Origin of the sequence: Bacillus sp. FSL K6-1284, assembly GCF_038002625.1 — a bacterium.
In the GTDB taxonomy this organism is placed as follows: Bacteria; Bacillota; Bacilli; order Bacillales; family Bacillaceae; genus Bacillus; species Bacillus paralicheniformis.
The window spans coordinates 3387144-3444490 of the sequence record NZ_JBBOCW010000001.1; the positions used below are offsets into that span (position 1 = coordinate 3387144).

The 57347-nt window shown below is 45.1% G+C and carries 60 protein-coding genes (2 of these 60 cut by a window edge); 26 read left to right on the forward strand and 34 right to left on the reverse strand.

Going from position 1 to position 57347, the window contains the following annotated elements; all coding sequences use genetic code 11:
• Both MHB72_RS17375 and MHB72_RS17380 read right to left on the reverse strand, forming a co-directional pair.
• Nucleotides 1–294, reverse strand: the start of a protein-coding gene (locus MHB72_RS17375; RefSeq protein ID WP_020452762.1) for a glucose-6-phosphate isomerase. Its footprint begins 1059 nt before the window's first position; 294 of the gene's 1353 nt are visible here — the first part of the coding sequence; its start codon is at nt 292–294; its stop codon lies beyond the left edge, outside the window.
• A gap of 289 nt (nt 295–583) precedes the next feature.
• Nucleotides 584–1747 (reverse strand): iron-containing alcohol dehydrogenase, encoded by a 1164-nt coding sequence (locus MHB72_RS17380; protein ID WP_101561525.1) that lies wholly within the window; start codon nt 1745–1747, stop codon nt 584–586.
• A gap of 141 nt (nt 1748–1888) precedes the next feature.
• Between MHB72_RS17380 and MHB72_RS17385 the strand changes: the two genes are divergently transcribed.
• Complete coding sequence (locus MHB72_RS17385) at nt 1889–2125, forward strand: DUF378 domain-containing protein (protein WP_020452764.1); 237 nt, start codon at nt 1889–1891, stop codon at nt 2123–2125.
• Between the two features lie 233 nt (nt 2126–2358).
• Here the strand turns inward: MHB72_RS17385 and yugI are convergent, their stop codons facing one another.
• The 3 genes from yugI to MHB72_RS17400 all read right to left on the reverse strand — a co-directional run bounded on the left by yugI (nt 2359) and on the right by MHB72_RS17400 (nt 4624).
• Nucleotides 2359–2748, reverse strand: coding sequence for a S1 domain-containing post-transcriptional regulator GSP13 (gene yugI, locus MHB72_RS17390; protein ID WP_020452765.1), 390 nt, complete (start codon nt 2746–2748; stop codon nt 2359–2361).
• A gap of 202 nt (nt 2749–2950) precedes the next feature.
• Nucleotides 2951–4123 carry an aminotransferase gene (locus MHB72_RS17395; protein ID WP_216919635.1) on the reverse strand — a complete coding sequence of 391 codons (1173 nt, stop codon included), beginning with the start codon at nt 4121–4123 and terminating at the stop codon, nt 2951–2953.
• Nucleotides 4124–4624, reverse strand: a complete 501-nt coding sequence (locus MHB72_RS17400) for an Lrp/AsnC family transcriptional regulator (RefSeq protein ID WP_003184796.1) — start codon at nt 4622–4624, stop codon at nt 4124–4126.
• Nucleotides 4625–4827: 203 nt separating this feature from the next.
• On the opposite strand from MHB72_RS17400, the gene MHB72_RS17405 reads away from it, so the two are divergent.
• Complete coding sequence (locus MHB72_RS17405) at nt 4828–5649, forward strand: alpha/beta fold hydrolase (protein ID WP_216919633.1); 822 nt, start codon at nt 4828–4830, stop codon at nt 5647–5649.
• A gap of 39 nt (nt 5650–5688) precedes the next feature.
• Here the strand turns inward: MHB72_RS17405 and MHB72_RS17410 are convergent, their stop codons facing one another.
• Nucleotides 5689–5943, reverse strand: coding sequence for a DUF1871 family protein (locus tag MHB72_RS17410; protein WP_216919696.1), 255 nt, complete (start codon nt 5941–5943; stop codon nt 5689–5691).
• Between the two features lie 79 nt (nt 5944–6022).
• Nucleotides 6023–6520, reverse strand: coding sequence for a hypothetical protein (locus tag MHB72_RS17415; RefSeq protein ID WP_216919631.1), 498 nt, complete (start codon nt 6518–6520; stop codon nt 6023–6025).
• A gap of 106 nt (nt 6521–6626) precedes the next feature.
• On the opposite strand from MHB72_RS17415, the gene MHB72_RS17420 reads away from it, so the two are divergent.
• Nucleotides 6627–7790 carry a MalY/PatB family protein gene (locus tag MHB72_RS17420; RefSeq protein ID WP_128823067.1) on the forward strand — a complete coding sequence of 388 codons (1164 nt, stop codon included), beginning with the start codon at nt 6627–6629 and terminating at the stop codon, nt 7788–7790.
• Between the two features lie 26 nt (nt 7791–7816).
• Here MHB72_RS17420 and MHB72_RS17425 read toward each other — a convergent pair whose 3' ends face one another.
• On the reverse strand, nt 7817–8017 hold the full coding sequence (locus MHB72_RS17425; protein WP_020452772.1) for a hypothetical protein: 201 nt from the start codon (nt 8015–8017) through the stop codon (nt 7817–7819).
• A 67-nt stretch (nt 8018–8084) separates the two neighbouring features.
• Between MHB72_RS17425 and MHB72_RS17430 the strand changes: the two genes are divergently transcribed.
• Nucleotides 8085–8474 (forward strand): kinase-associated lipoprotein B, encoded by a 390-nt coding sequence (locus tag MHB72_RS17430; protein WP_023856140.1) that lies wholly within the window; start codon nt 8085–8087, stop codon nt 8472–8474.
• 27 nt (nt 8475–8501) lie between these two features.
• On the opposite strand, the gene kapD is transcribed toward MHB72_RS17430, so the two are convergent.
• Entirely contained in the window at nt 8502–9119 is a 618-nt protein-coding gene (kapD, locus tag MHB72_RS17435) for a 3'-5' exonuclease KapD (protein ID WP_023856141.1), read from the reverse strand.
• Nucleotides 9120–9429: 310 nt separating this feature from the next.
• Between kapD and MHB72_RS17440 the strand changes: the two genes are divergently transcribed.
• The 3 genes from MHB72_RS17440 to MHB72_RS17450 all read left to right on the forward strand — a co-directional run bounded on the left by MHB72_RS17440 (nt 9430) and on the right by MHB72_RS17450 (nt 13006).
• On the forward strand, nt 9430–10608 hold the full coding sequence (locus MHB72_RS17440) for an MFS transporter (RefSeq protein ID WP_216919694.1): 1179 nt from the start codon (nt 9430–9432) through the stop codon (nt 10606–10608).
• 132 nt (nt 10609–10740) lie between these two features.
• Nucleotides 10741–12576: a transglycosylase domain-containing protein gene (locus MHB72_RS17445; RefSeq protein WP_254121914.1), complete on the forward strand. Its 1836-nt coding sequence runs from the start codon at nt 10741–10743 to the stop codon at nt 12574–12576.
• 31 nt (nt 12577–12607) lie between these two features.
• Complete coding sequence (locus MHB72_RS17450) at nt 12608–13006, forward strand: thiol-disulfide oxidoreductase DCC family protein (RefSeq protein WP_033155026.1); 399 nt, start codon at nt 12608–12610, stop codon at nt 13004–13006.
• A 50-nt stretch (nt 13007–13056) separates the two neighbouring features.
• On the opposite strand, the gene MHB72_RS17455 is transcribed toward MHB72_RS17450, so the two are convergent.
• Entirely contained in the window at nt 13057–13614 is a 558-nt protein-coding gene (locus tag MHB72_RS17455; protein WP_020452777.1) for a YufK family protein, read from the reverse strand.
• A gap of 186 nt (nt 13615–13800) precedes the next feature.
• Here MHB72_RS17455 and malK point away from each other — a divergent pair, with 186 nt between their 5' ends.
• From malK to MHB72_RS17485, 6 genes are all read left to right on the forward strand, one after another.
• Nucleotides 13801–15402 (forward strand): malate sensor histidine kinase MalK, encoded by a 1602-nt coding sequence (gene malK, locus MHB72_RS17460; protein ID WP_023856146.1) that lies wholly within the window; start codon nt 13801–13803, stop codon nt 15400–15402.
• Entirely contained in the window at nt 15395–16102 is a 708-nt protein-coding gene (locus MHB72_RS17465; RefSeq protein ID WP_020452779.1) for a response regulator, read from the forward strand. Before malK ends, MHB72_RS17465 begins: the two co-directional genes overlap by 8 nt.
• Nucleotides 16103–16627: 525 nt before the next feature.
• The gene (pssA, locus tag MHB72_RS17470) at nt 16628–17164 is read left to right on the forward strand and encodes a CDP-diacylglycerol--serine O-phosphatidyltransferase (RefSeq protein ID WP_020452780.1); all 537 of its coding nucleotides are present in this window, start codon (nt 16628–16630) and stop codon (nt 17162–17164) included.
• A 6-nt stretch (nt 17165–17170) separates the two neighbouring features.
• Complete coding sequence (locus tag MHB72_RS17475; RefSeq protein WP_020452781.1) at nt 17171–17653, forward strand: DedA family protein; 483 nt, start codon at nt 17171–17173, stop codon at nt 17651–17653.
• 42 nt (nt 17654–17695) lie between these two features.
• Nucleotides 17696–18487, forward strand: coding sequence for a phosphatidylserine decarboxylase (locus tag MHB72_RS17480; RefSeq protein WP_216919627.1), 792 nt, complete (start codon nt 17696–17698; stop codon nt 18485–18487).
• 272 nt (nt 18488–18759) lie between these two features.
• Nucleotides 18760–20103, forward strand: a complete 1344-nt coding sequence (locus tag MHB72_RS17485; RefSeq protein ID WP_023856149.1) for a 2-hydroxycarboxylate transporter family protein — start codon at nt 18760–18762, stop codon at nt 20101–20103.
• A gap of 59 nt (nt 20104–20162) precedes the next feature.
• Here the strand turns inward: MHB72_RS17485 and MHB72_RS17490 are convergent, their stop codons facing one another.
• Entirely contained in the window at nt 20163–20396 is a 234-nt protein-coding gene (locus MHB72_RS17490) for a hypothetical protein (protein ID WP_023856150.1), read from the reverse strand.
• A gap of 245 nt (nt 20397–20641) precedes the next feature.
• Here MHB72_RS17490 and MHB72_RS17495 point away from each other — a divergent pair, with 245 nt between their 5' ends.
• From MHB72_RS17495 to mnhG, 7 genes are read left to right on the forward strand one after another with little or no spacing between them, the layout of a single operon-like run.
• Nucleotides 20642–23044, forward strand: a complete 2403-nt coding sequence (locus MHB72_RS17495) for a Na+/H+ antiporter subunit A (RefSeq protein WP_035337587.1) — start codon at nt 20642–20644, stop codon at nt 23042–23044.
• On the forward strand, nt 23041–23472 hold the full coding sequence (locus MHB72_RS17500; protein ID WP_003184834.1) for a Na(+)/H(+) antiporter subunit B: 432 nt from the start codon (nt 23041–23043) through the stop codon (nt 23470–23472). The genes MHB72_RS17495 and MHB72_RS17500 overlap by 4 nt, the downstream gene beginning before the upstream one ends.
• On the forward strand, nt 23472–23813 hold the full coding sequence (locus MHB72_RS17505) for a Na(+)/H(+) antiporter subunit C (protein WP_020452785.1): 342 nt from the start codon (nt 23472–23474) through the stop codon (nt 23811–23813). The genes MHB72_RS17500 and MHB72_RS17505 overlap by 1 nt, the downstream gene beginning before the upstream one ends.
• The gene (locus MHB72_RS17510) at nt 23806–25284 is read left to right on the forward strand and encodes a Na+/H+ antiporter subunit D (RefSeq protein ID WP_023856152.1); all 1479 of its coding nucleotides are present in this window, start codon (nt 23806–23808) and stop codon (nt 25282–25284) included. The genes MHB72_RS17505 and MHB72_RS17510 overlap by 8 nt, the downstream gene beginning before the upstream one ends.
• A 5-nt stretch (nt 25285–25289) precedes the next feature.
• Nucleotides 25290–25766, forward strand: coding sequence for a Na+/H+ antiporter subunit E (locus MHB72_RS17515; protein WP_020452787.1), 477 nt, complete (start codon nt 25290–25292; stop codon nt 25764–25766).
• Nucleotides 25766–26050, forward strand: coding sequence for a Na(+)/H(+) antiporter subunit F1 (locus tag MHB72_RS17520; protein WP_003184842.1), 285 nt, complete (start codon nt 25766–25768; stop codon nt 26048–26050). Before MHB72_RS17515 ends, MHB72_RS17520 begins: the two co-directional genes overlap by 1 nt.
• Entirely contained in the window at nt 26034–26408 is a 375-nt protein-coding gene (gene mnhG, locus MHB72_RS17525) for a monovalent cation/H(+) antiporter subunit G (protein WP_023856153.1), read from the forward strand. The genes MHB72_RS17520 and mnhG overlap by 17 nt, the downstream gene beginning before the upstream one ends.
• Before the next feature lie 36 nt (nt 26409–26444).
• On the opposite strand, the gene MHB72_RS17530 is transcribed toward mnhG, so the two are convergent.
• The 6 genes from MHB72_RS17530 to degQ form a co-directional block, all read right to left on the reverse strand.
• Nucleotides 26445–26834 carry a hotdog fold thioesterase gene (locus MHB72_RS17530; protein ID WP_009329508.1) on the reverse strand — a complete coding sequence of 130 codons (390 nt, stop codon included), beginning with the start codon at nt 26832–26834 and terminating at the stop codon, nt 26445–26447.
• 16 nt (nt 26835–26850) lie between these two features.
• Nucleotides 26851–27489 carry a response regulator transcription factor gene (locus MHB72_RS17535; protein WP_003184849.1) on the reverse strand — a complete coding sequence of 213 codons (639 nt, stop codon included), beginning with the start codon at nt 27487–27489 and terminating at the stop codon, nt 26851–26853.
• A gap of 86 nt (nt 27490–27575) precedes the next feature.
• Complete coding sequence (locus MHB72_RS17540) at nt 27576–29897, reverse strand: ATP-binding protein (RefSeq protein ID WP_216919625.1); 2322 nt, start codon at nt 29895–29897, stop codon at nt 27576–27578.
• Between the two features lie 39 nt (nt 29898–29936).
• A complete protein-coding gene (gene comX / locus MHB72_RS17545) occupies nt 29937–30101 on the reverse strand; it encodes a competence pheromone ComX (RefSeq protein ID WP_023856155.1) in 165 nt (54 codons plus the stop codon).
• Between the two features lie 14 nt (nt 30102–30115).
• Complete coding sequence (locus tag MHB72_RS17550; protein ID WP_023856156.1) at nt 30116–30985, reverse strand: polyprenyl synthetase family protein; 870 nt, start codon at nt 30983–30985, stop codon at nt 30116–30118.
• Between the two features lie 187 nt (nt 30986–31172).
• Nucleotides 31173–31313, reverse strand: coding sequence for a degradation enzyme regulation protein DegQ (gene degQ / locus MHB72_RS17555; protein WP_003184860.1), 141 nt, complete (start codon nt 31311–31313; stop codon nt 31173–31175).
• A gap of 485 nt (nt 31314–31798) precedes the next feature.
• On the opposite strand from degQ, the gene MHB72_RS17560 reads away from it, so the two are divergent.
• A complete protein-coding gene (locus MHB72_RS17560) occupies nt 31799–32146 on the forward strand; it encodes an SDR family oxidoreductase (RefSeq protein ID WP_224146417.1) in 348 nt (115 codons plus the stop codon).
• A gap of 42 nt (nt 32147–32188) precedes the next feature.
• Here MHB72_RS17560 and MHB72_RS17565 read toward each other — a convergent pair whose 3' ends face one another.
• The 7 genes from MHB72_RS17565 to MHB72_RS17595 all read right to left on the reverse strand — a co-directional run bounded on the left by MHB72_RS17565 (nt 32189) and on the right by MHB72_RS17595 (nt 37974).
• Nucleotides 32189–33409 (reverse strand): EAL and HDOD domain-containing protein, encoded by a 1221-nt coding sequence (locus tag MHB72_RS17565; RefSeq protein WP_020452793.1) that lies wholly within the window; start codon nt 33407–33409, stop codon nt 32189–32191.
• A 177-nt stretch (nt 33410–33586) separates the two neighbouring features.
• The gene (locus MHB72_RS17570) at nt 33587–35056 is read right to left on the reverse strand and encodes a nicotinate phosphoribosyltransferase (RefSeq protein WP_023856157.1); all 1470 of its coding nucleotides are present in this window, start codon (nt 35054–35056) and stop codon (nt 33587–33589) included.
• A gap of 17 nt (nt 35057–35073) precedes the next feature.
• Nucleotides 35074–35625 (reverse strand): cysteine hydrolase family protein, encoded by a 552-nt coding sequence (locus MHB72_RS17575; protein ID WP_216919623.1) that lies wholly within the window; start codon nt 35623–35625, stop codon nt 35074–35076.
• Between the two features lie 144 nt (nt 35626–35769).
• Complete coding sequence (locus MHB72_RS17580) at nt 35770–36171, reverse strand: YueI family protein (RefSeq protein ID WP_216919621.1); 402 nt, start codon at nt 36169–36171, stop codon at nt 35770–35772.
• Nucleotides 36172–36264: 93 nt separating this feature from the next.
• Nucleotides 36265–36513 carry a YueH family protein gene (locus MHB72_RS17585; protein WP_020452797.1) on the reverse strand — a complete coding sequence of 83 codons (249 nt, stop codon included), beginning with the start codon at nt 36511–36513 and terminating at the stop codon, nt 36265–36267.
• Nucleotides 36514–36586: 73 nt separating this feature from the next.
• Nucleotides 36587–36808 carry a spore germination protein gene (locus tag MHB72_RS17590; RefSeq protein WP_020452798.1) on the reverse strand — a complete coding sequence of 74 codons (222 nt, stop codon included), beginning with the start codon at nt 36806–36808 and terminating at the stop codon, nt 36587–36589.
• A 56-nt stretch (nt 36809–36864) separates the two neighbouring features.
• Complete coding sequence (locus MHB72_RS17595) at nt 36865–37974, reverse strand: AI-2E family transporter (protein ID WP_149169275.1); 1110 nt, start codon at nt 37972–37974, stop codon at nt 36865–36867.
• Nucleotides 37975–38161: 187 nt separating this feature from the next.
• On the opposite strand from MHB72_RS17595, the gene MHB72_RS17600 reads away from it, so the two are divergent.
• The 3 genes from MHB72_RS17600 to MHB72_RS17610 all read left to right on the forward strand — a co-directional run bounded on the left by MHB72_RS17600 (nt 38162) and on the right by MHB72_RS17610 (nt 41274).
• Nucleotides 38162–38596: an Rrf2 family transcriptional regulator gene (locus tag MHB72_RS17600; protein WP_216919619.1), complete on the forward strand. Its 435-nt coding sequence runs from the start codon at nt 38162–38164 to the stop codon at nt 38594–38596.
• A gap of 171 nt (nt 38597–38767) precedes the next feature.
• Nucleotides 38768–39664, forward strand: coding sequence for an alpha/beta hydrolase (locus MHB72_RS17605; RefSeq protein ID WP_216919616.1), 897 nt, complete (start codon nt 38768–38770; stop codon nt 39662–39664).
• Nucleotides 39665–39810: 146 nt separating this feature from the next.
• The gene (locus MHB72_RS17610; RefSeq protein ID WP_145654515.1) at nt 39811–41274 is read left to right on the forward strand and encodes an esterase/lipase family protein; all 1464 of its coding nucleotides are present in this window, start codon (nt 39811–39813) and stop codon (nt 41272–41274) included.
• On the opposite strand, the gene MHB72_RS17615 is transcribed toward MHB72_RS17610, so the two are convergent.
• The 10 genes from MHB72_RS17615 to MHB72_RS17660 all read right to left on the reverse strand — a co-directional run bounded on the left by MHB72_RS17615 (nt 41271) and on the right by MHB72_RS17660 (nt 54866).
• Complete coding sequence (locus MHB72_RS17615; RefSeq protein ID WP_020452803.1) at nt 41271–41801, reverse strand: HD domain-containing protein; 531 nt, start codon at nt 41799–41801, stop codon at nt 41271–41273. The two genes, MHB72_RS17610 and MHB72_RS17615, sit on opposite strands and share 4 nt — an antisense overlap.
• A 156-nt stretch (nt 41802–41957) precedes the next feature.
• The gene (locus tag MHB72_RS17620) at nt 41958–42689 is read right to left on the reverse strand and encodes a (S)-benzoin forming benzil reductase (protein WP_020452804.1); all 732 of its coding nucleotides are present in this window, start codon (nt 42687–42689) and stop codon (nt 41958–41960) included.
• A gap of 20 nt (nt 42690–42709) precedes the next feature.
• Nucleotides 42710–43165 carry a hypothetical protein gene (locus MHB72_RS17625; RefSeq protein WP_023856164.1) on the reverse strand — a complete coding sequence of 152 codons (456 nt, stop codon included), beginning with the start codon at nt 43163–43165 and terminating at the stop codon, nt 42710–42712.
• Nucleotides 43166–43177: 12 nt separating this feature from the next.
• Complete coding sequence (essA, locus tag MHB72_RS17630; RefSeq protein WP_025809752.1) at nt 43178–43666, reverse strand: type VII secretion protein EssA; 489 nt, start codon at nt 43664–43666, stop codon at nt 43178–43180.
• Nucleotides 43656–46649 (reverse strand): type VII secretion protein EsaA, encoded by a 2994-nt coding sequence (gene esaA, locus MHB72_RS17635; RefSeq protein ID WP_216919615.1) that lies wholly within the window; start codon nt 46647–46649, stop codon nt 43656–43658. The genes essA and esaA overlap by 11 nt, the downstream gene beginning before the upstream one ends.
• Nucleotides 46646–51130, reverse strand: a complete 4485-nt coding sequence (gene essC, locus MHB72_RS17640; protein ID WP_216919613.1) for a type VII secretion protein EssC — start codon at nt 51128–51130, stop codon at nt 46646–46648. The genes esaA and essC overlap by 4 nt, the downstream gene beginning before the upstream one ends.
• A gap of 36 nt (nt 51131–51166) precedes the next feature.
• Nucleotides 51167–52492: a type VII secretion protein EssB gene (gene essB, locus MHB72_RS17645; protein WP_149169279.1), complete on the reverse strand. Its 1326-nt coding sequence runs from the start codon at nt 52490–52492 to the stop codon at nt 51167–51169.
• Nucleotides 52493–52506: 14 nt separating this feature from the next.
• Entirely contained in the window at nt 52507–52746 is a 240-nt protein-coding gene (locus MHB72_RS17650) for an EsaB/YukD family protein (protein ID WP_020452810.1), read from the reverse strand.
• 80 nt (nt 52747–52826) lie between these two features.
• A complete protein-coding gene (locus tag MHB72_RS17655) occupies nt 52827–53123 on the reverse strand; it encodes a WXG100 family type VII secretion target (RefSeq protein WP_003184900.1) in 297 nt (98 codons plus the stop codon).
• A 333-nt stretch (nt 53124–53456) separates the two neighbouring features.
• Complete coding sequence (locus MHB72_RS17660; RefSeq protein WP_216919611.1) at nt 53457–54866, reverse strand: alanine/glycine:cation symporter family protein; 1410 nt, start codon at nt 54864–54866, stop codon at nt 53457–53459.
• A 182-nt stretch (nt 54867–55048) separates the two neighbouring features.
• Between MHB72_RS17660 and MHB72_RS17665 the strand changes: the two genes are divergently transcribed.
• Nucleotides 55049–56287 (forward strand): PucR family transcriptional regulator, encoded by a 1239-nt coding sequence (locus tag MHB72_RS17665; protein ID WP_043054456.1) that lies wholly within the window; start codon nt 55049–55051, stop codon nt 56285–56287.
• Between the two features lie 110 nt (nt 56288–56397).
• On the forward strand, nt 56398–57347 hold the 5' portion of the coding sequence (gene ald / locus MHB72_RS17670) for an alanine dehydrogenase (protein ID WP_105981201.1). It continues 190 nt past the right edge of the window; 950 of the gene's 1140 nt are visible here — the first part of the coding sequence; the start codon lies at nt 56398–56400; its stop codon lies beyond the right edge, outside the window.

The following is a 57347-nucleotide window of genomic DNA, read 5'->3' on the forward strand; positions in this document are numbered from 1 at the left end:
TGAATGATTCAGCATTTCGATCGCCGCTCTTGCGCCGAGGTATGAACCGCCAATTCCGACAACCAGCAAAACATCGGAATCATTTTGAATTTTTTCAGCGCATTTTTTAATGCGGGCGAATTCTTCTTTGTCGTAGTCAGTCGGAAGATCCACCCATCCTAAAAAGTCGCTGCCTGCACCTGTTTTTTCGTGAATGGTATGGTGGGCGACTTTCACGAAGTCACGCAGATATGTAAGTTCATGTTCTTTAAAGAATGGCAATGCTCTTGAGTAGTCAAAACGGACATGCGTCATATTATTAAACCTCCAGTACTAGCTGTTTTCTTCCATATACCCGCCAGCGCTTTCATTTTCATGAGAGTGCGAGCCAAAGGGTTTTAAAACATGTCGATTTTCGGCGACAGCCTCTTCCCTTTTCACTTTATATGAACTCCTTCGTTAAATCAAGTGACGAAAAAAAGGAGGATGGAGGCAGGCGCGCAAAAATGCATGTTTTTCAGCCGCCACGCGCAGTTTTGTCAAAAAGATAACAAATGAACAACGGCTCAAGGTATGGCGGTCCTCCTTGAGCCGTCAAGAAATCTTATAAAGAAGCCTTCAAAATAGACAGAACATCGTCTTTATTCAGCGTTTTAAAGCGGCCGAATTCGCCGTTTGCCATCGCTTTGTCGGCAATCAGATCCAGCTTCTCATCTGTTATGTCATAATCAGCAAGGCGATTTGGCGCGCCAAGGCTGGTCCAGAATTCAGACAGCTTCTCGATTCCAACAAGCGCCACTTCACGATCGGTTTTTCCTGTTTCATCTACGTCAAAAACGCGTACGGCAAGCTGTTTAAAGCGGCCGACATTTTCGGAAAGCGTGTGCTTCATCCAATTCGGGAACAGGATCGCAAGCCCTCCCGCATGCGGAATATCGTAGACGGCTGAAACAGCGTGCTCGATATTGTGCGTCGCCCAGTCTCCGCGTGCGCCCATTGATAGCATGCCGTTCAGCGCAATGGTGCCTGTATAGAGAATCGTTTCGCGCAGCTCATAGTTTTCAAGGTCTTCAATGAGCTTAGGAGCTGTTTCAATCACCGTTTTGAGCAGGGATTCGCACATCCGGTCCTGATAAGGAGTATTTTCGGTATGGTGAAAATATTGCTCAAACACATGGGACATCATGTCGACAATGCCGTAAATCGTGTGGTCTTTCGGAACGGTAAATGTGTTGACCGGATCAAGAATTGAAAATTTAGGGAATACGAGCGGGCTTCCCCAGCCGTATTTTTCATTGGTTTCCCAATTTGTGATCACAGATCCCGAGTTCATTTCCGATCCTGTTGCTGCCAATGTTAAAACCGTTCCAAACGGCAGCGCATCAGCAGGAATATGTTTTTTTGTCACAATATCCCATGCATCGCCGTCGTATTTCGCTCCGGCGGCGATCGCTTTCGTACAATCGATGACGCTTCCGCCGCCGACTGCCAATAGAAAGTCAATATCGTTCTCTTTGCAGATCGCGACTCCTTTATTCACAGTGGCAACACGCGGATTCGGTTCGACACCGGGCAATTCATGGACGGTCGCGCCTGCCTTTTCAAGAATTGAAATCACTTGATCGTATAAACCGTTTCGTTTAATGCTGCCTCCGCCGTATACGAGCAGGACATTGCGGCCGTAGTGTTTCACCTCTTCTGCCAGCTTTTCAACTTCTCCCCGGCCGAACATCAGCTTCGTGGGATTCCAATATGTAAAATTATCCATCTATATCTCCTCCTTTATTTACTATTATGGGAAATCGCCGAATGCCCTGTAAAGCGATCTGCTCCTCAAGCGTATAATGTTTCCAAATCCGTCGCAATCTATAAATGTGAAATATAGGACTTCAAAAAGGAGGAAAAACAAATGAATGCACTTCAACGTATTGCATTGGTATTAACAATCATTGGAGCAATCAATTGGGGACTGATAGGATTTTTTCAATTTGACTTGGTTGCAGCCATTTTTGGCGGTCAAGGATCCGCTTTAGCCCGGACCGTTTACGCGCTTGTCGGAATCGCAGGTCTGATCAACCTCGGACTTTTATTTAGACCGGCTGAAGAGACTGCTGGCGAAGACGCCAAGCAGCCGGAAATGCGATAAAAAAACTCCGGCTTTTGCCGGAGTTCTCAGATTGTTGACAAAATCCCAAAACAAAAAGGCGTTTTGGGATTTTGTCATCCTTTCAGCGTGATTGAAAACCCTTGCAGTCTAGGAAGGGCGAGCATCGGAGCGGAGCGAATGTTGGAATTCGTGAGCACCGACGCGCAGGCCTGACAACGAATGCTAGGGTTTGGCGACACGCTGAAACTCCGGCTTTTGCCGGAGTTTTTCAATTACTTCTTAATAAGATCTTTTCTGTTGGACTGCTCGATCCACTCTTCAAGTTTGTCTTTTAACGTGTTGAATCCTTGTGGAGCAGCTGTATCTTCGGCTTGAACAGCCTTTTGTCTTCTAGGCTTGCTTTCTTTTCGTTCAGGAGCTGCCTGTGTAGCGCGGATAGAAAGGCTGATTTTGCCTTTTTCCTCATCTACAGAAAGAACCTTTACTTGCACTTCATCACCGATCGCCAAGTGTTCATTAATATCTTTAACGAAACCGTGTGTTACTTCAGAAATATGCACGAGTCCCTGTGTTTCTTCATCTAATGCAACAAACGCTCCGTACGCCTGTAATCCAGTCACTTTTCCAGTGTAAACACTGCCTACTTCAAATTTTGCTGTCATAACTAACAACTCCTAAATCATATGAATTTAACTCTTTTTATACGCAATAAAAAATTATATCATACAAGTCTTTATTAAGCAAAAAAACTTTTTTAAGCATTGTATGTTTAAAACCGAGCTGAAAGGGGAATACTAAGAACAACTAAGGCTTTCTAGTATTCCCCCCCTTATGTTGATGCGGACCTTTTAGGTGCGCATTTTTTTATTGAACTGCGCCGGTCTTCTGGACAAAACGTTTCATTCTGACGAGCGCTTCCTGAAGCTGCTCAAGCGAGGAAGCGTAAGAACATCTGATATAGCCTTCGCCGCTCGGCCCGAAAACATTGCCCGGGACGACGGCGACTTTTTCTGCGATAAGAAGCTCCTCAGCAAACTGTTCTGAGCTCATACCCGTTTTTTTAACGGACGGAAACGCGTAAAAAGCGCCCCCCGGCTGATGGCAGTCAAGCCCGATTTCGTTCAGTGAATCCACAAACACATTCCTTCGGCGGCGATAGCTTTTTTTCATCTTTTCGACGTCTTCGAGACCGTTTTTAAGGGCTTCCTCCGCCGCAAATTGAGCCATGCTCGGCGCGCACATCATCGAGTACTGGTGAATTTTCAGCATAGGGTCCCTTAAATATGCAGGAGCTGCGACATATCCAAGGCGCCAGCCTGTCATGGCAAACCCTTTCGAAAAACCCGATATCAATATCGTCCGCTTTTTCATTCCGGCGATTTCCGCAAAGCTTGTATACGTTTCATCGTATGTCAGCTCGGCGTATATTTCATCCGCTATTACAATCAGGTCATGCTGTTCAGCAAAAGCCGCGATCTCTTCCAGTTCTTTTTTTGAATACACAGAGCCTGTCGGATTAGACGGGGTGCAAAGGATAATGGCCTTCGTACGTTCAGTCAGAACGGCTTCAAAATCGGCTGCGCTCGCTTTAAATCCGCTTTCTGCGTTCGTGTGAATGTGAACCGCTTTTCCCCCCGCCAAAGAAACAAGCGCTTCATAAGCGACAAAACAAGGCTCGGGAATCAGCACTTCTTCTCCGGGATCAAGGATCGCCCTGACCGCAATATCAAGCGCCTGGCTTGCTCCGACTGTGACAATCAGCTCGTCATCAGGAGCATAATCCAGATGAAAGCGTTTATTCAGATAAGCGCTGATCTCTTTCCGCAAAGAAAGAAGACCCGCGTTTGCCGTATATGACGTGTAGCCCTGTTCAAGGGAAAGGATGCTCGCTTCCCTGACATTCCACGCCGTTACAAAATCGGGCTCTCCGACGCCCAATGAAATCACGCCTTCCATTGTGGACGCAAGATCAAAAAATTTGCGGATGCCCGACGGTTTGATTTGCTGGGCTGCTTTAGAAATATAAGTTGTCCTCATTTAAGGAGACACCACGATTCTTTTGTCATCATCACCGGAGTCAAAAACTTTACCGTCATGCTTGTATTTCTTTAAAATAAAGTGGGTGGTTGTCGACACGACCGATTCGAGCGTCGATAATTTTTCGGACACGAAATGCGAAATATCCGACATCGTTCTACCGCGGATGACAACAGACAGATCATATACGCCTGACATCAAGTAAACGGATTCAACTTCCTGAAAACGATAAATCCGCTCGGCCACTTCGTCAAATCCGACGCCGCGCTTCGGTGTTACCTTCACATCGATCATCGCTGTCACGCCTTCATGGCCGTCGACTTTTCGCCAGTCGATCATTGCCGAATAATCGATGATGACCTTTTCTTTTTCAAGCTTTTCGATAATCGCTTTTGTTTCTTCCTGTGAAATGTTCGCCATTTTAGCAATGGTTTCAGGTTCGAGGCGGCTGTTTTCCTCTAATATTTCCAATATTTCTGTTTCTTTTTCTGTTAGCTTCATCTCGTTATCACACCTTTATATGTCAAGAAATCTTCTGAATATTATAGCACGTTTTTGAACGAATGTAAGGCGGTAAAAAAAGCGAAATCAAAGCGTGAAAAAATTTTTTTCGGGTACGATAAATAACGTACTCAGGACTTAGGCGACAACATGCAGCCAGATTGTTTGAACATGAAAGAAAAACATTCGGAGTGATTTGGATCATGCTGTTAACAAAACCTTCTATTGAAACCATTCAAGGGGTCAATATATATTATGAGCATTACGAGAATCCGGGCAGGCAATCGCTCGTTTTAATACACGGCTTTCTTTCTTCCTCGTTTTGCTACAGAAAAATCATTCCTCTTCTGAAGGATGAGTTTAATTTAGTCGCCGTTGACCTGCCTCCCTTCGGCCAATCAGAAAAATCCAGCACCTTTGTGTATACCTATCAAAACATGGCCAGGGTGGTCATCGAACTGATCGAAAGGCTTAAGATTAGAGACGCCGTGCTTGTCGGACATTCGATGGGCGGCCAGATTTCACTTTATGCGATAAAGGAAAGGCCTGAACTGTTCAAAAAAGTCGTCCTGCTGTGCAGCTCAGGCTATTTAAAGCGTTCCCCCCGCCCGCTCATTTTCGGGAGCCATATTCCTTATTTTTATTTGTACATCAAGCGCTGGCTGTCAAAACAAGGCGTCCTGAAAAATCTCATGAATGTTGTCTACGACAGCTCTCTGATCGATCAGGAGATGATCAATGGCTACCTGAAACCGTTTCTTGACGATCAAATTTTTAGGGCGCTCGCGCGTCTCATCAGACACCGGGAAGGCGATTTATTACCGGACGATTTGAAGAAAATCGAGACGCCTTCCCTCTTAATCTGGGGCGAAGAGGACCGCGTTGTCCCTGTACAGATCGGCAAAAGGCTTCATCAGGATTTGCCCAATTCCATTTTCTATTCCCTGCGGGAAACCGGCCACCTCGTCCCTGAAGAAAATCCGGATTATGTATCAGACAAAATTGCCGATTTCATTTTGACATGAATATAAAAAAACCGCCGTTTGGCGGTTTTTAAATTCTGATCAGCACGAACTGCTGTCTTTGATCACAAGGAGCCGTTCAGCCAGCTGTTTGCATTCTGCCAGCGGCAGCGTCTGATCAAATGATACTTCAAAAACGGACTGGATAGCTTCGCCCAGCCGCTCTGCGTCGTTTTCCGTGTAGACGGCCTGAACAATCTCGGCCGCTTCCGTTTCATAAAAATCGGGTCCGGCTTGAAACGGATCCCATTCCTTTATGATGTGGATGATTTGTGCTGCTGCCTGACTTTCTTTCATCATGATCACCGCTTCATTGTAATGTTTCAAAAGCTATTGTATCATAACGCGCCGGCTTGTCGATAAGGAAAGCACCAGGCTATCGGCCGGCTTGTCTCCGCTTCCTCCGCCAGGCGATCAGCAGCAGCCCGATGCCGTTGACGAGAATCAATCCGAACACGGTATTTCCGAGGGGCGCCCAGCCGTTTTCCCCCGTCAGCATCACTGACAGCACAACCTTGCCGATCAGCGTCACATTCAATACCGCAAGTCCCCACCCTAAGGAGCGCTTCCAAAATGCCGCGCCAATCAACACGAGAAACCCCATCATAAAAGCGAGCGTGAGCACGGCAGAAAGCGGGTTGGACAAAAGCATCTGCTCGTAATCCAAAACAGCCTGCATCTCCGGATTGATCCGCTCGGGGACGGGAAACCAAAACATGCTGCTCGTCATCAGCAAAAAAGTAACGATGACGCCTTTCCAAGTCCGCCTATAGCAAAAATACGCAAGCGCCACGAGAAAGACCGGGCGAATATACCAGCTCATAGGGTTGAGATGACGCTGAAAAGCCCACTCAAGCGTGCTGCTCCATTCCATCGGATGCCACTCCCTTTATTTTATAAAAGCTTTCATGGTTAAAACATTGCAATCTATCCTTATCACAGTTAATGTATAACATATGAAAAAGACATGAGGTGAGATCATGGATTTTAATACAGAACATAACAGACGCGGGACCCAGTCTGTGAAGTGGGACTTAACACAGGAATTATTCGGTGTAGATGACGCGCTTCCAATGTGGGTGGCTGATATGGATTTCCGCGCCCCCCAGCCCATTATCGACGCTCTTCAGCAGCGCTTGGAGCACGGGGTTTTCGGCTATACATCTGCAAGCGCGGGCACGAACGAAGCTGTCACCGATTGGCTCAGCCGCCGGCACGGATGGAATACTGAACCGGGGTTTATCACTTTCAGCCCGGGCATTGTAACAGCGCTAGCCCAAGCGGTGCAGGCGTACACAGAGCCCGGCGAGCGGGTGGTCGTACAGCCGCCTGTATATACGCCGTTCTTTGATATTGTTGAAAAAAACGGACGGGTTGTGTTACACAATCCATTAATCGAAAAAGACGGCCGCTATGAAATGGATTTTTCCGACCTTGAAAAAAAGCTTGGGGAACCGGATGTGAAGATGTTCATTCTTTGCAATCCGCACAATCCTTCCGGACGTTCATGGTCGAAAGAAGAGCTGACAACGGTGGGCGAACTCTGCCTTAAACACGGTGTCACAGTTGTTTCCGACGAAATCCATTCAGACCTGATGCTGAACGGACTGAACCATACGCCGTTCGCCTCTTTATCTCCGGAATTCGCGGATATTTCGATCACATGTATTGCACCGAGCAAAACGTTTAACTTGGCCGGGTTGCAGGCCTCAGCCATCATCATACCCGACAAGGCGAAGAGAACCGCCTTTGCAAAAGTTATGCAGCGTCAGGGACTGCATTCTTTAAATACATTTGCAGTTGCAGCAATCGAAGCGGCCTATTCAAAAGGCGAACCGTGGCTCGATCAGCTTATCCCTTACATCGAACGAAATATGGAAGAAGTCCGCCGCTTTTTAGCAGAGGAGCTGCCCGAGGTCCGCATGATGGAGCCAGACGCCTCTTACTTGGCATGGCTTGACTGCCGCAAGCTCGGATTGACGGATCAGGACATCAAACGGCTTCTCCTTCATAAAGGAAAGCTGATTCTGGAGCCGGGACCAAAGTACGGACCGGGCGGAGAAGGATTCGTCAGAATGAATGTCGGATGTTCGCTCTCTGTTGTAAAAGACGGGCTCAGACGTCTGAAGACCGCTTTTTCATAAGCGTTCCGGCTGAAAAACGGGCGCTTCTAAGAGCGCTTGTGGATGGTTTCATTCAATTCTCTTTCCAGCTTTTCCGCTTTTTCAGCTTCTTTTTTGGAATGTTTAATGATCAGCCGGAATACAACAATTGCGATGATAAAGAAAACGGCCAGCGTAATAAAAGAAGGGATATATTCTCTTTTGTCTTCAGGAAAATAGAGCATAAACTGAATCAGAAACGGCGCCATTTTTCTTCCTCCCTGAAATGATTTTTTTACCATTTATTTATTATGATACCATTAGGAGGCAGATGCAGTGAACAACCAATTTCAAGTCGGCGATCGTGTAAAGGGCTTTTATAAGACAGGCGTCTACATCGGCGAAATTACGGATGTTAAACCGATGCACTACCTTGTCAAAATCCTCGCCGTGCTGACCCACCCGAAGCAAGGCGATCTTCACCATCCCAACAAGGCAGACGTCCCTTTTTTTCATGAACGAAAAGCGCTCGCTTTCGGTGAACAGACAAATATCCCGCATCGTATGGTGAAGCCGTTCGATGAAGCTGTACCGGATTATGCGGATTCGCTCCGCTCAGCTTTAAACCGTTTAAAAACGGATCTGCAAAACGATTCGTCCGAATACGCGGCAAAATCGCTTGAACTTATTCATGCGCTTGAAAATGAATATTTCCCGCACAAATAACCCAATCTGTTCGCCAGATTGGGTTATTTATGTGGCGTGCGGAAAAACTTTTGAAAGATCAACCCGTTCGCCGATCGTCGTCGGTTTCGGATTTTCCAAATACTTCTTATCCCGTTCTACGAGCCGAAACAGCTTATACGTTGTCATCGCGTCGTCTAGCGCTTTATGCTGTTTTCCCGTTCCTGAATCGCCGTACTCTTCCGCTGCTTTCCACAAATTCGTCAATGTTTTGTCACCAAAGAATTCCTTGTACTCCATGGAAAGATCCCTCATCTCTCCTTTAAACGGAAACGGAACATGGTTGAACATGCAATTTTGCTTCAGCACTTTCATATCCATGTTTCCCCATGTAATGATGGCGCTGTTTTGGTCAGGATCAAGCTCCCGCAGCTTTTCAATCAACGCGTTAAACGTGATGCCTTGGTCAACCTGTTCCTGCGTAATGCTGAGAAATTTTTTGCAGCGCCTCGTTAATTTAGGGAACTTCTTCGGCTTAATATAGCTTGAAAATGTCTCAACCACCTCATCATGAACCGCCTTTACAATCCCTGCTTCTATGATTTCCGGGAAAAAATTTTGCGGGTGATACTTTCCCTCAGGCATTGTAAATTCAAAATCAATAATCAGTAAGGTGCTCGCTTCCAACTTTCACACCTGCCTTTCTATCTCAATATAAAAAACTTATGGATGTAGCGCAGCGGATTGAAATCGTCCAAGCCTAAAGCCTTCTGAATGTTTTCCAAAGTACGTTCATATTTCTCTTATTATATCATTATATTTCTATATTTAAGGTTTTAATTTCTGAAAATGTTGAAAATTCCTTCAAATACCCAATTTTCATTTTTTCAATGAGCAGCGATTCCATACAGCTTCCACATTTCATTTATAATGAAGGAAATTCAAACTTTTTAAGAAGGTGATTCGCATCTCTGTTTATAAGAAAAACCTTGTGATCATGTGGTTCGTGAATTTTTTCGTGGCCGCAAGCTCTACAATGGTTCTGCCGTTTCTTTCCCTCTATATCGAAACGCTCGGCAGCTATTCGGACGGATTTACGGCAAAATGGAGCGGATACGTTTTCGGCGTCACATTTTTGATGGCCTTTTTGGTTTCTCCTTTTTGGGGAAGGTTCGGAGATAAACACGGCTATAAAAAAATCCTCTTGATCACGGGCACCGGCATCGGCACTTGCATTCTTCTCATGTCCCTTGTCTCTTCCGTATACGAACTGTTTTTTTTGAGAATGGCGATGGGGCTCGTAACCGGGTTCATTCCCACTTCCCTTGCCATGATTTCGGCTCAGACGCCGAAAAAAACGGCTGGCAAAGTGCTCGGCACGCTGCAGATGGGCACGGTCTCAGGAGGGTTATTCGGCCCCTTGCTCGGCGGTCTGCTCGCCGATCGCGTCGGTTTTACATATACGTTTTTCATTACGGCATTTGCCATTTACAGCGCCGTTTTCCTCGTGTTTATCGGAGTGCGTGAACGTCCTTTGAAGGCGAAGCGCGATGCCTCCGCCGGGTATACGAGAAAGCAGGTGCTGAAGACGATTCTGCACCAGCGCCCGCTGATTACGGCGATGATCCTCACCGCTGTGATTCAAGTGGGAAACTTCAGTGTTCAGCCGCTGCTCGCCTTATATGTCAGCGAGCTGCACGGAACTGACAATCTCGCATTTTTCTCAGGGCTGGCTTTTTCTGCAACCGGCCTTGGAAGCCTTCTCGCCGCGAGAAAATGGGGCGTCTTAGGCGATCGGTTCGGCCATGGAAAAATATTGATGATTCTCGCGCTGGCTGCCGCGGTTTGCGTTATCCCGCAAGGACTTACATCTCAGTATGAAATGCTTGTGTTCTTCCGCTTTCTGTTCGGAATCGCGCTTGGCGGGATGATTCCCTGCATCACCGCCTTAATCCGAGTTGAATCTCCGGGGCCTATTCAAGGGGAAGTGCTTGGCTATAATGTAAGTTTCAGATTTTTGGGCAATGTCATCGGCCCGGTGCTCGGCGGCGTTCTTTCCAGCTTTTTCGGAATTTCTTCCGCTTTTTACGCAACTGCCGTCCTCTTTTTCGGCGGAGCATGCCTTCTGATATTCCAAAGGTCCCAGCAAAAAAAATCAGAGGCAAAAGCAAGCTGAAATCGGATAAAAAACTGCCAATCTATCAAATTATCCTTCTCGATATCAAAAAAGAATGGTACGATATGGCTAGAATTTAGCGAAAAGAGAGTGACAAAGTTGCGTTCATTTTTTGGATGGATTGTTCTGTTAATGTTAATTCCTATATTTGTCTTTACCTTAATGGCCTCCGGCCGGGAAGCTCAGGATATGAAGCCTCTCGATCAGGTGCTCGATGAGAAGATCAATATAAAAGATATCGGCCTTGTACAAAACAGCTACATGTATGACAGGGACGGCGCCCTGATTTCAGAAATTGTTTCAGATCACCAAAACCGGGTATTTGTCCCCTATAAAAATATCCCTGATCATGTGAAGCAGCTGTTTCTCACTTCAGAGGATCGGCATTTCTTTCAGCATAAAGGCTTTGATTTTATCGGAATGGCCCGGGCCGCAGCAGCCAATGTCAAAAAAGGCGGCATTGATCAGGGTGCCAGCACGATTACACAGCAGCTTTCGAGAAACTTGTATTTGAACCATGAACGAACCTTCGACCGCAAGTTCACAGAGCTCCTGTATTCCTATCAGCTGGAAAAAAAGCTTTCAAAAGAAGAAATTTTTGAGAAATATTTAAACACGATCTATTTTAATCATGGGGTCTACGGAATTGGATCCGCGTCTTCTTTCTATTTCAGCAAGCCTTTGAAATCTCTCAACCTTGCCGAAACGGCGTTTATTTGCGCGATCCCTAATAACCCTACATTATATGATCCTTTGAAACATTTTGACTACACAAAAACCCGCCAAAAGCGGCTGCTTGAAGGGCTGAAAAAAGCGGGCGTGATCACTGAAAAAGAATACAGCAAAGCCGTAAAGCAAAAAATTACGCTTCATGTAAAAGAAAAGAAAGACGCTTATCCCGACTATACGACTTATGTCAACGAGGAATTCACCAAATTGGTGTCTGCTTCGGAAGGGTTTGACGAACGGCTGAAAAAGGCAAAAACAAAAGAAGAAAAGAAAAAAATCGAAAAAGAGCTGTCTAACCGCATCAGCTCCCTCACGACGAGCGGGATCAAAATTTATACGGCGCTCGATACCGGGATGCAAAACCGGGTCGTCCAGCAAGTGAATAATCGCCTCCCTTATGAAGGCGTACAAGGCGGAGCGGTGGTGATCAACCACCAAACCCATCAAATCGTCGCCATGTCCGGCGGGAAAAACTATAAAAAGTATGATTACAACCTGGCATTCCAGGCATACAGGCAGCCGGGATCATCGATTAAACCGCTCCTTGACTACGGGCCGTACATTGAAGAAACGGGTGCGACGGCAGGCAGCATGATTGACGCAAGCAAATTTTGCAGCAAAGAATACTGTCCGAACAACTTCAACGAAAGAACATACGGAACCGTGTCGATCAAGACAGCCTTTAAAAATTCGTATAATACACCGGCCGTACGAATGCTGAACCGGGTCGGCGTGCAAAAAGGATTCAGCTATTTAAAACCGTTCGGATTTGATAAAATCGTTCAAAATGACTACCGTCTTCCTGCTGCACTGGGCGGATTTACATGGGGCTTCTCACCGCTGGAGATGGCCGATGCCTATACGACTTTCGGCAATAACGGCAGCTATACATCCAGCCATGCCATCACAAAGGTGACGGACTTAAAAGGCAAAACGCTTTACAAATGGAAAGACAAACCGCAGCAAGTATTCAGCATGCGGACAAACAACCAAATGCGTCAGCTCTTATCAGCGGTTGTCAAAGAAGGAACCGGGAAAAAAGCGAATTTCAGCGGCGGATATGTAGGAGGCAAAACCGGAACATCCAACGGGTACAGAGACCTTTGGTTTGTCGGATTGACGGATACGTACACAATGAGTGTATGGGTCGGAAAAGAGGCAAAAGGCAATGTCGAGTATCTGCATCACGCGGGACCTCAACTTTTAATCTGGAGAGGAACGCTTGCATACGCATCTTAAATCAAAAAAGGGGTGGCTGAAAGTGGCTGATATGCCTGAGCGAATCGTTCTGTTTGACGGCGTGTGCAACTTTTGCGACGGAGCCGTTCAATTCATCATCAAGCATGATCCAGAAGGCTTATTTTCATTCGCTTCCCTGCAATCTGATGCCGGGGGGAAGCTGCTCAAGCAATATCAGCTCCCCTCCGATCATTTTGACAGCTTTATTTTGATCGAAAACGGACGGGTATATCAGAAATCAACCGCGGCCTTGCATGTGGTGAAAAGCCTTCCTGGTCTTTGGCGGGCCGCTTCCGCCCTCTTGATCATTCCCAGACCGCTACGGGACGCCATCTACAGCGTGATTGCGAAAAACCGTTACAAATGGTTTGGGCAAAAAAGCGAGTGCACCATTCCCGGTCCTGAGATCAGAAAACGATTTTTGTCATAAAAAAACCGGAGCCGCCGGACAAACGTCCGCGCTCCGGTTTTTTGCATGGCTCAAACGGGCAGGCTCGCCATGACGCTGTTATATAGCTTGATGACGATATACACCGTGCCGATTAAAAACGTAAACCAAAACAGCAGCTCAAACATAATAAAGCCGATTAATGACATAAATGAAAGCGTGCTGTGGATCGCATAAACGATAAAAATTAAATATACGAGTGTTGCGAGTAAAAAAAGCGCTGCAATTCCAGCGGCATATTGGACAAAAATAAAGGATAAAAGGCTTGCTCCCAGATACACGGCAGAACCGACCCTGATTTTCCTCAGGTTCGCTCCTTCAGGATCTTTGGCGAAAAATAAGAGGGCAAGCTCTGTCACTGTATTGGCAATCAGCTTCAAAGCGGAAAATACCATGAAAAAAATCAGCGTAAACACAGCAAACAAAGCCATCCGGATGCCGCTCTCAGAGAAAAATTCGAGCATTCCTTTGTAAATGCCGAGAGAAGACAGTATCCCCATGGCATAGATAACGGAAGAAATCGCAAGAGATGAACTGAAAAGAAGAATTGCGATAAAAGGAAAAAAGCCTGTTACATACGTATTTTTCATAAAAAAAGTCCCTTTCTGATATGTTCCTCATTCATTATGTACGACTTAGGACCTGTTGACAAGAATATTTTCCATATTTTTAATTTCTGCTGTTCGCGGCAGAAAGGGGCAGGATTCTTCACAAATTCGCCATTTACTTGTAAAGTATTATGTGTTGACTAATCAATAGATCGCGAGGAATCGCCGTTGAAAAAAACATTAAAACTGCAGACACGATTAACGATATTTGTCTGCGTCGTCGTTTTGATTTCTTTATTGATCGCGTTTTTTATGGTCGGGTCCGAGACCGCAAGGAACATTCGGGAGCAGGAGCAGCAGATTGCCCTGCAGACGGCGGAGATGGTCGCCGAAGCTCCGATTACGGCGCAATCGCTGGAAAGCGGCGAATACGATGAGCTCCGAACATACACCGCCCGCGTTCAAAAAATCACCGAGACTGAATTCGTCGTTGTCATGGATATGAACAGCATCCGTAAAACCCACCCGGATCCGAATAAAATCGGAAAGAAATTTGCCGGCGGGGACGAAAAAGAAGTGCTGAAGGGCCGCCGCCACATTAGTACGGCAAAAGGCACGCTCGGTGAATCACTGAGGGCTTTTGTTCCCATCTATAATAAAACGGGCAGCCAGGTCGGAGCGGTAGCGGTCGGAATCACCCTTAACGAGATTGAGCAGATCACCCAGCAAAATCTCCGCCCTTTATATACGGTTATCGTCCTCAGCATCTTCGCCGGAATCATCGGAGCTGTCATCGTGGCGAGGAAAGTAAAAACGATTATGTTCGGTATGGAACCGTATGAAATTGCAACGCTTTTGAATGAACGAAGCGCGATGCTTGAGTCGACAAAAGAAGGGATACTCGCCGTTGACCGAACAGGAAAAATCAAGCTCGCCAACGCGGAAGCGAAGCGCCTGTTTCATAAAATGGGGATCGAAGAGAATCCGATCGACCGGGATGTCACCGACATCTTGCCAAACAACCGCCTGAAACAAGTGATCGATACTCAGAAGCCCGTTCTGGACCGCGACGTTAGAATCAACGGGCTAGAACTTGTCTTTAATGAAGTTCCGATCCACTTAAAAAAGGGAAACATCGTCGGAGCGATTGCCACATTCCGCGACAAAACCGAAGTGAAGCACTTAGCTGAGCAGCTGTCCGGTGTTAAAATGTACGCAAACGCGCTCAGGGCGCAGTCGCACGAGTTTATGAACAAGCTCCACGTGATTCTCGGTCTCGTTCAATTAAAGAACTACGACGAGCTTGGAAACTATATAAAAGACATTGCGATCTATCAGCAGTCTGAAGCGAGCGAAATTATCAACCATATTAAAAACTCGGTGCTCGCCGGCTTTTTGCTCGGCAAGCAGAGCTATATCCGGGAACAGGGGGCCTCGCTGGAGGTTCATTGCAGCACGAGGATTCCGGATACAGCCAACACAGCGGTGATACACGATTTAATCACCGTTATCGGGAACCTTCTCAACAATGCCCTGGATGCCGTTTCCGCAACTGATAAGAAAAATATCTCGATTTCATTCCGCCACCATGACGGACAGCTTGATATTGAAGTCACGGATACGGGAGTCGGCATATCCAAGGAGGAACAGCAGAAAATGTTTGATCAAGGCTTTTCAACAAAGGGCTCCAACCGGGGGTTCGGGCTTTATTTCGTCGAACAAAGCCTTGAAAATTTAAATGGACATATCATCGTGACAAGCGAAAAGAATGAAGGAACGACATTCAGTCTCCGCATTCCGTATGAACCAAAGGAGGATGACCATGATTGATGTATTAATTGTTGAAGATGACCCGATGGTAAGAGAGCTGAATAAACGTTACCTCAGCCAGGTAGAGGGATTTCAGCTGAAGGGAATTGCCGCTTCTTTTCAAGAGGCTCTCACCTTCCTCCGGGAAGAGCACATCGATCTGATCCTGCTCGATATTTATATGCCGGGCAGGAACGGCGTCGAGCTGCTCACTGAGATCAGACGCCAGAATCAAGCTGTCGACGTGATCGTCATCTCAGCGGCCAGTGAAATGGATGTTGTTCAAAAAACGCTGCGGTACGGGGCTGTCGATTACTTAATCAAGCCGTTCGAATTTGAGCGGTTTCAAAGCGCCCTAACCGATTACAAACGGAAGCAGCAGCTTTATGCAAGCAACCGGAATATCAGCCAAAAAGAGCTGGATTTCGAACTTTTTCAAAAAAAACGCGCGCCCGAAAAGATGCATTTGCCAAAAGGGCTGACCAAAAGCACGCTGAATCTCATTTGGTCAAGCATCAGATCGTTTGACAGCTTGACGTTCACAACAGAAGATTTGGCCAATCACACGGAAATCTCTCAAGTTTCAATTCGCAAATACTTGAAGTTTCTGGAGGAAATCGAAGTTCTCAACGTAGAAATGGCCTACGGCACGATCGGCAGACCGGTTTTCCAATATAAATTAAATACAAATGACTTGAACGTGATTAACCAATATCTATAACATGTCCCCTCCCCGCCCGCTGCTTCCTAAAGACAGCGGGCGTTTTTTTGTGACGGTCACGCTTGACTTCTCGCATGCCGCCGTTACCGGACAAGGATTTATCGCGCTCGCTGCGCTTAGGGTTCGACCCGATCGAATCCGCTCTGTTCTTCGGCTTCGCTCAAAGCTATCAACAGCATCGGGTCCACGCTTCCTTCTTCAAAGAAATACCAAGCGTCTGATGCTGATTTCGCCTTGCGTTTGACGATTCCCGCGCTGGCCTGATTTATCGGCTTATATTAAAGGAAAACGCGAACCGAACGATAGAATAAGAGAGCGTCTGCTCTCTTATTCATTTTTTTGTTACCTTAACAAAATATAAATTTTTTTGACGCCGCCAGTGTCTTTACCACTTTTATGGTATGATGAAAAAGTCTGGTTATCAATCATTTCAGGAATTTTATTGCAGACAGGAAGCAAATCGTATACAATTTAATATTGTTTAATTTCTATATAAAACGTTTTTATTTAAAGGATGCGAAAACATTGAATAAATCAGTCATACCTTCTTTAATTACGATTGGAAACTTTGTTTCGGGCATCTCTTCAATATTGCTTGCATTCAGAGGGTATTTATTCTTAGCCATTATATTTGTTCTGATCGGCGCTATCTTGGACAGCCTTGACGGCATGGCCGCGCGCAGATTAAATGCCGTCAGCCCGTTTGGAAAAGAATTGGATTCTTTGTCTGATATTATCACTTTCGGAGTCGCCCCGGCCATCATCACCTATTCAATCGTTTTTTATGATGCACCGATCTTAGGCCTTCCTTCGACATTGTTATTCCCTGTTTGCGGAGCGCTTCGGCTGGCGCGATTTAATATTCAATCAGAGAACCAGGATTATTTTACAGGCCTTCCGATCACCGCAGCCGGAACAATTCTGGTTTGCTTAAACCTTTTATCAGAGATCCTTGGCAAAAAGCCGTACATTTTGATTATGCTGTTCCTGTCCTTTCTCATGGTCAGCAAAATCAAAGTCATCAGCCTGAAGGGGAAAAAACTATTGAAGAAAGTGAGCTAGTTTTTCATGGAGTTGGCAAAAGAATTGATTTCCCAATACGGGTATTTTGCGATATTCGGGATGCTTGTTCTCGGAATTGTAGGCCTGCCGATACCCGATGAAGTCATGATGACATTTGTCGGTTATCTGTCTTCTATTCATCTATTAAACTATGAGCTGTCTCTTTTGATCAGCTTTTCAGGTGCGGTATCAGGGATGCTCATCAGTTACTTTCTAGGGAAGAAAATCGGTAAACCGCTGCTCGATAAGTTCGGGAAATGGATCGGTCTGACGCCGAAAAGACTGGACACCGTGCACCGCTGGTTTGAAAAATACGGCCCGTGGACGATTCTTTTCGGCTACTTTGTTCCCGGAATCCGCCATGTGACATGCTATCTGTCCGGCATGAATGAGATGGACATGAAAAGGTTCCTGATTTATGCCGGATCAGGGGCTTTTATTTGGTGTCTCGTTTTTATTACGATCGGATACACAATCGGCGTGATTTAAATACCGCTTGCATCCCGTGTGATCAGTAAAGGAGTGAACAGCTTGAAAAAGCGGCTTTACCGGTTTTTGATCGAGTTGACGAATAAAAAGGGCGTGTCCCGGATGCTGAAAAAGTTTGCTCAGTCAAAGCTCAGCAAACCTCTCATCCCCTCCTATATCAAAACCTTTCATATCAATACAGAAGAGATGCTGGAAGATGTCCGCTCTTTTAACAGCCTGCACGAGCTGTTCATCAGAAAATTAAAGAGCGGTGCACGCCCCCTTCCCGCTGAACCAAACAGCCTGGTCAGCCCTGTGGACGGAGTCATCGAAGAAATGGGCGCCATCACGCGCGACAAGCAATTTACCGTCAAACAAAAGCTCTATTCCGTAGAAGAAATGATCGGGCGATCCGAGATCGTGAACCGCTATATCGGTGGAAACTATATCATCATCTATTTAAGCCCGAGGGACTACCACAGAATTCACAGCCCGGCTGACGGTACACTTGAAACGCAATATTCGCTGGGAAGCGCGTCTTACCCCGTGAATCAAATCGGTTTGACCTACGGGAAATCGCCGCTGACAAAAAACTACCGGATGATTTCCGAATTTAAGCATCAATATGGGTCCGCCCTGCTTGTGAAGGTCGGGGCGATGTATATTAACTCGATCGTGATGCTCGAGGAGTCAAAAGAATGGCGTCAAGGCGACGAAATCGCATATTTCTCTTTCGGCTCGACCGTTATCCTGCTGTTTGAAAAGGATACCTTTATTCCTGATGAGCGCCTTCACCCCTCTCTTCAAGTGAAAATGGGAGAGGCGTTAGGATCTCTTGCCAAAAGAAAATCATAATGCAAAGCCCCCGAAAACAGCTTCGGGGGTTTTTTAAATTGCTGCTTTAAAAAAGCTTTCTCCCCGGACAGGGAATTCCCTTTTTTACCTGGATACGACTCCCTAATAAACCAAAAGACCTATAAATTGATCAAAATCAAGCAGATTCCTCCTCTTTTCCCGCTCTTTTTCGCTTTAATTTAATTATCAATCGATTATTTTAATTTAAAAAACGCACAGAATTGACACTTTTCTTCTACAATTGAACACATACAAACATGGGGGTGTTTTTGATGGAAGCAGCAAAAGATTTGAAACCGATTACAAATCACGGTCATAAAGAAAATAAAAATTTTTTCCAGAAGTTGATCAATTGGAAAATCGGCGTGATTCCGTTTCCGCTATACATTGCGCTTGCGCTGATTATTTTTCTGGCAGCTTACTATAACGAATTGCCGAATGACATGCTTGGCGGTTTCGCGATCATTATGATTCTCGGTATTATTCTCGGGGATGTTGGACAGCGCATTCCGATTTTAAAAGATATCGGCGGACCTGCCATTCTCTCGCTGTTTGTTCCTTCGTTTTTAGTCTTTTTCAAAGTGCTTAACCCCGCATCTATGGAAGCGGTTACGACTTTGATGAAAACGTCGAATTTTCTGTATTTTTACATCGCATGTTTAGTCGCGGGAAGTATTTTAGGAATGCATCGCACAGTTCTGATTCAAGGTTTTATGAGAATGTTCGTTCCGTTGTTGGCCGGGACGGTCGCAGCGGTTGCCGCCGGTATTCTCGTCGGTCTGTTGTTTGGCTACAGCCCTTATGAAGCTTTCTTCTTTATTATTGTACCGATTATTGCCGGAGGCATCGGCGAAGGAATCCTGCCGCTGTCACTCGCTTACTCGCAAATTTTGGGACAATCCACAGATGTATTTGTTTCACAGCTCATTCCGGCCGCTATTATCGGAAACGTCGTTGCCATCATCTCAGCCGGACTGATGAAAAAGCTTGGCGAAAAGCGGCCTGAGCTGAATGGTAACGGCAGGCTCGTCAAATCGAAAAAAGACGATGAAATTTTCAACCAAAAAGAAGAGGAGCCGAAAATCGATTTGAAATTAATGGGTGCCGGCGTTTTAATCGCATGTTCCTTCTTCATTTTCGGCGGTTTGGTCTCCAAGTTCATCGCAATTCCGGGAGCGATCCTGATGATCATCGCGGCGGCTGCCGTAAAATATGCAAAGCTTCTGCCTGCAAGCATGGAAAAAGGCGCACACCAGCTTTACAAATTCATGTCATCAAGCTTCACTTGGCCGCTGATGGTCGGGCTCGGCATTCTTTACATCCCGCTTGATGATGTGGCGTCCGTTATTTCCCTGCGCTTCATCGCCGTCTGCGCTTCAGTCGTCATTGCCATGGTGACATCAGGCTACTTTGTCGGCAAATTAATGAACATGTACCCTGTTGAATCAGCGATTGTCACCGGCTGTCACAGCGGTCTCGGCGGTACGGGGGACGTGGCTATTCTTTCGGCTTCAGGCCGGATGGGGCTGATGCCGTTTGCGCAAATCTCAACGCGTCTCGGCGGGGCAGCAACCGTCATTATGGCGACCGTTTTACTAAGGTTCTTCACCTCGTAAGGGCCGCATAAAAAAACAAAAAGGAGTCTGATCTATACGATCGGATTCCTTTTTTGTTTTCAGCGTTTCTCAACTCTGATATATTCTCTCGGTTTAAAGGGAGCTCTTTCTTTTCCCGTTAAGGACTGATCTTCCGCTCCCGTCTGAAGCGGCGTATAATCCCCGTGATATTGAGGGCCTTCGTCCGTTCCTATCCCCGGAGTCTGTTCACGCGTCATTTCCCTGTTGATCATAAACGCTCCCGCAAAAAGCGAACAAAATAAACTTAAGCTGATAAAAGCTTTCCTTCTCATCTTTCATCACCTCAAATTCATCTTGTTCAAAAAAACTTTCCATTATACAAATGCCGCATTTTTTGTTAAAATTGTTTTCAGGTTCATAAGACCGCATAAACCGCGATTATCATGAGATCATGCAGCCGATTAAAATTTGAGTTATAATTTGTCTAGGTCACCAGTTCTAAAAAAGTACATAACGTTTGAAAATTTTAGTATGGAACAGAATGTATTTATACATGCTACCTTAAAGGGAGGTTAATATGACGGCTTTACATATTGCAATTTTATCGCCTTTTGCACTCGCCTTTTTGATTCCGCTATTGGCGAAAAACGTCAGAAAGATTCATACAGGCTGGTTTGTCCTGGTTCTTCCTGTTCTATTATTTATTTATTTTTTCCGCATGATCAAAATGACGGCGGATGGCGGAACATTAAAGGCTGTACTGGAATGGATTCCGTCCTTTGGCATTAACTTTACCGCATACGTTGACGGACTCGGATTGCTATTCGCCCTTCTGATTACAGGGATAGGGTCTTTGGTTGTCCTTTACAGCATCTATTATCTATCTAAAGAAAGAGAGCAGCTCGGACCGTTTTACGTTTATCTGCTCATGTTCATGGGGGCAATGCTCGGCGTTGTTCTCGTTGATAACGTCATTGTACTTTATTTATTTTGGGAATTGACCAGCATATCGTCTTTTTTGCTCATCGGCTATTGGTACAAGCGGGAAAAATCAAGATACGGCGCGACAAAATCGATGCTTATCACCATTTTCGGCGGTCTTTCCATGCTTGGAGGCTTCATTCTTCTTTACACGATTACGGGTTCATTCTCGATTAGAGAAATGATCAACCAAGTTGATTTAATTTCGGGCCACGGCTTTTTCATTCCGGCTCTCGTGCTGGTGTTAATCGGAGCCTTCACTAAATCTGCGCAGTTCCCTTTTTACATCTGGCTTCCTGACGCGATGGAAGCACCAACGCCTGTAAGTGCTTACCTGCACTCCGCCACGATGGTAAAAGCGGGAATTTATATCGTTGCAAGATTCACCCCTGTGTTCGCTTTTTCCGGGGAATGGTTTTGGATCGTGTCCCTCACGGGGATTGTCACGCTTTTCTGGGGTTCGTTCAACGCCGTCAAGCAGACTGATCTGAAAGCGATACTTGCCTTTTCTACGGTCAGCCAGCTCGGAATGATCATGTCGATGCTCGGCGTCGGAGCCGCAGCTCTGCACTATCAAAATTTTGAATACTATATGGTTGCAGTGATCGCTGCCGTTTTTCACCTGATCAACCATGCGACATTCAAAGGCAGCCTGTTCATGGCGGTCGGAATCATCGATCATGAAACGGGAACGAGGGATATCCGCAAGCTCGGCGGTCTGATGACGATCATGCCGATTACGTTTACGATTACGCTGATCGGCGCGTTTTCAATGGCTGGTCTGCCGCCGTTCAACGGCTTTTTGAGCAAGGAAATGTTTTTCACCAGCATGCTCAGGATTACGAATTTTAATTTGTATAGCGCCGACACATGGAGTTTTGTGCTTCCTGTTCTGGCTTGGATCGGAAGCGTGTTTACGTTCATTTACTGCATGGTTCTGCTGTTTAAAACGTTCGGGGGGAAATATCAGCCTGAAAAACTTGAAAAACAAGCGCATGAGGCTCCACTCGGCATGCTGATTTCGCCGATTGTCCTCGTCTCTCTCGTGGTGATTTTTTTCTTTTTCCCGAACATTCTGTCATACAGCATCATTGAACCGGCTGCATCGTCGATTATGCCGACCCTTTTGGACGGAGACGAAAAATTCAAGGTTCATATTTACATGTGGCACGGCTTTTCATCTGAACTCTACATGACAATCGGCGTCGTTGCTCTCGGCGTTCTCGCCTATTTGACCTTGTCAAAATGGCGGAAGGTCTACGGCCTCTTCCCGGAAAAACTGACGCTCAACAAACTGTACGACAGCTCGTTGTCTGGGCTTGAAAAAGGCTCCAACAAGATTACAAGAACGTATATGACCGGGTTTCTTCGCGATTATCTCGTCTATGTTTTTGTCTTCTTTATCGTGATCATCGGCGGATCGCTCGTTGTTACCGGAGGCTTTTCATACGATGTGAAAGGCAATGCTTCAATCGGCATCTATGAGCTTGTTTTGTCAGCCGTCATGATTGCCGCAACATTTACCACCGTTTTCGCAAGATCAAGACTGACGGCGATTATCGGGCTCGGCGTCATCGGCTACACGCTTGCGCTGTTCTTCGTCATTTTCAGAGCGCCGGATCTCGCGCTGACGCAGCTGATTATCGAAACGATTTCAGTCGCATTGTTCCTGCTTTGCTTCTATCATTTGCCAAAGCTCAGATTCAAGCCGAAGTCGGCTAAGTTCAGGGTCACAAATGCGCTTGTCTCGGTCGGAGTCGGAACTGTTGTGACGCTGCTCGCACTTTCTGCAAACAGCCAGCGCTCCCTTGAAAGCATCGCATCGTATTTTATTGAAAACAGCTATAAACTCGCAGGCGGCCACAATATCGTCAACGTGATATTGGTCGACTTCAGGGGATTTGATACATTGTTTGAAATTACCGTACTTGTCATAGCCGCTTTAGGAATATACGGCATGATCAGGCTCAGAATGGGGAAAGGAGGGGAAGAGCATTGAAAAAGGTTCAGACGAATGATGTGATCCTGCAAACCGTTACAAAGATTGCATCCTTTATCATTCTGCTCTTTTCTTTCCATCTGTTTTTTGCCGGCCATAATAACCCGGGCGGCGGTTTTATCGGCGGATTGATGACGGCGTCTTCGCTCGTCCTTCTGCTGCTTGCCTATGATTTAAAAACGGTGCAGAACATTTTGCCCGTCAACTTTATCTATGTGGCGGCCGTCGGCTTATTCATTTCCGTTTCCACCGGAATCGGTTCATTTTTATTCGGCGCTCAGTTTCTTTCCCACGCGTTTGATTACTTTAACCTTCCGCTCTTGGGGAAAACGGAGCTTGCCACCGCGGTATTGTTTGATATCGGGGTTTATCTCGTAGTGGTCGGCGTGACCATGACCATTATTCAGACGATTGGGGAGAGAGAATAATGGAGATTTTAATGTCTTTTATTGTAGGAATTTTGTTTATGGCGGCGACATATCTCTTGCTTTCAAAAAGCCTTCTGAGGGTGATTATCGGAACTGCCGTTCTCAGCCATGGCGTCCACCTGCTTCTGCTGACAATGGGAGGGTTAAAAAAAGGTGCGCCCCCCATTTTAAATGAAGAGTCGTCAACCTATGTCGACCCTCTCCCTCAGGCGTTGATTTTAACGGCGATCGTCATTGCTTTCGGGGTCACCTCGTTTCTCCTGGTCATGGCTTTCCGCGCCTACCAAGAGCTGAAAATGGATGATATGGATCAAATGAGGGGAAATGATCAACATGAATAATCTTGTAATTCTGCCAATACTGATTCCTTTAATGGCCGCAGTTCTGCTCATCTTTATGAACAAGTCGATCGTGCTGATGCGTGCATTCAGCGCCATATCTTCCATTGCGGCGATCGCGGCGGCCGCTGTTCTTGTGCAGACCGTCTATACGGACGGAATCCAGACCTTGTATCTCGGCGGGTGGAAGCCGCCGTTCGGGATCAGCCTTGTCGCTGATCAATTCGCCAGCCTTCTGGCGTTAACGACAGCCATTATCGGATTTCTGACGGTTCTTTATTCGTTTCGCTCCATCGGCGAAAAACGCGAGCGTTTCTTTTATTATCCCGCGGTCCAGTTCCTGCTTGCCGGAGTTAGCGGCGCTTTCTTAACCGGGGATTTGTTTAACCTGTTCGTATTTTTTGAGGTTCTCCTGATGGCTTCTTATGTGCTGATCGTCATTGGCGGCACGAAGATCCAGCTGCGGGAATCTCTGAAGTACATCGTCTTTAACATTATCTCTTCCGCCCTCTTTGTCATCGGAGTCGCTTATTTATATGCGGTGACGGGCACATTAAACATGGCGGATTTGAGCGTTCGGATCAGTGAATCGGGCCAAACCGGGCTGATCACGGTCATCGCTGTTTTATTTTTGATCGTCTTCGGTTTAAAAGGCGGCATTTTCCCGCTGTATTTCTGGATGCCTGGTTCTTATTATGCGCCGCCTGCCGCTGTGTCCGCACTGTTTGGCGCACTTCTGACCAAAGTCGGCCTGTACGCGATCACAAGGGTGTTTACATTAATTTTCACCCAAGACGCGGCTTTTACTCATCAATTAATGGTCTGGCTTGCGGCCCTTACGATCATCTTCGGTGTCATCGGCTCGATCGCCTACTGGGATGTTCAAAAAATCATTATCTACAATATTGTGACTGCGGTCGGTGTGATCTTATTCGGTATCGCCGCCAATACGCCGGCTTCGATCGAAGGATCTGTCTACTATCTGATTCATGACATGATCATTAAAGGAGCGCTGTTTATGCTTGGCGGAGCGCTGTTTACTCTGACAGGGACAAACAACCTGAAAAAAATGAGCGGCCTGATCAAAAACCATCCGGTGCTCGGCTGGATGTTTATGATTTCAGCAGTTTCATTGGCAGGGGTCCCTCCTTTCAGCGGATTCATCGGCAAGCTGAAAATTGCAGAGGGCGGCTTTCTAAGCGGTGAATTCGTGATTACGCTGCTGATGCTTTTATCCAGTCTGCTCGTCTTGTATTCCATCATGAAAATATTTATCAACGGCTTCTGGGGGGATGAACAGGAAGATGCTCCGGCCAAAAGACCGCTAAAAGGCTACATGTATCCGGCAGCGGTACTGCTCTTTCTGTCGCTTGCCATCGGACTCGGAACCGAGCTTATCGCGCCGTATTTCCATCAGGCGGCTGATACGCTCGTCAACCCCGAAAAATATATTGAAGCCGTTTTGAAGGAGTAGATCGCATGGCATTACAAATATTGTTGAACTTTATTCTTGCGTTGTGCTGGATGTTTCTGAACAATGACTACACTGCTGCCGGGCTTGTCGTCGGTTATGTGATCGGATTATTCTCGCTCTTTCTGATGAGGCGTTTTTTCCGCCGCCGCTTTTACTTAATTAACATTTGGGCGATCATTAAACTGCTGTTTATTTTTATTAAAGAGCTCGTTCTCGCAAACGTCAGCGTATTAAAGACGATCTTATCCCCAAGGTTAAAAAATAAGCCCGGCATCTTCGCCTTCAAGACAGACCTTAAAGCGGACTGGGAAATCACGACATTGGCGAACCTGATTACGCTGACACCGGGCACATTGGTTGTCGATATCTCTGATGACCGTTCGATTCTTTATATTCATGCGGTCGATATCGATGATGCTGAGAAAGCCATCAGTGATATCCGCATTTCGTTTGAAGAGGCCATTAAGGAGGTAAGCCGCTGATGTTTGAATTTATTTTGCAATTGTCACTCGGCATTTTGGCGGTCTCCACTTTTCTGTATGTCCTGAGGGTCATTAAAGGGCCGAGCATCCCGGACAGAGTGGTGGCGCTTGATGCGATCGGCATCAACCTGATCGGAATTACGGCTCTCGTGTCCATCTTGTTAAATACGACAGCATATTTGGAGGTCATCCTCTTGATCGGTATTCTGGCCTTTATCGGCACCGTCGCATTTTCTAAATTCCTTGAGAAAGGAGAGATTATCGAAAATGATCGAAGCCGCTAAATTGCTTATCGCCGTCTTGGTCCTTCTTGGCGCACTGATATCGTTAGCCGCTTCCTTTGGAACGCTGCGGCTGCCTGACGTATACTCAAGAATCCACGCCGCTTCTAAAGGAGCGACATTGGGGATCATCAGCGTGCTGCTCGGCGTATTCTTTTACTTCTGGTTTCTGCACGGCTTCATTACGGCCAAAGTGCTGCTCGGTATCGTCTTTGTATTTCTGACGTCTCCTGTAGGCGCCCACCTGATCGCAAGGGCCGCCTATAACACCGGCGTAAAAATGGAAAAGAAAAGCGTACAGGACGATTATGAAGGCAACAGAAATTTTCTGATTAAAAAGAAGGAAGATTCCTATTTATAAAAAGAAAACTCGCCCTAAAAGGCGAGTTTTTTTGGTTTACGATGAAGGGCGGCTGATGACCGCCATCGTGCACCTGGACGTGCAAATCAGGCTGTCTTGCTCATCGCGTATTTCAATTTGAAACACCATTGTTGATTTGCCTACATGCAGAGGCGTTGCGACCGCTTTAACCGTTCCGTCTTTCACCGATTTAATATGGTTGGCGTTGATCTCAAGCCCGAAGCATGCCTGCTCTTTTGGATCGATATGCTGATATGCCCCGATGCTTGCCACCGTTTCAGCAAGCGCAACGGACGCACCTCCATGCAGATAACCGAATGGCTGACGCGTTCTTTCGTCGACAGGCATGACCGCAACACACCGCTCTTTGCTGCATTCCTTCAACTCGATTCCCAACGCTTCAAGAAGTGTATGTTTCGTTTCCATTACAATCGTCCCTTCATCAAAGTACGCCTTCAGATTTCGCGATTAAAACAGCCTCTGTCCGTGATCCTACATTCAGTTTGCTGAATACGGAAGTCAGACTGTATTCGATCGACCGCTTGCTTAAATGAAGCGCATCAGCGATTTCCTGATTTGTATAGCCTTTTTCGACTTCTTTTAAGATCAGGCATTCCCTTTCAGTCAAAAGATCGTGCTGGGTCTGCTGGCTGTTTGACTTCGATTTTTGCTGTGTAATCAGCTGCTTGAAATAATCATAATCGACGACAATTTTATTATCCAGTACCTGATATATGTACTCTATAATCTTTTCCTTCGATTCCGTTTTGCTGATGGCGCCGTGCATGCCGGAACGAATCGCCTCTTCAAAATAATCTTCGACTTCATAGCCTGTGTAAACGATAATTTTGCATGATGAACACGTCTCAAGGATTTTCTTAGATAGGTCCATGCCGTTGATTTCACCCAAATTTAAATCCATTAAGATCAGGTCATACGCAGAAAAATCATGCTTCTTGAGAAATTGTTCGCTGGCTTCAGGGCTGAGGCAATCGACAACAAAGTCCTGGTTCGTTTCAAGAATTGCCTTCGTCCCCTCCATGACAGCCGGATGATCATCGATCACAAGTAATCTTCTCATAATTTCCTCCCTTTTGCGTAACCTTGCCCTATCACCATTTTATAGAAAAAACTTGGCGGATGCCAAGCAAAAATGTTAACTAAACATTACAATTCCATTTCAATGGCGACCCTGAAGCCTTTCCCTTCTGCTGTCTGTATATCCAGACTGCCGCTCAGCGCGCGGACTCGCTCGCGAATACCCGACAGCCCCATGCTTGCGCTGTTTTGATAAAGCTTGTCCGGATCAAAACCGATGCCGTCATCTTCATAATGAAGAACAACTTTTTCTTTTATGCAGACAAGCATAATCAAAACCTCATTAGCTTTCGAGTGTTTAACCGCATTGCTTAAAAGCTCCTGCACAATTCTGTACAAATTCAGCTGCGTGTCCAGGTCGAGCACCTTTGAGAACCTTTCCGTATTGAGGCGGATCTTATCGATCGATGAGGACTCCTGATGCTGTGCCGCCAGTTTCGAAAGGGCTTTGACCAGTCCGAGATCGTACAACAGCTGCGGCCTCAGCTCCTGACACGTTTCCCTTGTCGTCTGGATGACGGTGGACATTTGCTCATTCATATTGATGAGCCTTTGCCTGATTTGATTCGTACAGACTTTATCTTTTTCAAAATCAGCCAGAAACATCTCGCTTTGATGCTTCAAGGAAATCATGTCCTGCAGCACAGAATCATGAAGATCACGGGCCAAATCAGATCTCTGCTTCTCTTCAATCGCAAACATCAATTTATTCAGCCACGCCGGATTCGGCCCTTCTTTTTTCACATGTTCCAGATGCTCCATCAGCTCGCCGATTTTCAAGACGTTTTCCAGGGAAACACTCGTATAAAACGCCAGCGTCTCAAGCCACGAAATCTCATCGCGCGTCAGCCTAGGCGTATTTAAAACCGACAAACACAGCATGACATAAGAAGTCCCGCCCCGTTCACCGATCTTAATCAAAAATCCGCGGTCGACTTCGACGATTTTGCCGATGTCGGTGATAGCCCTAAAAGCTTCTTTTTCATAAGGCTTCCACACTTGATCGTTTGCATTATTTTCAAGTAACCCTACGGTTCCATCACTCTTTAACTCCAGTACATAAGCCTGACTTACAGGTAAAACATCAAGAATCGTTTGAGACAATTCCCTTAGCACTTGAGCTAACGATGTCGAGCTTCGTATAAGCTGTGTAAACTTAAATACACTATCTTGGTAATTAAATTTTTCAGAAAACCTTTTTAAACGGAAACGAAAATCAAGAATTTCCTTGAGATAAAAAACACCTAACATAATAAAATAGATAAATATAGTGTTTTTAACTGTATTCAAACTATTACTTAATTCTTGTGTTAAAGTAAATACACCTACAGCTGTCAAGCTTGGTAAAATGGCTAACAATCCGTAGTATTTAAAACGTCCCAATAAGAATTCAATGTCATATATTTTGGTAGCAATAAATTGATACACTAATGAGAAAGGAATAATCAACAAAAAAGGAACGACAAACATTGCCGGGAATATATAATCCCCGATAAATACATATGGTATGACATAGAAAATTAAGAACGGAATAAACGCAACAAAATTTGTGATAACGAGTATCCTTAAAAAATAGGCTTGCTCTGAAGCTTTATTTTTTATTACACCATAAATGATAAGAGCAAAGGCTATAATGGTAACAAACAAGAAAGATACCAAGTTAAAGAGCTTAATGGAACTATAAGAAATCTGCAAATTATCACTGAAAATTTCCAATAGCAAATTCAATAAACCCACCGGATATAGGAAAAGAAATATTTTATTATTGAAAAACTCTTTTCCTTTTTCCTTGAAATATTGATAAATATAGTGGAGATACAAAACAGGAACGAATTGAAAAGTTATCATTGTTATATAGATACTTAAACTATCTCCCTTTGCAGATCCCACAGAACAAGAATAAGCTGTTGATGTAACAAGCAGAAAAACAATTAAAATAAAAGCGGAAGCCGAATTTAACCTTTTGTTTGATTTTATTATGAAATAAACACAAAAAAGAGAAAGGAGATAAAACATCATTGGAATGATAAATAGAAATAGGCTTTCATAACTTACCAATTCATATCCGGTCTCTACAAACCCTATCTCTCCATCTCTTTCAACGATCATAGATTTAACATCACTTAATTCATCAGCTAATTTTCCATCATCGGCCCTTAATTTTTCTACACTTTTTCCATTTATCTCTAATATAACATCCCCTTTTTCAAAACCTAGGGATTGGGCTAGTGACCCTTTTTCAATCTCGAATACTTGATATTCATTTTTTTCATTAAATTGCATTGTCATTCCAAGGTAACTAGAATGCAGATTTACATAGATAATATAAGGAACCAAGGAGAGGCTTAGCAAAATAATAATTAAAGATAGTTTGTTATAATTAACACGCATTAATTTTACATCCTTATAGTAGATAGTATAGGAAGAATTTTAAATCCAAAATCCTCCTCCACCCCAACTCTTACCTAATAATCTAATACTGTCAACCACTACTCCTGTTTTTTCTGGGTCTATGCCTAGTAAACAAGCATCCCCATCAACAACTTTTTTTAAAACATCGGGATTTTCCATCAAAAAGTTCACAACATCTTGCATATATAGTCTCCTCTTTAATTGTTATTAAGCAGGGCAGACATCAAACGTTCTTTTTCCATATCCCCCAACTCCAACTCCTCAATCCCCTTCTTAAATTTCTGAATAGCGAGCTGATTCATAACATACATATACTGAGTGACGCCTGCTGCTTTCAATTTCTCTTTATAGCATTTTATTTCTTTATCGGCAATTTTATCCTCAGTTTCAAATGTTTTTAATAAATCAATCGACGGCTGGTTAAATTTTCTTGACAAATATAAGTACGCAAGCGTCCGCTTTTTCTTGGCGATATCGCTTTTTGAATCATAAAAAAGTGCTTTATAATCATTTTCGATTTGTGAAGCAATGCCCAGCTGATATGCGTACTTCTCCACCGCCGGGTCAAATTTGCCCGTGGCAAGCATCGCCCCAAGCACGCATGGCAGAGCCGTCAGCGCCCCGGACTTACGCTTGATCATGTCAAGGCATTCATCTTCAGTGGCAGGCCGGTTGCTGAGATCGTCATGCTGTCCCTGCATCGATTGAAGTATATATTCCATCAGTTTTTCAAAAAACACCGGTTCTTTCGACACCGAACTGATCACTTTAATGCTTATTGTATAAAGCGCAGTCGCCGCATTCATTGCGACTGAACGGTTTATTTTCATCCAAGGTTCATCGGGGCTGTCTTCATCCTCTAAATCATCGAATATATCAAACGCAAGAATCAAAAGTTCTATGCCCGCTCCAAGCGTTTCCGCCGCATCAGTGTCCGTGCCACCGAAACTTTGGTAATGATAAAAAGCAAGCTCGCTGAAATGCAACTGGTCCTTTGCATCTAGAAAAGCGTGCAGCGTCCGATTTAAGTCCGCGTTGGGAATCTCAACGTCTATAAAATGATTCATTCTTTGCTTGATTTTACTGTGATCTAGACAAAAAAGCTTAGAGATGGTGCTCCCTCCTTTCTTAATATTTTACTAAATCAAATTCCCGATTGACAGAGCAATTTTTTTATTTAACAATTATATAATAATATATCCTTTTTTTGGATTTGTTTGCAAAAAAAAAAAGACTTGTCTGAAACAAGTCTTTTTACGAGGTTTTTAGATATGTGTACTTATCGTATTGATCAATGCTTTTGTTAATCTTGCGCAAGGAGTCCTTTGTTTCTCTGATTTCATTCTCTAGCCGCCAAAGCAGTTGTTTTAATTCTTCAATTTGTTGCTTTTCCACCGATTCCACACTCCTTTTGGAAGATCAATCAATTTGTGTATAGTGAACGAGTCATAGGTATTTGATCTGTTAATACAAGTTTAAAGGGAATTGGTCTCTTTTTCACCGAAAAGTTGCATATAAATTCATGCGTTACACCGCAAACTTTAAATAGACCATAACACCCATTCTACACGACTTGCGATTAGTTCTCAATTCCTAATGAAACATAAAATTTTAGTTTGTTTTTAAAGGGATCAAATAAAGATCACTAATAAACCCCTTTAGCACCGCAAGTTCAGTTATTTTTTGTTCGTTTTGCGACATTGAGTCTAAAGTAATAACTAGCGGGGAATAGAAAAACTTGATTGTTCAAGGAACGCAGATCGGGTATGCACCACCGAAAAACACGCAATAGACCGACACGCATTTCGGCCCTTAAAAAAAACCGACCCTTCGCCTTACACCGCAAAAACCGCAATTTGACCCGTAAAAATTGAAACGAGGTGTTCATATTGCTTCCTTCTCATTGCTTTTGGATGCATCCATACCAACATATCCGCTGCCGGCAGGTCTATCCGGAAGTTGAAGCCAGCGCCTTTTCGCGTTCGGCAAAAGAAGCGGAGGGCTTGATGGCTGACGGACAAAGAATTTTAAGCAGGCTTTCAGCATCGCGTGCTTTGGCTCACCAAATCATGACGGCTGCCCAAAGCAACCAAAAAAATACCGTCCTTTCCCTGCTCAGACAAACTGGCGTCCGCAGCCAGCTTGATGCCTCTTTCGATCCCGACGGCATCCGCATCATGCTTATCAGCCCCCGCAGCAGAATATTCCTCCTCCTGCGTTGGTCTTAGCGCAAAAAAAATTCCGGTCCCTAAAAAGGAGCCGGAATTTTTTTATAAAAGTTTTTGACACCAATCAACGGCTTCAAGATAGCATTGATACGCTTCATCTTTTGTTAAGCCTTCTGTTTCTGGCGTGCTGTCTTCCCATTCGTTTCGTTCGATCGATTTTGCAAGCCGCAAGATTTTTCGATAATCGTTTTCTTTGCCGAGCAGTGCTTGTCCTACTTCGTCCGTCAGCGGCAGTTCGCTGATGACTTCCGCCAGTTCTTTGTGAAGCAGTGTATCGATAAATGAAAACATGCCTGTCAGCATATAAGAAGCCGGCTGAGGGCGATTCGTTTTTTTCGCCAGCAATTCGCAAAGCTTCGCGCGGATCAGCGAAATCTTGACGACTTCGTTCTTGCTGGAGTTTTGTTTTTTCGTTAAATCCTTAAATGAGAGGATGAAGATCCACCTTTTGATTTCTTTAAATCCGAGAAGCACGATAGCCTGGCGGATGCTTTTAATCTTTTGAATCGGCCGATTGGCCGGAGAGTTCAACAGCTTCAGCAGCTGGTAGGAAAGCGACAAATCGCGTTCTATAATATTTGTGACGTTTTCAATATCAGGCTGATCTTCGCTTAATTCATGCAGCAGCTCATAATAAGCATGGAAATGATATGTAATGTCCTGACCGTCAATCACAGCGGGCTCGCTGAAGAAATAGCCTTGAAACAGTTGAAATCCGTCTTTTACAGCCTGCTCATAATCCTTTCGCGTCTCCACTTTTTCAGCGAGGAACGTCAGACGGTGGTTCCGGCATGATCGAAGGATGCTCTGTCTTTCCTGCCGCGTCGTTTTGAAAAAATCGATCTTCAAAATATCAATGGATGCCAAAAGCTGATGGAGCAAGTCCCTCTCCACGCGATGCTTTAAACAAAAATCATCAAGGGCAATCGTGTAGCCGAGGCTTTTCAAATGCCTGCACCTTTCGATAAGCTCAGGGGTGATCGGCACATCTTCAAGGATTTCTACAACGAGCTGGTCCGGATCAAAATAAGTCGGCAGCCCTGATGCCAAAAGACCTTCGGTAAAATTCACGTAATACCTTTTGCCTTCTGTCAATTTATCGATTCCAATGTTTAAAAAGCTGTTAATCATCAATTCTGTTGTCGCTTGATCACCGTCAATACCGGAAAAAAAGTTTTTCTCGCTCTCTCTGTATAAAAGCTCGTATGCGACAACTTGTTCTTTTCTGTTGAATATTGGCTGTCTGGCAACGAATACCCTCATTCTTTTTCCCCCTAGCGACTGAGGTGCCTTCGCTTTTAAGTATATCAATTAAATGAGCAAATCCCGTCCGCTTAAAAAATCCGCCCAAATATTGAACTTAATATTGAAAAACAGATAATCCCCGAAGAAATTATCTGTTTCAATCCCCAGTTATATTAAAAACTATCGTTTACAGAGTCAACCTTGATCCAGACCTTTTTTCGCCTTGATTTTTGCTTCGTGAATTTGCTGCATCTTGTTGTTCCAGCAAGCTTCGCTTAAATCGACAGGATATTCTTCGGGCTTGCTGATCCGCTTATACTCTTCCCAAAGCAAACTGAGATTTTCTTGAACATACCGCTTAATATCCTGAATGCTCGGATTCTCATAAACAAGCTCGCCTTTTTCAAAGATCGGCTGGTGAAGGTCTTTCGCATCAAAATTCGTCACAAACTTGCTGATAAACGTATGAACGGGGTGAAACATCTTCAGCCGCTCCTGTTCATTGACCTTTTCATAGTCCAAAGCGATATAATCGCCTTCTGAATGATGGTTCAGCTGATTGATGATTCTGTACACCTTTTTCAAGCCTGGAGTCGTCACTTTTTCCGGATTCGAAGAAATTTTAATCGTGTCTGCCATTTTTCCGTCTTCTTCGATGGAAACGAGTTTGTAAACCGCGCCGAGAGCCGGCTGATCATAAGCGGTAATCAGCTTTGTGCCGACGCCCCAGACGTCGATTTTTGCGCCCTGGGCTTTCAGGTTCATAATCGTATACTCATCAAGATCGCTTGAGGCGACGACTTTTGTATCTGTAAATCCGGCTTCATCCAGCATGGCTCTCGCTTTCTTGGACAAATAGGCGAGGTCTCCGCTGTCCAGGCGGATTCCCGAAAATTCAATTTGATCACCGAATTCCTTCGCCACTTTGATTGCATTTGGAATGCCGGAACGCACCGTATCATATGTATCGACCAAAAAGACACATTTTTTATGGGTTTCCGCATATTTTTTAAATGCCGTGTATTCGTCGCGGTAGGCTTGAACAAGCGCATGGGCGTGCGTGCCCGATACCGGAATGTCAAAACGCTTGCCGGCGCGGACATTGCTTGTCGCATCGAACCCGCCGATAATCGCGGCCCTTGCTCCCCACATCGCCGCGTCCATTTCATGCGCGCGCCTTGTTCCAAATTCGAGCGCCGTCTCATCTCCTATCACACTTTTGATTCTCGCGGCTTTTGTCGCGATCAATGTTTGGTAATTCACAATGTTGAGCAGAGCCGTTTCAATCAGCTGCGCTTCGGCCAAAGGCGCTTCGATCCTCATGATCGGTTCGTTTCCAAACACGATTTCGCCTTCCTGCATGGAATAAAGCGAACCGGTGAATCTCATATCTTTTAAAAAGCTGAGAAAGTCATCTTTGAAGCCCAGCTCTTCTTTTAAATAAACTAAATCGCTTTCAGTAAATCTGAAATCCCGCAAAAACTCAATCGCTTTTTCAAGACCGGCAAAAACGGCAAAACCGCTGTCAAAAGGGAGCTTTCTGAAAAACAGTTCAAAAACGGCTTTCTTTTGATCAATGCCGTCGCGCCAATACGTTTCCGCCATATTAATTTGATATAGGTCTGTGTGTAGTGCTAGACTGTCGTCTGTAAAACGGTGTTCCAACCTTCATTTCTCCTTCCTCAATCTGACACTGAGGCTCCCAGGGTGTTTGCAAAATGAGAAAGAGCCCAGTCGTGCCCGTCCGGGTTAAAGCTAGCCACTGCGTTTTGATGAATGACAAGATTAAACCCTTTATTATAAGCGTCTACTGCGGTATGGAGCACGCATATATCTGTGCATACGCCAACGAGGTGCAGTTCTTTAATATCCCTTTCACGAAGCTTCAGCTCGAGGTTTGTCCCGGCAAAAGCAGAGTACCTTGTTTTTTCCATGTAATAGACATTCTGATCATGTTCGTGTTTTCGATAAAGCGCTTCAAGCTTTCCGTATAAATCCTGTCCTGATGTACCTTTTATATTATGTGGAGGAAACAAAGGGGTTTCCGGATGATGCGAATCGCCGGCCTCGTGTGAATCGACTGCAAATACGACGTAATCGCCGTTTTGAATAAACGTTTCCGCGAGACGCGTCACGGCGTCTTCGATTTCCCGGCCTGGTTCTCCGCACGTCAGCTTTCCGTCAGCTGCGACAAAGTCATTTGTATAATCTATACATATAAGAGCTTTTTTCATTGCCGCCCTCCCCGCCTTTTGTATGATAGGTAACATTATAACTTATCTAAACGGACAAGTGAATGGCGAATCAAGCGGATATGGCTGCAAAGCCGCGCCAGCAGCGGGTTTTTTCTTTTTCAGAAAAAAACAAAAACCCGTGCCTCATCTCTTGTTTAAAACCGACTGCTCAAAGATGTCGTCCTGAACATAAATCGATTCTTTATCTACAGCCTCGCGCGCTGCGAGGACAAGTCCAAGGGGAGTATCTGATTGCTGGTCGGACACGATGGAAAAAGAAACACCTTGTTTATTGGACTCCTTGATGTAAGGAGATAAATGAGAGTAGTCGATTTCACCGTTCAGCAATAATGTCGCATCCGCTTTTGAGCCAAGCGCATCGATGACTTCGCGGTATGCCTGCGGACGCAGCACTTGTCCTTTCGTCAATGCGATGATAACCCGTTCCCTCAGCGAGCCTAAAAACAGTCTGCGTTCATCCGGCTTCGTTTCGCGTGGTCCATACATTCCCTGCTGTAAATATTGATCCATTGATTGGTCGCTCACGTCTTAGACCCTCCAGTTTATCTTGCTGGCAGCTTGTTTTAAGCTGCGTTTTTTTATCAGTATGCCCATGAAAACAGCGGGCATGAGCCCGGGCTACATTTCGGTCACCCATTGTACAATCTTTTTGGACAGCTCCTCGGCCGCATCCGCTTCAGCCACTTTCGACAATGACCGGTCAAGCTTTTCGGCGAGCTCTGCTTTTTCTTCCTCATAAGAAATCAGCTTACTCCACTCCAGTTGCGGCACAGCCACAAGCGTATGAAATTCCTTTTTATTTTCATGGAGGTAAACGTCTGTGATCATCTGATCTTTGTTCAAGATGTTTGCCTTCCTTATTTTCATCTTTGTCACCTGCCTTATCTATCTTTTTTCCCATTATACTATAAAAAAGAAACAGCCTCTTTAAAAGAGGCTGTCACAGGTTCAATGACTTGAAACCGTCGATCACATCCGCATCTGTGAAGGATGTTTTATTGCTATTGTTTTGAATCAAACCGTAGTCCCCTGTTAAAAATGTACCCGCTCCTCCTCCGGAAACATCCGTGCACTTCGGGGAAATGGCAAACACATCTCCAAAGAAGGCTGCGCTGTCATCAACGACTTGCCTGATAAAAATCGGTCCGACGATCGCCGGCATCTTCACACCTCCGCCATTCAATTTATTAGCATCATATGTGAAAATGGGCAAAACGTTCAGACTTCAGCATTTTCCGCCGTTTCTTTTTTATACCTCTGCCTTAAACGGACAAGGCGGACGATATTCAATGTAAAAGCCTTGAGCAGGGCATAAGCCGGAACGGCCAGGATCATGCCGAGAATGCCTCCGAAGCTTCCGGCGCCGATTAATAAAAGGATGATCGTCAGCGGATGCGTATTCAGGCGGCGGCCGATAATCAGCGGCGACAGCAGATTTCCGTCAGTCTGCTGAACGGCAACGACGATGATCAGCGCGATGAGTGCTTTCGTCGGCGAGTCGAGAAAAGCGATAATGACAGCCGGTGTCGCTCCAAGAAACGGTCCGACATATGGAATAATATTCGTCACGGCAATAATCACGCCGAGAATCAGCGCGTATTTCACACCGGCGATCCAAAAACCGATGAAGCAAGCCGTTCCGACAAACATACAAACGATCAACTGTCCTTGAATGTAAGCCGCCAGCGTCTCATACAAATCCTTAAAAATTTTCAGTCCTTCATTTTTGTACTTGTCAGGCAGAATCTTGACAGCCAAATTCGGGAAACGGTTGCCGTCCTTCAGCATATAAAACAGGATGAACGGCACGGTAACAGCCGTGATCGCAATGTTGGTCACAACACCGAATACAGAAGACAGGCTCCCTGTAATATTCTCAGGCAGGCTCGTCAGATATTCGCCGATTGAGCTTTCGATTTTGGCAACCGATACGAAGTCCTGATTCATCATCCAAGTGAACCACTGCGAATTCGACATTTGCTTAATGAAAATCTGGATCTGCTTCACATAGGACGGAATGCTGTTAAACAGATCGGTCACCTGCTTTGTAAACACAGGACCGACAGCTGACAGCACAAACACGATCAATGCCACAAACGCCAAATAGATCAGCAGAATGGACAGCGTTCTCGGCAGCTTTTTCTCAAGAAACCGCACGATCGGATTGAATATAAAATACAAGATTCCCGCAATTAAAATCGGAGTAAATAAAGTCGATGCAAATACAATGATCGGTTCGAAAAGAAAAGACACTTTTGTCGACACATAAATAATAAGAAGAACCAATAAAATTTGCAGCGTCCAAAAATGGGTTTTTGATTTAAACAAGCTTTGTTTCCTCCCGGCTTTTTTCATTAATCTAAAAACTACTATTCACACTAACGTCTGTCAACTGTTTTCCTTCCATTCATACGAAAAAGCTTTGACAGGGTTTCATTTCAACACCTTTTTGAGCAAAAAAGATTGACAGCTTCATCCGTTGTAAATACAATAATTACAACGGAAGGGTGATTTGATGAAGATCAGCAGCAGATTTACGATAGCCGTACATATGTTATCCTTGATGCAAGTCCGAAGCGACCATTTGACATCAGAGCAAATCGCAGACAGCGTCAATACCAATCCGGTCATCATCCGCCAAATCAGCAGATTGCTGAAAAAAGCGGCCTTGATTGAAGTAAAGCGCGGCACAGGCGGCGCGCACTTATTACGGGATGCCGGCGCCATTTCTTTGTATGATGTCTATAAAGCCGTCGAAGTTGTCGGTGAAGGCGAACTGTTTCACACTCACGAAAATCCCAATCCTGATTGCTGGGTTGGCGCGAATATCCACCAGGTTCTTGAGCTTATTTTATTAAAAGCACAAACAGCCATGGAGACTATACTCAAAGAAATTTCTATAAAAGAATTGACTGATCTGATTATCCAAAAAAAGAATGCTTCTCAATGAGGCATGATTTTTTTCGACTCGTTGTAATAACCACACTTACAACTAGCGTCTGGTATTATATTTTTTCGCCTCGTTGTAATATTATTCATTACAACAGAATAAAAGGAGGTGGGTACCATGTGATCAACACAGACGAATTCGGATTTCTAGCACATTAAGGGAGGACTTAACATGACGAATCATATAAAAGAAATCAACTGGGAGCAAAACACCAACTCTTACATTCAGCTCATACCGAATATTGAGTACACAAAAGTGAAAGACACTTCTTTGACATTACATTTGCTGGTGCGCCGCAATCCAATGGATGCGTTATTTAACCGGGAAGGCAATCAAGAAACATACCCGCTGATTATTTATCTGCAAGGGTGCGGATGGGGGTGGACAAAACAGGATACATCCGCCTTTATCCCCCAGCTGGTTCCATTTGTCGAGCAAGGCTATGTCGTGGCAAGCGTTCAATACAGAGGCAGCGGAGAGGCGGTGTTTCCGGCTCAGCTTCATGATGTGAAAACAGCTGTCCGCTTTTTAAAAGCAAATGCCGAGTGCTATAACATCGATCCTGATAGAGTGGGAGTCTGGGGGGATTCTTCAGGCGGCCATTTGGCTCTTTTGCTTGGATTGACCGAAGGAATTGAAGAATTAGAAGGCCAGGACGAATACCGTCATGTATCGAGCAAAGTCGATGCGGTTGCGGACTGGTTCGGCCCGGTTGATCTTCTGTCCATGAGCAAGTATCCGTCCATCTTCGACCATGATTCACCCAATTCACCGGAATCCAAGCTGATCGGCGGACCTGTTCAAGAAAACAGAGAACAGGCGAAACAAGCGAGTCCGATAAGCTATGTTCACAGGGACGCGCCCCCCATTCTGATCATGCACGGGGATCAGGACGATGTCGTCCCTTATGAACAAAGCGTCCAATTGTTTGAAGCCTTAATAAAAGAAGGCCATGAAGCCCTTATGTATAAAATAAACGGGGCCGGACATAACGGTTTTACCCAGGCTCATACCCTTGACATCGTCAAATCATTCTTCCGCAAACATTTAAAACGTGGAAAAGCATGAACATTGAAGGCCGGATATCCGGCCTTTCAGTGTATATTCCTATCTTTTATGAATATTTTCTAAATTTTTTTCAGTATATCGGTATAAAGTTCACCTTCAGAAAATAAGATGAAAACGCTTACAACAAAACCATGAGGTGAACAACGATGAAAAAACTGGTACTGCTCATGCTTGTTTTGCTGGTCGTGTATCCGCATGTATCGAAAGCGGGAGGATTTAAAGGAGGAGGAGGCGATCCGGGTCACTGGTTCGCGGGAGACCCTGTTGAACATCCTGATCCCGCAAAACCGCCGATTGTATTTGTCCATGGATTAAACGGCTCTTCAAGCGCTTGGTTTGACGAAAATGACATGGCGGAGCAGGCGTGGAAAAACGGATATGATGCGGCTTTTATCGATCTCCACCCCGATAAAGACATGCAGGATAACGGAGCGATGCTGGCCGCGAAACTGCGCGAAATCTACCAGCATTTCGGCCGCAAGGTCATTCTCGTTTCCTACAGCAAAGGCGGAATTGACAGTCAGTCGGCGCTGATTCATCACAACGCATACCATTATGTCGAGCGCTTGATTACGCTCGGAACCCCCCATCACGGTTCGCAGCTGGCAGACCTTGCCTACAGCAGCTGGGCAGGATGGCTCGCCGATATTTTAGGCCAGAAAAATGCCGCCGTTTACTCTCTCCAAACAGGGTTTATGAAATCGTTCCGCGATCAGACCGACAATCATCCCAATCGATCGAAAACCAAATATTTCACCTTGGCAGGCAATAAAATCGGCGGGTTCGGCAGCGTTTTATTTTTTGGAGGCGTCTATTTAAACATGTTTGGCGAAAATGACGGTGCCGTCACCGAAAAAAATGCGAGACTCCCTTACGCCACAAACCTGAATACAGGGAAGTGGGATCACTTCTCGATTATTAAAGGAAACCTCACATTTCCTGTATTTATGCCTTTATTGACGGTTCAGGCATATGCAAATGAAACAGCGGCCATCAAGGAAAACCTATCGTACCCTTTCATCAGAGGAGGGGAAAATCATGGATTGAGAGAAGAGGAATTCGCCGTTGAAAAAGGCGTCAAGGAAATAACCGTTCACTGGCTGAGCAATCATTCCTCGGGAAATATCAAATTGACAGATCCGCACGGCAAACCGCTCAAAGATTTTTCAAAAGCAAAGACGGCGGATGTTTTTGAAGGGGGATTCGTCCATTCCGCTGCCATTAAAAATCCGGCAGCAGGTACATGGAAGATCGCATCATCTGTCAAACAAAAAGAGGCGTTTTTGTTCATTGTGACGTTCGATTCTCCTCTGAACCAGCAAATTAAAAACGCAGTCACCAGAGAATCGGCAAATCTTGCAAATGTTAAGGCGTCCGTTCGTTCTATCCGCTATGAAAACGGAAAACAGGCCGAGAAAAAGTCGCTGAAACCAGCTTCCATCAATGCGCTGCAAAACAGCCTGTCATTCAAAAAAGCGGGCTTGTATTCGGTGACGATCGACCTTTCAGGAAAAACGGCAGACAACTCGCCGTTTAACAGGACGATCATCCGCTCTATTTATGTAAATGACAAAGGGGAGAAGTTTGAAAACAGCCCTTTGTCCGATTAAACCGTTCTTTTCATGGGAGATAAAGATTCATCGACCATGCGGTCAAGTTTTCTGATCTTTTCAAGCGCCAGCTTATGATCAATTTTGCGGTAATGGTGGTTTCCGCCCGGCTCTTCATCCAGCTCATCCGCTTTTTTGACGATTTCCTGCAGCTTGTTTTTATCGAGGTCCCCTTCTGGCAAATAGGAATCCGTATGAAGCAAAATCGCCAAAGCAATCTCTTTTGCCGCTTTCCGATCTTCGCCGAGGCGGATCAGCAGCTTGTGAGCGCGCTCGGCACCCTTTATCGCGTGAATGTCGTTTTGCTTGTATTTTTCATAATCCCATTCCCCGTCGGTATACCATTCATAATGACCGATATCGTGCAGCAAAGCCGCTTTTGTCGCGATATCAGGGTCTACTCCCGCTCGCACCGCCAGGCGGTATGCGTGGTAAGCGCAGGCTACGGCATGAGCTACACCGGAGCGTGTTAAATATTTTTGTGCGATTGGATGGGTGAATACATCCACTAATGTTACGTTTCTCATGTAAACCCCTCCTTTATATATTTTTAGAATCCTAACATATTTTCATGTAAATCTCAATTGATCTGACACATCATATTTAAAATTCCGCTATATGAGCTGGCGCCATAATAAAATAAAAACAAGCACAATCGATTTGATGTGCTTGTTTTTTATTTTTCACAAAAACTCTTTAATGTCATACACTCTGCCGTTTTCAAAGTCGGTCTCAAGCAGATCGAGCAGAACGCCGGCGACGTAAGGCGTGCTTCTCAGCTTTCCTTCTGTTTGATAGGTTTTGAATCGTTCAATTTCATGAAAGTCTTTTTTCGATGATGAACGTATTACCTCTTGCATGCCGGTATCCATGATCCCCGGTGAGAAAGAAATCATTTTCACCGGATCAGATTGATCTTCCTGTTCAAAGCCGAATGTTTTCGTGAACATATCGAGCCCCGCTTTTGAACTGCAGTAGGCGCTCCATCCTTTATAAGGATTTTTGGCCGCACCTGATGATATATTGACAATCGATTTTTTGCCTTTGTATGGCTTGAGCCATTTGGTAAACAGCTGGCTGAGAATCACCGGAGCTAACAAATTCAAGTCATAATGCAGCCTCAGCTCTTCCAGTTCAGCTTCACCGGCGCGCTTGATCGGCGTCACCATACCCGCATTGTTGATCAAGGTGATCGAAGTAAAATCGCGGGCTTGGACAGATTCTGTCAATTGCCGAAACCACTTTTCTGTTTCGACGAGCTGTGTCAGATCAGCCTCATGCCGGATCAGCCTCTCATGACTGACTTCAGACTTGGTCCTTGAGACAGCGTGAACAATATGGCCTTTTTGCAAAAGCCCTTCGGCAATCGCGGCGCCAAGCCCTTTTGACGCTCCGGTAACAATGGATAAATGCATACGGCGTCCCTCCTTATCCATTATTGTACTGATTCATCAGCCTGCTTCTCAAGTGCAGCGGTTTTCTGTTCCGGAAGAAACGCGGCGAGCACGTAAAAAACCGCTGTCAGTAAACTGAACCATTCGAACACAATCAGCTGGAGAGCTGCCCCAAAAACAAGCAGACCTTGCGTCCATGAACCGCATTTCCCTTTTAAAATGCGAATCAAAGCAAAGATCATGATGGCGAGTGCCACACCCGAGCCTAGCAAGCCATAACCGTAGTGGACAAAGTCCGCCATTGCCTGATCGTGTCCCTCCCTCATCGATGGGTATATCAGTAAAATGATGCCTAATGTGCAGATGACCACAATGTAATAGAAAATGGATTCTAATATGAGCAGCCCATGTACTGCCACAAGCATTAATAACCAAATCGACGCCAATGCAAAAGCTAACCATGCAGATAGCACCTTATAGAACCTCGGATTTTTCATTGGTGAGCGCTCCTATTTTTTCTGCTGCCCGCTGACTTTCGGAATCAAAAAGAACAGACCTGCGATGCATAAGAGGATCAGCAGACCGTATAAAATGGGCAGGAAGATGGATTGCCGGCTTTCCGCAGCGTCATCTTCCCGTCCCGATAAGGACGGATTTGCCGAGAATGACAGGTCAAGCTGCTTCAGCTTTGACGCCACGGAATTGCTTTCATTCGTGAAGCTTCCGGACAGGCTTTTCAGCTTTTCGATGGCATCTTCTTTTTTCGAATCTGTAAATGAGAATTCCTTCAGTTCTTCTGGAATTGATATTTCTTCCTTGTATTCCGTCTCTTCTTCCTGAAGATAGTCCGTCTCGATTTTAATATCCTGCTTTTCATACTCGTTTGGCTTTACATCGACTTTATCGGTTTCCTCCGCCTTCACGAACGGAGTGAAAAGAAAGAAGGAGAGCATGACTGCCATGATCCCCTTCTTTCCCCATTTCGCATTAAGCATCATGGTCAGTCTCGCTTTCTTCTGTTCTTGATTTTGCAAAATCGATAATAAAAGGAACAGCAATCGCGATGATCGTGATTAAAATTAATGCTCCGATTCCGAGTGCAAACTGGCTTCCAGTTCCGTACTGAATCGACATATATACGGTTGATACCGGATTGTTAAAGCTGAAGTTCGGCATCGCCAAGTCAAGCAGCGGCGCTACATAGAACAGCACCATAGCGGCTGTTGCGATTCCGCCTGCGATCGATCCCAGCATAAACGCCGTCCGGATGATGGCTGAACTTGCGACCAGCAGCAAGATCGTAAAGACCGACCACATGACGGCCTGATCGTCTGCGAGTGAGTAAATGTTCAAACCGAACAGACTGATCATCAGTCCGACAATAATATTCAAAATGCCAAACAGCGCGCCTCTGACTAAGAGCGGAGCATTTTGATAATGGTGGCTAAAATATCCGATCAGCAAGCTGGAAAGCATCACAATCACGAGAATGACGACCGGCGGTACGTTTTGCGCTTTCGACTCTGGAACATCCCCGCTGATTTTCACCGGACTTGCCAGATGATCGTATACATATCCGTCGTTTCCTCCGAACGCATTGCCGAGAATGCCGTACACGTCTCCGCGGATCAGCTTTGTCGTCGCGACATTTTGGCCCCAATTTGAATTCAGGGTATCCGCTTTTTTCTGAACATCGTTCACACTTTCCTGAATATTGCCCGTGTACTCGATGACGCCTGATTGCGTTTCCGACAAGGAACCGAGCATGTTAGACAGCTGCAAAATGTCATTTCCGAGCGTATCCTGCATGCTGATGACCATCGTTCCATCTGTCGCGTCTCCCTGCATGACCGCCGTTCCGGCGCCTTCCGGATTGCGCAGCTGTTCAGATACGGCATTTGCTCGTTCTGAAATCGTGCTGAGTTCATTCAGCACGTCAGTCTGCTTCTCACTAATGAAATCGCCGTAGCTTTTGACGAAATCGGTCATGTCTGTTGTGTAAGCTTCAACATCTTCGCTAGTGGCTAGCATGTTGTTTTTTAGGTTTTCCCATTTTGTGTTTTCGTCTTCATCGACTCTGAGGACGGTATCAACTTTATCTTTGCTATTTTGGAGCATTCCTTCTTCAAGCGATGAACTCGCTTTGAATTTCCCTGTTACTGTAGCATGATAGACTGATAATAGATTATAGTAATCCATTAATTGATTAATGTCTCTATTAACAAAATCCTGATTTTCAAAAACCTTTTTCACTTCAGGGCTAATATCATAATCCTTCAACTCATTTTCGAGCTCCATTATATTATTACATATATTCTTAAAATTGTTGTCTCTTTCCTCTTCAAACTTTTTATTCAGCTTATCTACAGTATTATTTAATTCATCAATTTTATCATTTAGTTTCGTTACTGTTTCATCTAAATTATCAATTTTTTTCTTAAGTTCTTCATTATGCTCTTTTGTTTTTTGATCAATGTTTGACTTTACATCTGCAATGTTTACAGAAATGTTATTTAACTCTTTTTTTAACTCTTCAAGATTATTACCGTCTTGTTCATCAGGATGTTCTCCTGCAGAAGGTGGATCTTCATTATTTGTATCATCAACATTATTTTCGTCTGTTTGATCTGTATTTACGGGATCCGAAGTATTGTCTCCAGACTCCCCGGATGAAGGTTCCGTATCTTCTTTATTTGGAGTTTGAATGTTATTAGACAATTCCTCTAATTCTTTTGAAATTTTCTCAAGCTCGGCTGTTTCATCGTCTAAATTTATTTCGATATTCTTACTATCGTCATCTTCACCGGAATCATCTTTTCCATCATCTCCAGGGTCTTCATCTTTTGGCGTTTCTTTATTGTCAGATTTAAACAATTCCGCACGATACTTTAACATGTCAGAATTAGATTCAATATTATTTATTGTCACTTGTCTAGCTTCTCTTTTATAGTTAGAAATCAGTTCACTCTGTAAAGTGCTTATCTTACCAAGTTGATTCTGTGGAACCCGATTATATCGGTATTCTTGCAAATTATCATTCGAATTCACAGCTAATCCAAACTGATTCTGTAAAGTTCCAAATGCCGTCGTCATTCCGTTCATTTTATCACTGAAGCGATTAGCAACGATGGACTGCTTTTCCTTAATCACCGTAAGGCCGTCTTGGATCTGGCCTTCACTGTCCGCTTGTGCAGCTTGAAGCAGTTCCGACTGCTTTTCTTGATATTGTTTGTACTGATTGACGTTGTCGACGAAGCTGTCCAATTGTTTTTTGGATTCTTCTACGCCTGCGTTGCGCTCTTTTGATGTGCCTTCTGTTTCATTGATCGATTCTTTCAGTCTGTCGATCATCTCTTTTTGTCTTTCTACTTCGCCCGCTAAATTGTTGGAGCTCGGCTTGTAAAAATTGTACATCGCGTTTTGGAACTCTGATTCTTTGTTTACGATACTGTCAAACTCTTTTCTGACCTTTTTGACTCCCTGTTTGACAAAGCGCCAATACAGGGAAGACATTTTTTTGCTCACCGTTTTTTGCGCGTCTTGAAGTTCGCGCTGGACTTTTTCCTTGTTGACGGCGTCAAGCTGGTCCTGAATTTTAAATTCCAGCTCCGCTTTTTGTGGACGCTCATGGTTGTAGCTTAAAATGTTTTGCGAAAAGTCCGACGGAATGTAGACAATCGCATCGTATTGCTTCTCCGAAAGTCCGCTTTCTGCTGCGCTCCGGTTGACGACCGTCCATTTATAGTCCGGACGGTCAACCAGGGAAGCCGAGATTTCGTTCCCCAGCAGCGCATCTTCATCAATGGTTCCGTCATCTTTCAAAATGCCGGTATCTTCATTGACGACAGCGATTTCCCTTGTCGCGTTCGATACCTTTTTCGTCGGGTTCTCACCGATGAAATGAAAGAACAAGACGGGCAGCAAGATGATCGTGACGAAGGCGCTGATAATTTTCAGCGTGCTTTTTTGTTGTTCCGTCATTTCGTTTTCTTCCTTTCTACGGCACATAAAGGAATTTGAATTTTCCTCTCTTTGCCGTTTTCAACGATATAGCCAAAGCCCGGGAGAATTTCCGGCTCCTGGCGTTCATATGGGAGCTGAATCAAATTCTGCTCGGATTTTTTCATCAATAGCATGGCGTGTCTGACCTGCTTGACTTCGCTTGTCAGCGAATCATAGCCTTTTGTGAACTCGCTGTGATTTCCGGCAGGTATAAAGTGGAAGCCTAAATGGGCGTATGACTTCATAAACATCGCCATTTTATCCTGAATAGATGCGTCGATCGTCTGCTGGAACCGTGAAAGTCCGTCGACGATAAAGACCATCGGTGAAAAATCAAGGTTGGCGATTTCGCCTTGTTTAACGGCTTCCAAATACATCGCTTCTCTTGTCCGGCAAATTTCTTCCGTCTCAGCCAGCCAGAGCATAATGTCGTCTTTTGTTTCAAGATAGCTGATTTGATCCTCTGTCGCATATTGAGAAAGCCCTCTGTCTATCGAATCAAACACGGCAATTTTTTTCGTGTCATGGTCAAGCAGGTGCTCGAGCATGATCTTGATGACGTTTGTTTTTCCGCGCTGCGTCTGACCCATGATGAGGCAGTGCTTATTTTTCTCAAGGTTAAAGTATACCGGTTCGACAGATTCTTCATCGAGTCCCATTGGAATAAGGCCTCTTTCAGGCTGAAGCGGATAATCTCTCACAAACTGCGTAACGGAAAGCTCCAGCGGCAGCATCGGCACAGGCGCCGGCTTTCTCATGCCTTCCGACCGTTCTGTGATCGCCTGAATGTCGGATTTGATCCGTTCAAACAGCTCGATATCATTGTCCGCTTCCACAGGCATAAACATTTGTGCGAAGTATTGGTTTTCTTTATTGATAATGACGCGTCCAGGGATCGGTTCAAGGCTGAATTCCGGCCTTCCGATGATCGAATATGCTTCAGACTGATCCATCAGGTAGTGGACAACCCTCGTTTTCAGGTTGTTCAAGAGCGACTGTCTGATCGCATTGACCCTTGTCGCGGTCAGGATTAAATAAATTCCAAGCGACTGGCCGTCGCGTGAAAACTGGATAAATTCGCTTTCAAGTTCATGCATTTCGTCTTTAATGATGTCAAAGTTGTCGACCGTTATGAAAATAAACGGCAGCTTTTCCTCATTCAGCGCATTGTACATCTTGATATGGCTGATTTCTTTTGCGCGGAAAAGATTTTTCCGGTGCTCGATTTCCGCCTTGATCCGGACCATGAATTTCTCGATTTTTCTCGTTTGGTCCATCAAGAAATAATCCGCGGTATGCGGAAGCCTTGCAAGCGGAAGCAGCGTTCCGTTGCCAAAGTCGAAAATGTAGTAATGCAATTCTTCCGGTGTATATTGTTCGGCAAAGCTCATCATGAACGTCGTAGCGGTCAGGGATTTTCCGTAGCCTGACGATCCGACGATGCCGATATTGCCGTCATCCATCATGCGATAGCTGATCGGCTCCTGGCTTTGCTTCTCAGGTTCATCGATATAAGCAAAGTTAAAGGCATCCGCTTCCTCAGACGGGTAGCGTGTTTTAGGTATGCGCTCTTCAAGAGGCGGCAGCCAAGGGCTCGGAAGCTTCTCGATTCCCATTTCCTCTTGAATCCGTTCAATTTGTTCGACGACTGCGGAAATTTCCGTTACGGCCTCTTTTTTCGCAGTATGATCGGCGTCAACGTCTGACAAAGGAATTAAACCGGTGTCTGTGACGATCGCCACTTCATCCTCTGTGCCGTAGCCGTCCTCCATGTAAGGGGCGCCGCTCCATGCAGACTGGAACAGTTCATACACCTCATTGTTGCCGACTTGCAAATAACCGCGGCCCGTTACCGTGATGGTAGCCGCATCCCCATTTTTAAGGATTTCTTTACTGTCATTCGCATCCTGAACCTTCAAGGCGACCTTGAATCTGGAGTTACTCCAAATCTGGTCGTCGATGATGCCGCCCGGTTTTTGCGTCGCCAAGATTAAGTGCACCCCGAGACTTCGGCCGATCCTTGCCGCGCTGACAAGCTCGCGGATAAATTCCGGTTCTTCGCTTTTCAGCTCGGCAAATTCGTCTGAAATTAAGAAAAGGTGCGGCATCGCCGTTTTCGCTTTTTTCTGTTTGTAAAGCTTTGTATAGTCATTGATATGGTTGACTTTATACTGATCAAAGAGCCGCTGCCTTTTCTTCAGCTCACTCTTAATGGACGCCAGCGCCCGGTTGCTGAAGTTCTTGCTGCCTTCAATGTTAGTAATCGTTCCGAGCAAATGCGGGATGTTCCGGAACGGCTGCGCCATTCCGCCCCCTTTGTAGTCGATTAACAAAAATGCGACTTCATGCGGGTGGAAGTGAACGGCCAAAGACAAAATATAAGTCTGCAAAAATTCACTTTTACCCGAACCGGTCGTTCCGGCAAGCAGCCCGTGGGGGCCGTGGGCTTTTTCGTGAAGATTTAAATGAACAATGTCGTCTTTTCCTTTATAGCCGATCGGTACGGCCAAAGATTTGGCCGATTCGCTTGTCAACCATTTTTGGCCAATACCGATGTCATCGACTTCCTTCACTTGGAACAGTTCGAGAAACGATACGGTATCAGGAATCGAATTCGTCATGCCCGTCTGGTGGTCAAGCGTTCTCAGCGTCCGGGAAAACAGTTCGTTGTCTTCCCTGTTGTGGTGATCCAGCTGAAACGGGATCTGTACGGCTTTCTTTTGCTTGATCAAAATGTCGCCTTCCTGTTCAGTAATATAACGAACAAGGGTATGAATGTTTTCGGACAGGCTTTCTTTCGTCTCTGCCGCCACGATTGTCGACACTCCGAGGTTTTTCTGCTTGCCTTCCAAATATTCTAAAATGACGTGTTCCGCGATGAGCTGCTGATTTGTGATGATAAACACAAAGTGCGGCTTATACAAAGTATTCTTTTTGTTTTCATCTAAATCCCGTTCTCTCAAAATTTCATATATGCTTGAAAGGAGCTGATCTCTTGTCTGTTCGTTGTAAATAAACCCTTTCGCATAAATATGAGGCATCTGAAAATGCGGAAGCCACTTCATCCATTCCCATTCTTGATACTCGGCTTCGTCAAAAATAAAGACAAAGCGCAAATCATGATAGCTGTGGAAAAATGCGAGTTGGCCGACAAGCTGATGAATTTCATTTTTGACGACGGACAATTTTCCGACGACGCCCATCGGGCCTTCAGCAAGATTCACGGTGATCGGTGCATTTTTCAGTTCTCTGTAGACCTCTTCCATTTTTTGCGTTTGTTCAAGGAGATGGTCTGTATCGCGATTGGCCAAATCTCCGCCGTTCAAATTGATTTGGTATGAAGATGCAACATTTCCCGTTCCAAGGCGGATTTGCAGAAAATCGGCGCTTTCAATCGATTTTTCCCAAATCCGTCCGCTGATCTCCTTTGTTAAATATTTCATTCTCTCGAATGTAGGAAAATGGAAATCAAGGACGAACTTTTGCCTTTCTGCAAGTTCGTGCAGCTCTTTCTTTTTGTTTTCAAGGTAAAGGGTATAGACTCGCTCTCTTTTTTCTTCTCTTTTTTTACGCTGATTTTTGTCCCGGAAGTACTGCACGGTTGACGTAATCAGCGTCATCATAAACATCGCAAGGGAGACGATGATAAAGATTCCCCGCGGCTGAATGAGCGCCACGATCCCCATGACGAGCAGCATGACGATCGGAGGCAGAATCATCAGCCATAAGCCTCTGTTGTCTCCGTCGCTTTCCTGTGCCGGGAAGCTGAAGGATATCTTTTCATCCGGCAGATCGTAAATCATTCTCGGCGGCCTGCGGTATTGCGGATATTTATTTTTTGTCTCGGAGCTCGGCTTGAGAATGTTCTCCAAAGACGTATCATATTGCCCGAACCCCTCGATTTCCAAGAGGTCATCTTCAATGATGCGAAGAATATTCAGTCCAAATGCGATTTCGTCTCCATTTTGCACGGAGACCGAAGCAGACACTTCTTCTCCGTTCAAATAAATTTTGGCGCCATTCGGCAGGACATTCCATCGCCCGTCGAGGCGGATGAAGGAGAATGTACCTTTTTCTCCAAAGAATGAATCCGTTTCATTGAAATAAACATCCGCTTCTTGATCAAGGGAAGAAATGACGACTTCCTGTCTCTCTCCCAAATAGTAGGCGGGAACGCTGTCGGATTCTTCGGCTAAAAAAAGTGTCAGCTGTTCAGCGCCGCTTTGGACGGACGCCTTTCCGCCAAGCTTTAAAGAAGAAACAGTCTCCCCTCCCAGCTGCACGTTGAAAGCGTCTGAGTCCTTCTGCTTTTCCAGTACCACCGGGCCTTTTTCAAACGAAAAATGCTTGATCGTGACAGAATGTTTCAAATCCGGCCCGATGGTGAGCGTGCGGCTGTTCTGATCATCCAGTTTTATTTTTTGATAGTTTTTATGATAAAAAATCCATAACAGACTCATTTCCCCGCCTCCTGCCAACAACAGGTGTTTTCGCTTTTATTTATCATCTTTTTTCTTTTTGTCTTCCTTTTCTTTATTTTCTTTTTTCGCCTGCTCTTGCTCGGCTTTCTCCTTTTCAGCCTTTGCGGCTTCTACGTCCGCCTGGCTTTGCTCGGTGTTTGCCTGCTGGTTTTCATCAGTATTCTTCTGCTCTTTTTTATTTTGTTCCAATGTCTTATATAATTCGTCAAATTCCTTTTGCAGCGGCTCCAGGAGCTTTTCTCTCTCATCGCTCGACATTTGGTCATCCGCTTTTATTTCACTCATATATTTTGTGATTGCGTAGATAATTTGAAGGTCGTTTTCCAGTTTCCGGCCTGTCTCAAGAGCCCCCTTATTATCCCCCCGTCCGATCTGAATCCAGTAAAGGAAATTATTCGGATCGACTTGGAGCGTCAGGCTTTTTAAAGCATCTTCCTGCCAGTCCAATTCCTTCAATGCGCTCTCAACAAGCACATACGAATAAGCCAGCTGATATTGAACAGAATCAGGCATCTCGCCGGCATCATATTTATCAAGCGTACTGATGACTTTGCTGTACTGTTTATTTAAGAAGTAGCGGTTGCTTTCGATAAACGCCTGCTGTTTCGGTTGTGCAAAGAATAATGAGTAGAAGGAAAATAAAACAGCCGGTATTAAGCATAAAATAAGTCCTAACCCTATGTACCTTTGAATCTTCCATTTCTTCTTCGGAAGATGGACAAGCGTTTTTTCTTCGGCATCCAGTTCATCGATCCTCTTTTGAATGACGGCTTTCAAATCGCCGTACGTCCCGCTTGTGATGATGTCTTTTACCTGGTCTGAAAACTTGATGGTTTCGCTGTATTTTAAATACTCTTCAAAGGTAAACTGCCCATCGACAGCAAGCGCAGCGGCGGCTTTCACTTCATTGAAAAGTCTTTCTTCGTCGTGTTCATATGGCGGAATGCTTTCTTTCACTCCATAATGTAAAAATTTAGGTGTTAATCCTTTGTCAAAAACAATGTTTTCAGGCGCAGCGATCAGGTGCAGCCTTTTAATTGAATGTTCTTCAACGGCTTTCACGAGCTGGTACGCAAAAAGCCATTTGCTTTTTTTATTTTTTCCTTTTATATAACGAAATTCTTTATATTCGGAAGGAGGCTGAATCAAAATTTGGACTTCATCATCGGTCATGACGGTTTCTTTATTAAAGGAAGGATCGACTTCTTTGATGACGTTTGCTTCCAAGCCGTTCACAAGATTGATCTTTTCTCTTTGAAAACGAAAGATATATGCACCGTCTTCTTTCGTCATGACGGCCTCTAATTGGTCTTCGAGATACGTTTTCTTTTTCTCTGCCATTCACCCAGATCCTTTCATAAAATTTCCAGTCGGTCACCTGTCGTAATTCCGCATTGCGATAATGTATATTCGCCTGAAAAAACGGCATCTTTATTTGTCACCCTTACCCAGTAGCCTTCCCGGGGAGGTACCGGTATGCTTTTGGCTTGCCACGCGATGTCGATTACCTTTTTAACAGAATGGTAATCTGACAGTCTGAGGTCAAAGGCGCTGCCGTCGTAATGTTTTAAATCGATGGTAATGTCAACATACACCAGTTCATCACCTCTCAATAGAAAAAGCGCCGTCATCTTCTTTTGAATTAGGCGCTTCTCTCATTCTTCTAATCTGTAAATTAGCCGCGGATTTGGCTAGCGATGTCTTGGTCAGTGCTTTCAAGAGTGTTAGCAGTCTGATGAAGTTGTTTAGAAACGTCGCTTAGAAGTTCAGCCATTTTAATAAAAGAAGGTCTTAGCTCTTGATATTGCTCTGAGAACGCACGGCTTGATTCACCTTCCCACATATCTTGAAGCTGGTTGATCATTTGATCAAGGCGCTGATTGACCTGTTCAGTCACATCTCCGCTTTCTTTTTGATATCTGTCAGCCATTTGCCGCAATTCAGCCGGCGTAACACGAATGATTCCTGACATATTCCTTATACCTCCTGCGCTATTCGCCCTAGATATGGGCTAAATAACTTATTTTTTTGAACGCTTTTATTATAAAAACAAGATTGAGGCACAGTCAAACAAATCTGTTGTTATTTTACAAAATGAGTCTAAAGGTTTATCATTCCTCTATTTCCACCCAGCAAAAATTATAGAAATCTAGTAAAATTATCTCAATTTTCTTCTCTCGTAACATTTGAATCAAATGGCATGGTTCTGTGTACCCACTTGAGTCTGAACCGTTTCCATAGGATAAAGGAAGGATTGTATAAGCGCAAAAAAAGCCCGCCTCTAAGAGAGGCAGGCTTGTCTCGATCAGCCCGCTTTCAAGCCGGCTGATTTTTGTTTTTCCTTATTATAATGGTGCAAAAAGAAATCGTCAGTTTCCGCCCGAATGACTTTCCATAAGAGCACAAGGGCGATTAAGTTCGGGAGCATCATTAATGCGTTCGCCATGTCGGCAAAAGCCCATACAGTATTGAGGCTTGCGACTGCACCGTAATATGCAGCGATGACATAAACGACACGGTAAACCGGCACCCATTTTAAACCAACTAAATATTCCAGACATTTTTCTCCATATACATACCAACCGACAATGGTTGAATAGCCGAAGAAAATAACTGAAAACGTCACAATGTATTTACCCGCGGCTCCGAGCGAAGAAGCAAACGCGGCGTTTGTCAGCGCGCCGGCGTCAAGCGATGTATCGTGGGCAACACCAGAAAGCAGACCGCCTGAAGGATCCCAAAATCCCGTAATAATGAGGACGAGCCCGGTCATTGTACATACGATCAATGTGACGATGAATGTTCCCGTCATCGCAACCAAAGCAGCCTTGACGGGGTGATCGGATTTCGCGTTTCCTGCGATCAAAGCAGCGGTACCAAGACCCGCTTCATTTGAAAAGATTCCTTTCGACATGCCGTTTCTGATCGCCTCAGACACGACTACACCTGTAAAGCCCCCAGCGGCTGACACCGGATTGAAGGCGTGATAAAAAATCAGCTGAAACGCCGGAATGATTTGATCATAATGAAGGAAAATAATGATCAGTGAGCCGCCGATATAAAGAATCGCCATGACCGGCACGAAAATGCTCGCAACCGTGCTGACACGCTGAAAACCGCCGAAGATGATCGCGGCTGTCAATATCGCGAGCACAAGACCGATGATCCAGCCTGGAATTCCGAAGCTGTGTGTGACGACTTCCGAAATCGTGTTGGACTGGACGGAATCCCCGATTCCAAAAGAGGCAAGCACACCTGACAATGCAAATAAAACGGCAAGCGGCTTCCACTTCTTCCCGAGCCCTTTTTCGACATAGTACATCGGTCCGCCCGAATATTCGCCCCGCTCATTTTTGACGCGGTATTTCGTGGCGAGCAATGCTTCGCTGTATTTCGTAGCCATCCCTAAAAGACCGACGAGCCACATCCAAAACAAAGCCCCCGGACCTCCAACCGTAATCGCCGTGGCTACACCGGCAATATTCCCGTTTCCGATCGTTCCGGCAAGCGTCGTCATCAGCGCCTTGAAATTGCTGACATCACCGTCTGCTCCGGCTGATTCTTTCTCTTTCCCGAATGCAAGTTTGAATGCATATATCAATCTTTTAAATTGAAGCCCCCGCAGGATGAACGTCAAAAATAAACCGGTTCCCACAAGCAGAATGATGCCCGGGACTCCCCATAAAAAGCCGTTGATTTTCTCTAGAATCGCCAATGTTCCTACTCCTCTTATTTCAGAATAATTAAATTTGGTGTAATACATCGCTACGTTTATGAAAAATAATAAATCGTCAGCGACTTTTTTGTTGATTTTAACAAACAACTATATTCATAATAAAAGTAAGATGGGTATATGTCAAAATTTTTTCATGCAAACATAAAAGTAGGGGTTTTTTTATGAACAATCGAAACAATCCTTTTAAATATCAATATGACCGTTTAGAAGATGTGGCAGATCATATCAGCGAGGTGCTGGACTGTCCGATTACAATAGAAGACATCAACCACCGTCTCCTTGCTTACAGCACCCACAGCGACTACACGGACCCGGCGAGAACGTCAACGATCATCGGAAGACGCGTGCCGGAAAAGGTCATCAACAAGCTTTGGAAAGATGGAACGATTCCCGCCTTGATGAAAACCGACGAACCGATCAGGGTCGAGCAAATCGATGAAGTCGGCTTGTCGAGCCGCGTGGCGATATCAATCTGGAAAAACAGCGAGGTTATCGGTTTTATCTGGGCGCTGGAAAGCCAAAAAACGCTGTCGGAAAACGAGCTTCATCTTTTGAAGCTGGCTGCGGATTCCGTCAAAAACAAGCTGCTGCCTTATCAAGTCCGAAAAAGAAAAAATGAACAGCGCAGCCAGGAATTTTTCTGGAAGCTCTTGACCGGGCATATTTCGGAAGATCAGGAGATCTCCGACGGCTTTCATCAGCTTGGTATCGGGGTACCTTCAACTTACTCGGTCATCATCATCCGGCTGAAAGACGAAATCGAAGAAAAAACCGAAAAACAGCTCCACTACTTGCTGGAGACGACGCAGCAGGTGCAAATTCTTCTGGCTACAATCGATTATAATGAACTGATTGTCCTCGCTTCGCCAAAAACGGGGCAAAAGGGACAGCCGTTCAATGATTTAAAGCAATTTGCCGCGAATATACAAAAGCAGCTTGAAGAGCGCTATAAACTGAACAACTGCACGATTGCGATCGGCGGAATGTACAGCTTGATCACCCTTGTACACCAGTCTTATCAGGAAGCGCTCTCGGCGCTGAAGGTCAAGGAGCGTTTTCCCGAAGAAACAAGGCAGCTCGTCAGCTTTTCAGAACTCGGCATCTATCAGTATCTCGACGTGCTCAGCGAAAAACGAAAACACGCAAGCTATCCAAACTATTCTTTAATGCAGCTTGAAGCATATGACAAGGAGCACCACTCCAATCTTGTCGAGACGCTTGAGCAGTTTATCGAATGCGACAGCAACGTCAACACCGCCGCCAAAAAGCTGAACATTCACGTCAACACGCTGAACTACAGGCTGAAGCGCATCAGTAAAATCGCCGAAATCGATTTAAAAAACATCAATGAAAAATTTACGATTTATCTGGAAATCAAGCTTCGTAACATGCATTTGTGAAATTCCACAAATGCATGTTTTTTTATTTTTCGATTCAAACAAAGAAAATTCTAAAAAGTCAGTATAAACTAAAACAACAGCATTTTTACAGAAAAAGGAGGAATGATGGGATGATTATCGGCGTACCGAAAGAAATCAAAAACAATGAAAACCGTGTTGCCTTGACTCCCGGTGCAGCTTCTCAACTGATCGCGGCAGGACACCGCGTCATCATCGAAAAAGACGCGGGGGCTGGAAGCGGGTTTGAAAATGAAGATTACGTCTCTGTAGGAGCGGAGATCTCAGAACAGGCGAAAGCCGTCTGGGAAGCAGCTGATATGGTGATGAAAGTCAAAGAGCCGCTTCCTGAAGAATATCCGTATTTTAGAGAAGGGCTTATCTTGTTCACTTATCTGCATCTGGCCGCAGAGCCTTCCCTGGCTGAAGCATTAAAGCAAAAAGGCGTGACAGCCATTGCCTATGAAACGGTCAGCGACGGCCGCTCCCTTCCTTTGCTAACGCCGATGTCAGAGGTAGCCGGGCGGATGGCCGCTCAAATCGGCGCCCAGTTCCTTGAAAAGCCGAAAGGCGGAAAAGGCATACTATTGGCCGGGGTACCAGGAGTCGCGCGCGGGAAAGTGACGATTATCGGCGGAGGCGTTGTCGGCACAAATGCGGCAAAAATCGCGGCGGGTCTGGGAGCCGACGTGACGATGATCGATTTAAGCGCGGAACGTCTGCGCCAGCTTGATGATCAATTCGGCAACCAAATCAAAACTTTGATGTCCAATCCGGTCAACATCGCTGATGCCGTCGCTGAAGCCGATCTCCTCATCTGCGCGGTGCTGATCCCGGGTGCCAAAGCGCCGACTTTAGTGACAGAAGAGATGGTCAAACAGATGAAACCGGGCTCGGTGATCGTTGACGTCGCAATCGATCAAGGCGGCATCGTCGAGACGGTGGATCACATCACAACCCACGACAATCCGACCTATGTCAAACACGGAATCGTCCATTACGCCGTTGCCAACATGCCCGGGGCCGTTCCGCGGACATCCACAGTCGCACTGACGAATGTAAC

What these genes read in the sequence shown, in the direction of transcription:
- MHB72_RS17420 (WP_128823067.1), top strand. Translation starts at nt 6,627, where the DNA reads ATGGATTTTAATACAGAACATAACAGACGCGGGACCCAGTCTGTGAAG.
- essA (WP_025809752.1), bottom strand. Translation starts at nt 43,666, where the DNA reads ATGATGCTTAATGCGAAATGGGGAAAGAAGGGGATCATGGCAGTCATG.
- MHB72_RS17535 (WP_003184849.1), bottom strand. Translation starts at nt 27,489, where the DNA reads ATGAGAAGATTACTTGTGATCGATGATCATCCGGCTGTCATGGAGGGG.
- MHB72_RS17600 (WP_216919619.1), top strand. Translation starts at nt 38,162, where the DNA reads ATGAAGATCAGCAGCAGATTTACGATAGCCGTACATATGTTATCCTTG.
- MHB72_RS17625 (WP_023856164.1), bottom strand. Translation starts at nt 43,165, where the DNA reads ATGAAAAATCCGAGGTTCTATAAGGTGCTATCTGCATGGTTAGCTTTT.
- MHB72_RS17610 (WP_145654515.1), top strand. Translation starts at nt 39,811, where the DNA reads ATGAAAAAACTGGTACTGCTCATGCTTGTTTTGCTGGTCGTGTATCCG.
- MHB72_RS17590 (WP_020452798.1), bottom strand. Translation starts at nt 36,808, where the DNA reads ATGCCGGCGATCGTCGGACCGATTTTTATCAGGCAAGTCGTTGATGAC.
- essC (WP_216919613.1), bottom strand. Translation starts at nt 51,130, where the DNA reads ATGAGTCTGTTATGGATTTTTTATCATAAAAACTATCAAAAAATAAAA.
- MHB72_RS17575 (WP_216919623.1), bottom strand. Translation starts at nt 35,625, where the DNA reads ATGAAAAAAGCTCTTATATGTATAGATTATACAAATGACTTTGTCGCA.
- MHB72_RS17585 (WP_020452797.1), bottom strand. Translation starts at nt 36,513, where the DNA reads ATGAAAATAAGGAAGGCAAACATCTTGAACAAAGATCAGATGATCACA.
- comX (WP_023856155.1), bottom strand. Translation starts at nt 30,101, where the DNA reads ATGCAAGATGTTGTGAACTTTTTGATGGAAAATCCCGATGTTTTAAAA.
- MHB72_RS17425 (WP_020452772.1), bottom strand. Translation starts at nt 8,017, where the DNA reads ATGGCGCCGTTTCTGATTCAGTTTATGCTCTATTTTCCTGAAGACAAA.
- MHB72_RS17405 (WP_216919633.1), top strand. Translation starts at nt 4,828, where the DNA reads ATGCTGTTAACAAAACCTTCTATTGAAACCATTCAAGGGGTCAATATA.
- MHB72_RS17490 (WP_023856150.1), bottom strand. Translation starts at nt 20,396, where the DNA reads ATGAGAAGGAAAGCTTTTATCAGCTTAAGTTTATTTTGTTCGCTTTTT.
- MHB72_RS17550 (WP_023856156.1), bottom strand. Translation starts at nt 30,985, where the DNA reads ATGAATCATTTTATAGACGTTGAGATTCCCAACGCGGACTTAAATCGG.
- MHB72_RS17450 (WP_033155026.1), top strand. Translation starts at nt 12,608, where the DNA reads ATGCCTGAGCGAATCGTTCTGTTTGACGGCGTGTGCAACTTTTGCGAC.
- MHB72_RS17565 (WP_020452793.1), bottom strand. Translation starts at nt 33,409, where the DNA reads ATGAGGGTATTCGTTGCCAGACAGCCAATATTCAACAGAAAAGAACAA.
- MHB72_RS17465 (WP_020452779.1), top strand. Translation starts at nt 15,395, where the DNA reads ATGATTGATGTATTAATTGTTGAAGATGACCCGATGGTAAGAGAGCTG.
- yugI (WP_020452765.1), bottom strand. Translation starts at nt 2,748, where the DNA reads ATGACAGCAAAATTTGAAGTAGGCAGTGTTTACACTGGAAAAGTGACT.
- MHB72_RS17615 (WP_020452803.1), bottom strand. Translation starts at nt 41,801, where the DNA reads ATGAGAAACGTAACATTAGTGGATGTATTCACCCATCCAATCGCACAA.
- MHB72_RS17655 (WP_003184900.1), bottom strand. Translation starts at nt 53,123, where the DNA reads ATGTCAGGAATCATTCGTGTTACGCCGGCTGAATTGCGGCAAATGGCT.
- MHB72_RS17380 (WP_101561525.1), bottom strand. Translation starts at nt 1,747, where the DNA reads ATGGATAATTTTACATATTGGAATCCCACGAAGCTGATGTTCGGCCGG.
- MHB72_RS17505 (WP_020452785.1), top strand. Translation starts at nt 23,472, where the DNA reads ATGGAGATTTTAATGTCTTTTATTGTAGGAATTTTGTTTATGGCGGCG.
- MHB72_RS17520 (WP_003184842.1), top strand. Translation starts at nt 25,766, where the DNA reads ATGTTTGAATTTATTTTGCAATTGTCACTCGGCATTTTGGCGGTCTCC.
- MHB72_RS17530 (WP_009329508.1), bottom strand. Translation starts at nt 26,834, where the DNA reads ATGGAAACGAAACATACACTTCTTGAAGCGTTGGGAATCGAGTTGAAG.
- MHB72_RS17515 (WP_020452787.1), top strand. Translation starts at nt 25,290, where the DNA reads ATGGCATTACAAATATTGTTGAACTTTATTCTTGCGTTGTGCTGGATG.
- MHB72_RS17400 (WP_003184796.1), bottom strand. Translation starts at nt 4,624, where the DNA reads ATGAAGCTAACAGAAAAAGAAACAGAAATATTGGAAATATTAGAGGAA.
- esaA (WP_216919615.1), bottom strand. Translation starts at nt 46,649, where the DNA reads ATGACGGAACAACAAAAAAGCACGCTGAAAATTATCAGCGCCTTCGTC.
- essB (WP_149169279.1), bottom strand. Translation starts at nt 52,492, where the DNA reads ATGGCAGAGAAAAAGAAAACGTATCTCGAAGACCAATTAGAGGCCGTC.
- MHB72_RS17440 (WP_216919694.1), top strand. Translation starts at nt 9,430, where the DNA reads ATGTGGTTCGTGAATTTTTTCGTGGCCGCAAGCTCTACAATGGTTCTG.
- MHB72_RS17540 (WP_216919625.1), bottom strand. Translation starts at nt 29,897, where the DNA reads ATGCGTGTTAATTATAACAAACTATCTTTAATTATTATTTTGCTAAGC.
- MHB72_RS17475 (WP_020452781.1), top strand. Translation starts at nt 17,171, where the DNA reads ATGGAGTTGGCAAAAGAATTGATTTCCCAATACGGGTATTTTGCGATA.
- MHB72_RS17495 (WP_035337587.1), top strand. Translation starts at nt 20,642, where the DNA reads ATGACGGCTTTACATATTGCAATTTTATCGCCTTTTGCACTCGCCTTT.
- MHB72_RS17455 (WP_020452777.1), bottom strand. Translation starts at nt 13,614, where the DNA reads ATGAAAAATACGTATGTAACAGGCTTTTTTCCTTTTATCGCAATTCTT.
- MHB72_RS17415 (WP_216919631.1), bottom strand. Translation starts at nt 6,520, where the DNA reads ATGGAATGGAGCAGCACGCTTGAGTGGGCTTTTCAGCGTCATCTCAAC.
- MHB72_RS17445 (WP_254121914.1), top strand. Translation starts at nt 10,741, where the DNA reads ATGTTAATTCCTATATTTGTCTTTACCTTAATGGCCTCCGGCCGGGAA.
- MHB72_RS17385 (WP_020452764.1), top strand. Translation starts at nt 1,889, where the DNA reads ATGAATGCACTTCAACGTATTGCATTGGTATTAACAATCATTGGAGCA.
- MHB72_RS17485 (WP_023856149.1), top strand. Translation starts at nt 18,760, where the DNA reads ATGGAAGCAGCAAAAGATTTGAAACCGATTACAAATCACGGTCATAAA.
- MHB72_RS17510 (WP_023856152.1), top strand. Translation starts at nt 23,806, where the DNA reads ATGAATAATCTTGTAATTCTGCCAATACTGATTCCTTTAATGGCCGCA.
- MHB72_RS17410 (WP_216919696.1), bottom strand. Translation starts at nt 5,943, where the DNA reads ATGAAAGAAAGTCAGGCAGCAGCACAAATCATCCACATCATAAAGGAA.
- MHB72_RS17395 (WP_216919635.1), bottom strand. Translation starts at nt 4,123, where the DNA reads ATGAGGACAACTTATATTTCTAAAGCAGCCCAGCAAATCAAACCGTCG.
- mnhG (WP_023856153.1), top strand. Translation starts at nt 26,034, where the DNA reads ATGATCGAAGCCGCTAAATTGCTTATCGCCGTCTTGGTCCTTCTTGGC.
- MHB72_RS17620 (WP_020452804.1), bottom strand. Translation starts at nt 42,689, where the DNA reads ATGCATTTATCCATTGTTACCGGAGCGTCAAAAGGGCTTGGCGCCGCG.
- MHB72_RS17665 (WP_043054456.1), top strand. Translation starts at nt 55,049, where the DNA reads ATGAACAATCGAAACAATCCTTTTAAATATCAATATGACCGTTTAGAA.
- MHB72_RS17605 (WP_216919616.1), top strand. Translation starts at nt 38,768, where the DNA reads ATGACGAATCATATAAAAGAAATCAACTGGGAGCAAAACACCAACTCT.